The 56,829-nt window shown below is 65.8% G+C and carries 51 protein-coding genes and 2 pseudogenes (1 of these 53 only partly in view); 33 read left to right on the top strand and 20 right to left on the bottom strand.

The features are described from left to right. Positions 1-1,439, top strand: the 3' portion of a protein-coding gene (locus M3149_RS15120) for an AMP-binding protein (protein WP_251710376.1). It extends 169 nt beyond the left edge of the window; 1,439 of the gene's 1,608 nt are visible here — the last part of the coding sequence; its start codon lies beyond the left edge, outside the window; it ends in the stop codon at positions 1,437-1,439. A 2-nt stretch (positions 1,440-1,441) separates the two neighbouring features. Beyond that, on the top strand, positions 1,442-1,834 hold the full coding sequence (locus M3149_RS15115; RefSeq protein WP_435370751.1) for a RidA family protein: 393 nt from the start codon (positions 1,442-1,444) through the stop codon (positions 1,832-1,834). Between the two features lie 44 nt (positions 1,835-1,878). Here the strand turns inward: M3149_RS15115 and M3149_RS15110 are convergent, their stop codons facing one another. The 5 genes from M3149_RS15110 to M3149_RS15090 form a co-directional block, all read right to left on the bottom strand. After that, complete coding sequence (locus M3149_RS15110; protein ID WP_251710374.1) at positions 1,879-3,063, bottom strand: sensor histidine kinase; 1,185 nt, start codon at positions 3,061-3,063, stop codon at positions 1,879-1,881. A gap of 123 nt (positions 3,064-3,186) precedes the next feature. Beyond that, on the bottom strand, positions 3,187-4,320 hold the full coding sequence (locus tag M3149_RS15105) for an ABC transporter substrate-binding protein (RefSeq protein WP_251710373.1): 1,134 nt from the start codon (positions 4,318-4,320) through the stop codon (positions 3,187-3,189). Positions 4,321-4,458: 138 nt separating this feature from the next. Next, positions 4,459-6,603 carry a TonB-dependent receptor family protein gene (locus M3149_RS15100; protein WP_251710372.1) on the bottom strand — a complete coding sequence of 715 codons (2,145 nt, stop codon included), beginning with the start codon at positions 6,601-6,603 and terminating at the stop codon, positions 4,459-4,461. Beyond that, on the bottom strand, positions 6,600-6,917 hold the full coding sequence (locus M3149_RS15095) for a c-type cytochrome (RefSeq protein ID WP_251710371.1): 318 nt from the start codon (positions 6,915-6,917) through the stop codon (positions 6,600-6,602). The genes M3149_RS15100 and M3149_RS15095 overlap by 4 nt, the downstream gene beginning before the upstream one ends. Continuing rightward, entirely contained in the window at positions 6,917-8,194 is a 1,278-nt protein-coding gene (locus M3149_RS15090; RefSeq protein ID WP_251710370.1) for a PQQ-dependent sugar dehydrogenase, read from the bottom strand. Before M3149_RS15090 ends, M3149_RS15095 begins: the two co-directional genes overlap by 1 nt. Before the next feature lie 121 nt (positions 8,195-8,315). Here M3149_RS15090 and M3149_RS15085 point away from each other — a divergent pair, with 121 nt between their 5' ends. From M3149_RS15085 to M3149_RS15070, 4 genes are all read left to right on the top strand, one after another. After that, positions 8,316-9,251: an aldo/keto reductase gene (locus M3149_RS15085; RefSeq protein WP_251710369.1), complete on the top strand. Its 936-nt coding sequence runs from the start codon at positions 8,316-8,318 to the stop codon at positions 9,249-9,251. 13 nt (positions 9,252-9,264) lie between these two features. Then, the gene (locus tag M3149_RS15080) at positions 9,265-9,939 is read left to right on the top strand and encodes a hypothetical protein (protein WP_251710368.1); all 675 of its coding nucleotides are present in this window, start codon (positions 9,265-9,267) and stop codon (positions 9,937-9,939) included. After that, complete coding sequence (gene thiD / locus M3149_RS15075) at positions 9,936-10,739, top strand: bifunctional hydroxymethylpyrimidine kinase/phosphomethylpyrimidine kinase (protein ID WP_251710367.1); 804 nt, start codon at positions 9,936-9,938, stop codon at positions 10,737-10,739. Before M3149_RS15080 ends, thiD begins: the two co-directional genes overlap by 4 nt. A gap of 102 nt (positions 10,740-10,841) precedes the next feature. Continuing rightward, entirely contained in the window at positions 10,842-11,342 is a 501-nt protein-coding gene (locus M3149_RS15070; RefSeq protein WP_251710366.1) for a Dps family protein, read from the top strand. Here M3149_RS15070 and M3149_RS15065 read toward each other — a convergent pair. Then, positions 11,290-12,225 (bottom strand): DMT family transporter, encoded by a 936-nt coding sequence (locus tag M3149_RS15065; protein ID WP_251710365.1) that lies wholly within the window; start codon positions 12,223-12,225, stop codon positions 11,290-11,292. The genes M3149_RS15070 and M3149_RS15065 overlap by 53 nt on opposite strands. 74 nt (positions 12,226-12,299) lie before the next feature. Here M3149_RS15065 and M3149_RS15060 point away from each other — a divergent pair, with 74 nt between their 5' ends. The 10 genes from M3149_RS15060 to M3149_RS15015 all read left to right on the top strand — a co-directional run bounded on the left by M3149_RS15060 (position 12,300) and on the right by M3149_RS15015 (position 22,758). After that, complete coding sequence (locus tag M3149_RS15060) at positions 12,300-13,163, top strand: LysR family transcriptional regulator (protein WP_251710364.1); 864 nt, start codon at positions 12,300-12,302, stop codon at positions 13,161-13,163. 69 nt (positions 13,164-13,232) lie between these two features. Continuing rightward, positions 13,233-15,245 carry an alkaline phosphatase family protein gene (locus M3149_RS15055; protein ID WP_251710363.1) on the top strand — a complete coding sequence of 671 codons (2,013 nt, stop codon included), beginning with the start codon at positions 13,233-13,235 and terminating at the stop codon, positions 15,243-15,245. A 101-nt stretch (positions 15,246-15,346) separates the two neighbouring features. Beyond that, positions 15,347-15,700 carry a hypothetical protein gene (locus tag M3149_RS15050; RefSeq protein ID WP_251710362.1) on the top strand — a complete coding sequence of 118 codons (354 nt, stop codon included), beginning with the start codon at positions 15,347-15,349 and terminating at the stop codon, positions 15,698-15,700. A 57-nt stretch (positions 15,701-15,757) separates the two neighbouring features. Then, positions 15,758-16,240, top strand: coding sequence for an Lrp/AsnC family transcriptional regulator (locus tag M3149_RS15045; protein WP_251710361.1), 483 nt, complete (start codon positions 15,758-15,760; stop codon positions 16,238-16,240). A gap of 353 nt (positions 16,241-16,593) precedes the next feature. Next, positions 16,594-17,679, top strand: a complete 1,086-nt coding sequence (locus tag M3149_RS15040) for a TRAP transporter substrate-binding protein (RefSeq protein WP_251710360.1) — start codon at positions 16,594-16,596, stop codon at positions 17,677-17,679. A gap of 21 nt (positions 17,680-17,700) precedes the next feature. After that, a complete protein-coding gene (locus M3149_RS15035; RefSeq protein ID WP_251710359.1) occupies positions 17,701-18,225 on the top strand; it encodes a TRAP transporter small permease subunit in 525 nt (174 codons plus the stop codon). A gap of 1 nt (position 18,226) precedes the next feature. Then, on the top strand, positions 18,227-19,543 hold the full coding sequence (locus tag M3149_RS15030; RefSeq protein ID WP_251710447.1) for a TRAP transporter large permease: 1,317 nt from the start codon (positions 18,227-18,229) through the stop codon (positions 19,541-19,543). 4 nt (positions 19,544-19,547) lie between these two features. Beyond that, positions 19,548-20,384, top strand: coding sequence for a sulfite exporter TauE/SafE family protein (locus M3149_RS15025; protein ID WP_251710358.1), 837 nt, complete (start codon positions 19,548-19,550; stop codon positions 20,382-20,384). Between the two features lie 24 nt (positions 20,385-20,408). After that, on the top strand, positions 20,409-21,998 hold the full coding sequence (locus M3149_RS15020; RefSeq protein WP_251710357.1) for a gamma-glutamyltransferase family protein: 1,590 nt from the start codon (positions 20,409-20,411) through the stop codon (positions 21,996-21,998). Between the two features lie 19 nt (positions 21,999-22,017). Further along, entirely contained in the window at positions 22,018-22,758 is a 741-nt protein-coding gene (locus M3149_RS15015; protein WP_251710356.1) for a formylglycine-generating enzyme family protein, read from the top strand. On the opposite strand, the gene M3149_RS15010 is transcribed toward M3149_RS15015, so the two are convergent. Continuing rightward, complete coding sequence (locus tag M3149_RS15010) at positions 22,716-23,201, bottom strand: hypothetical protein (RefSeq protein WP_251710355.1); 486 nt, start codon at positions 23,199-23,201, stop codon at positions 22,716-22,718. The two genes, M3149_RS15015 and M3149_RS15010, sit on opposite strands and share 43 nt — an antisense overlap. 12 nt (positions 23,202-23,213) lie before the next feature. On the opposite strand from M3149_RS15010, the gene M3149_RS15005 reads away from it, so the two are divergent. From M3149_RS15005 to M3149_RS14985, 5 genes are all read left to right on the top strand, one after another. Next, the gene (locus M3149_RS15005; RefSeq protein WP_251710354.1) at positions 23,214-24,329 is read left to right on the top strand and encodes a PQQ-dependent sugar dehydrogenase; all 1,116 of its coding nucleotides are present in this window, start codon (positions 23,214-23,216) and stop codon (positions 24,327-24,329) included. Between the two features lie 87 nt (positions 24,330-24,416). After that, the gene (locus tag M3149_RS15000; RefSeq protein WP_251710353.1) at positions 24,417-25,355 is read left to right on the top strand and encodes an IS481 family transposase; all 939 of its coding nucleotides are present in this window, start codon (positions 24,417-24,419) and stop codon (positions 25,353-25,355) included. A 66-nt stretch (positions 25,356-25,421) separates the two neighbouring features. Continuing rightward, a complete protein-coding gene (locus M3149_RS14995) occupies positions 25,422-26,312 on the top strand; it encodes a LysR family transcriptional regulator (RefSeq protein WP_251710352.1) in 891 nt (296 codons plus the stop codon). Positions 26,313-26,417: 105 nt separating this feature from the next. Next, positions 26,418-27,407 (top strand): Bug family tripartite tricarboxylate transporter substrate binding protein, encoded by a 990-nt coding sequence (locus tag M3149_RS14990; protein WP_251710351.1) that lies wholly within the window; start codon positions 26,418-26,420, stop codon positions 27,405-27,407. After that, entirely contained in the window at positions 27,404-28,375 is a 972-nt protein-coding gene (locus M3149_RS14985; RefSeq protein ID WP_251710350.1) for a succinylglutamate desuccinylase/aspartoacylase domain-containing protein, read from the top strand. The genes M3149_RS14990 and M3149_RS14985 overlap by 4 nt, the downstream gene beginning before the upstream one ends. A gap of 36 nt (positions 28,376-28,411) precedes the next feature. Here the strand turns inward: M3149_RS14985 and M3149_RS14980 are convergent, their stop codons facing one another. Beyond that, on the bottom strand, positions 28,412-28,783 hold the full coding sequence (locus M3149_RS14980; RefSeq protein ID WP_251710349.1) for a hypothetical protein: 372 nt from the start codon (positions 28,781-28,783) through the stop codon (positions 28,412-28,414). A 198-nt stretch (positions 28,784-28,981) separates the two neighbouring features. Here M3149_RS14980 and M3149_RS14975 point away from each other — a divergent pair, with 198 nt between their 5' ends. Further along, positions 28,982-29,935, top strand: coding sequence for a helix-turn-helix transcriptional regulator (locus M3149_RS14975; RefSeq protein WP_251710348.1), 954 nt, complete (start codon positions 28,982-28,984; stop codon positions 29,933-29,935). Positions 29,936-29,962: 27 nt separating this feature from the next. Here M3149_RS14975 and M3149_RS14970 read toward each other — a convergent pair whose 3' ends face one another. Further along, on the bottom strand, positions 29,963-30,160 hold the full coding sequence (locus M3149_RS14970; protein ID WP_251710347.1) for a hypothetical protein: 198 nt from the start codon (positions 30,158-30,160) through the stop codon (positions 29,963-29,965). 738 nt (positions 30,161-30,898) lie between these two features. On the opposite strand from M3149_RS14970, the gene M3149_RS14965 reads away from it, so the two are divergent. Then, positions 30,899-32,034, top strand: a protein-coding gene (locus M3149_RS14965) for an IS3 family transposase (protein WP_251710346.1) whose coding sequence is annotated in 2 segments (ribosomal slippage) — positions 30,899-31,151 and positions 31,151-32,034 — 1,137 coding nt in all. Because the reading frame shifts where the segments join, the coding sequence is not laid out codon by codon here. Positions 32,035-32,199: 165 nt separating this feature from the next. On the opposite strand, the gene M3149_RS14960 is transcribed toward M3149_RS14965, so the two are convergent. The 7 genes from M3149_RS14960 to M3149_RS14930 all read right to left on the bottom strand — a co-directional run bounded on the left by M3149_RS14960 (position 32,200) and on the right by M3149_RS14930 (position 39,129). Beyond that, a complete protein-coding gene (locus tag M3149_RS14960; protein WP_251710345.1) occupies positions 32,200-33,147 on the bottom strand; it encodes a LysR family transcriptional regulator in 948 nt (315 codons plus the stop codon). A gap of 91 nt (positions 33,148-33,238) precedes the next feature. Continuing rightward, positions 33,239-33,997, bottom strand: a complete 759-nt coding sequence (locus M3149_RS14955) for an alpha/beta fold hydrolase (RefSeq protein ID WP_251710344.1) — start codon at positions 33,995-33,997, stop codon at positions 33,239-33,241. 32 nt (positions 33,998-34,029) lie between these two features. Beyond that, positions 34,030-35,331 (bottom strand): TRAP transporter large permease, encoded by a 1,302-nt coding sequence (locus tag M3149_RS14950; RefSeq protein ID WP_251710343.1) that lies wholly within the window; start codon positions 35,329-35,331, stop codon positions 34,030-34,032. 9 nt (positions 35,332-35,340) lie between these two features. Continuing rightward, positions 35,341-35,847, bottom strand: a complete 507-nt coding sequence (locus M3149_RS14945) for a TRAP transporter small permease (protein ID WP_251710342.1) — start codon at positions 35,845-35,847, stop codon at positions 35,341-35,343. 5 nt (positions 35,848-35,852) lie between these two features. Further along, positions 35,853-36,851, bottom strand: coding sequence for a TRAP transporter substrate-binding protein DctP (gene dctP, locus M3149_RS14940; RefSeq protein ID WP_251710341.1), 999 nt, complete (start codon positions 36,849-36,851; stop codon positions 35,853-35,855). Positions 36,852-36,924: 73 nt separating this feature from the next. Beyond that, positions 36,925-37,941, bottom strand: a complete 1,017-nt coding sequence (locus M3149_RS14935) for a D-cysteine desulfhydrase (RefSeq protein WP_251710340.1) — start codon at positions 37,939-37,941, stop codon at positions 36,925-36,927. 291 nt (positions 37,942-38,232) lie between these two features. Then, a complete protein-coding gene (locus tag M3149_RS14930) occupies positions 38,233-39,129 on the bottom strand; it encodes a LysR family transcriptional regulator (RefSeq protein WP_251710339.1) in 897 nt (298 codons plus the stop codon). Positions 39,130-39,181: 52 nt separating this feature from the next. Here M3149_RS14930 and M3149_RS14925 point away from each other — a divergent pair, with 52 nt between their 5' ends. The 5 genes from M3149_RS14925 (at position 39,182) to M3149_RS14905 (ending at position 44,984) form a co-directional block, all read left to right on the top strand. Then, the gene (locus tag M3149_RS14925; protein WP_285887157.1) at positions 39,182-42,091 is read left to right on the top strand and encodes a molybdopterin oxidoreductase family protein; all 2,910 of its coding nucleotides are present in this window, start codon (positions 39,182-39,184) and stop codon (positions 42,089-42,091) included. Continuing rightward, positions 42,088-42,783 carry a 4Fe-4S dicluster domain-containing protein gene (locus M3149_RS14920; RefSeq protein ID WP_251710338.1) on the top strand — a complete coding sequence of 232 codons (696 nt, stop codon included), beginning with the start codon at positions 42,088-42,090 and terminating at the stop codon, positions 42,781-42,783. Before M3149_RS14925 ends, M3149_RS14920 begins: the two co-directional genes overlap by 4 nt. Next, positions 42,780-43,718: a dimethyl sulfoxide reductase anchor subunit family protein gene (locus M3149_RS14915; RefSeq protein WP_251710337.1), complete on the top strand. Its 939-nt coding sequence runs from the start codon at positions 42,780-42,782 to the stop codon at positions 43,716-43,718. The genes M3149_RS14920 and M3149_RS14915 overlap by 4 nt, the downstream gene beginning before the upstream one ends. Next, positions 43,715-44,089 carry a SulP family inorganic anion transporter gene (locus tag M3149_RS14910; RefSeq protein ID WP_251710336.1) on the top strand — a complete coding sequence of 125 codons (375 nt, stop codon included), beginning with the start codon at positions 43,715-43,717 and terminating at the stop codon, positions 44,087-44,089. The genes M3149_RS14915 and M3149_RS14910 overlap by 4 nt, the downstream gene beginning before the upstream one ends. Positions 44,090-44,195: 106 nt before the next feature. After that, the gene (locus M3149_RS14905; RefSeq protein WP_251710335.1) at positions 44,196-44,984 is read left to right on the top strand and encodes a SulP family inorganic anion transporter; all 789 of its coding nucleotides are present in this window, start codon (positions 44,196-44,198) and stop codon (positions 44,982-44,984) included. A gap of 415 nt (positions 44,985-45,399) precedes the next feature. Here the strand turns inward: M3149_RS14905 and M3149_RS14900 are convergent. Continuing rightward, a pseudogene (locus M3149_RS14900) lies at positions 45,400-45,891 on the bottom strand (transposase); the annotation flags it as partial. A gap of 149 nt (positions 45,892-46,040) precedes the next feature. Here M3149_RS14900 and istA point away from each other — a divergent pair. After that, positions 46,041-47,288 carry an IS21 family transposase gene (istA, locus tag M3149_RS14895; protein ID WP_204735973.1) on the top strand — a complete coding sequence of 416 codons (1,248 nt, stop codon included), beginning with the start codon at positions 46,041-46,043 and terminating at the stop codon, positions 47,286-47,288. After that, positions 47,285-48,142, top strand: coding sequence for an IS21-like element helper ATPase IstB (gene istB, locus M3149_RS14890; protein WP_070401349.1), 858 nt, complete (start codon positions 47,285-47,287; stop codon positions 48,140-48,142). The genes istA and istB overlap by 4 nt, the downstream gene beginning before the upstream one ends. A 72-nt stretch (positions 48,143-48,214) precedes the next feature. Here the strand turns inward: istB and M3149_RS14885 are convergent. Continuing rightward, positions 48,215-48,861: pseudogene (locus M3149_RS14885) on the bottom strand (IS3 family transposase); the annotation flags it as partial. A gap of 306 nt (positions 48,862-49,167) precedes the next feature. On the opposite strand from M3149_RS14885, the gene M3149_RS14880 reads away from it, so the two are divergent. Continuing rightward, complete coding sequence (locus tag M3149_RS14880; RefSeq protein WP_251710334.1) at positions 49,168-49,920, top strand: TorF family putative porin; 753 nt, start codon at positions 49,168-49,170, stop codon at positions 49,918-49,920. 94 nt (positions 49,921-50,014) lie between these two features. Here M3149_RS14880 and M3149_RS14875 read toward each other — a convergent pair. Together M3149_RS14875 and M3149_RS14870 are read right to left on the bottom strand one after the other, a co-directional pair. Then, positions 50,015-51,150, bottom strand: a protein-coding gene (locus M3149_RS14875; protein ID WP_411914398.1) for an IS3 family transposase whose coding sequence is annotated in 2 segments (ribosomal slippage) — positions 50,015-50,895 and positions 50,895-51,150 — 1,137 coding nt in all. Because the reading frame shifts where the segments join, the coding sequence is not laid out codon by codon here. 194 nt (positions 51,151-51,344) lie between these two features. Beyond that, on the bottom strand, positions 51,345-52,400 hold the full coding sequence (locus M3149_RS14870; protein ID WP_251710333.1) for a porin: 1,056 nt from the start codon (positions 52,398-52,400) through the stop codon (positions 51,345-51,347). Positions 52,401-52,800: 400 nt separating this feature from the next. Here M3149_RS14870 and M3149_RS14865 point away from each other — a divergent pair, with 400 nt between their 5' ends. Both M3149_RS14865 and M3149_RS14860 read left to right on the top strand, forming a co-directional pair. Continuing rightward, the gene (locus tag M3149_RS14865; RefSeq protein WP_251710332.1) at positions 52,801-53,889 is read left to right on the top strand and encodes an IS5 family transposase; all 1,089 of its coding nucleotides are present in this window, start codon (positions 52,801-52,803) and stop codon (positions 53,887-53,889) included. A gap of 169 nt (positions 53,890-54,058) precedes the next feature. After that, entirely contained in the window at positions 54,059-56,533 is a 2,475-nt protein-coding gene (locus tag M3149_RS14860; RefSeq protein ID WP_251710331.1) for a heavy metal translocating P-type ATPase, read from the top strand. Positions 56,534-56,829 lie beyond the last annotated feature (296 nt).

Here is a 56,829-nt window from a genome sequence, read left to right as displayed (position 1 = left end):
TCCTGCGCAGCGATGCGCGCACGCTCAGCTACGCACAGGCGCGCGAGGCGGTGAACCGCATCGCCAACCTGCTGCGCTCGCGCGGCCTGGTGCCGGGCAACCGCGTGCTGCTGCGCGGTGGCAACTCCGTGGCCATGGCGTTGGCTTGGCTGGCGGTGGTGCAGGCCGGGCTGGTGGTGGTGGCCACCATGCCGCTGCTGCGCGCCAAGGAGCTCAAGGCCATCGTCGACAAGGCGCAGCCCACGCTGCTGCTGTGCGATGCCGCGCTTACCGCTGAGCTGGAAGCGGTGGGCAGCGGTCTGCCGATGATCCGCTTCAACACCGACGCGGCCGACAGCCTCGAAACCCTCGCCGCACCGCAGGTGGCGCAGGCCACGCCCTGCCCCACCGCGGGCAGCGACATCGCGCTGCTGGCGTTCACCTCGGGCACCACCGGCGTGCCCAAGGCCGCCGTGCACACGCACACCGACGTGCTCGCGGCCTGTGAATGCTGGCCGCGCCATGTGCTGCGCGCTGTACCCGATGACGTGGTGATGGGCTCGCCGCCGCTGGCCTTCACCTTCGGCCTGGGCGGCCTGCTGATCTTCCCGATGTGGGCGGGCTGCTCGGTCTACTTCCCGTCGATCCCGTACACGCCCGAGGCGATGGTGAAGCTCATCGCCGAGAAGGGCGCCACCATCTGCTACACCGCACCCACCTTCTACCGCCAGATGGCGCCGTTCGCGCAACAGAATGGCGTCGGCAAGCTGCGCATCTGCGTGAGCGCGGGCGAGGGCCTGCCCGATGCCACGAGACAGTTATGGAAGCAGGCCAGCGGCATCGAGATGCTCGATGGCATCGGCGCCACCGAGATGTTCCACATCTTCATCTCGGCAGCGCCCGAGGCCGTCAAGCGCGGCGCCATCGGCACCGTGGTGCCAGGCTACACCGCGCGCATCGTGGACGACGAGGGCCGCGACCTGCCCGCAGGCGAAGTCGGGCGCCTCGCGGTGATCGGGCCCACCGGCTGCCGCTACCTCGACGAGCCGCGCCAGACCCAGTACGTGCAGGGTGGCTGGAACTTCCCCGGGGACGCCTTCCGGCGCGATGCCGATGGCTACTACATCTATCAGGCGCGCACCGACGACATGATCATCACCGCCGGCTACAACGTGGCCGGGCCCGAGGTGGAGGCCTGTCTGCTCACCCACGCGGCGGTGGCCGAATGCGGCGTGGTCGGCCGTGCCGACGAGGACCGCGGTCAGGTGATCGTCGCCTACGTGGTGCTCAAGCCCGGGCACGCCGGCGACGCCGCGATGGTGAAGGCACTGCAGGATCACGCCAAGGCCGCCATGGCGCCCTACAAGTACCCGCGCGAAGTGATCTTCGTGGAACGCCTGCCCCGCACCGAAACCGGCAAGCTGCAGCGCTTTGCCCTGCGACAACAACTCAAGACATGACGATGCAACACCTCCACCCCGACGGATGGCTTCCTGCCAAAGGCTACGCCAACGGCATCGCCGCGCGCGGCACGCAGATCTTCGTTGGTGGCCAGATCGGCTGGAACGGCCAGCAGCAGTTCGCAAGCGACGACTTCATCGCGCAGACGCGCCAGGCACTGCAGAACGTGCACGACGTGCTGCGCTGTGCCGGGGCTGGCCCCGAGCACATGGTCCGCATGACCTGGTACATCCTCGACCGCGACGAGTACAACGCGCGCCTGCGCGAGCTCGGTGAGGCCTACCGCTCGGTGATGGGCAAGTACTTCCCCGCGATGACTTGCGTGGAGGTTCGCCGGCTGGTGGAAGCGCGCGCCAAGGTGGAGATCGAGGTCACGGCGGTCATCCCCGACTGAGCACGCCGCTCGGGCACCCGGGGCAACGCCAACGCGTCCCCCGTTCAATCGACGTCGATGCCGGGCTCGTCGAGCCGCCCGTCCGGCAAGGTGAAGCGCACGCGGCAGCCGCCATCGGGCGTGGCATCGCAAAACAGCTCGCCGCCATGGCGTTCGATGATGCAGTGGGTCATGGCCAGCCCCGCGCCCAGACCGTCGAAATCGCTCGAATGGTGCTGGCGCTGGAACAGCAAAAAGAGCCTGTCTGCGTGCTGGCGGTCGAAGCCCACGCCGTTGTCCTCGACATGGAGATGGAAACGCCCGTCGGCCGCGTGCGACCACCGAAGCACGATGCGCGGGCTGGCCACCGGGCGCGTGAATTTCACCGCGTTGTCCAGCAGGTGGCGAATGGCCTGGGCCAGCAGCATCGGATCGCCGCGCACGGTGGGCAGATCGCTCGCCACCTGCCACTCGATCGGCTGGCCTGTGCGAGGCGTACCCAGGTGTGCCAGCACACCCTGCACCAGCGGGCCGAGCGGCACGTCCGTCACGTTCAGGCGGGCCCGACACAGGTGCAGGTAGTCGTGCATCGCCTCAATCATGGCGTTGAGCCGGTGGGCGGCCTTCTGCACACCATCGCAATATTCGTTCAGCGCTGCGTCATTCAGGTGCAACGCCTCCATCCGCTCGCGCGCCAGCCGCAAGAACGCCAGCACATGGCGGATCGGGGAGCGCATGTCGTGCCCCAGCACCTGCGAGATGCCCTCGAGTTCGCGGCGCAACATGGCCAGTGAACGCCCGGCGTCTTCCAGCCGATGCGCCAGCGACTCGTCGCGGGTGGGTGGCACGAGCGCCGAGCGGTCGGACCAGCGCGAGAGGTCCAGCAGCATCGCGTCAAAGCCCAGGTGGTTGCCGTCGCTGTCGGCCAGTGGGGTGGCCATCAGCAGGGCAGAGAAGGTCTCGAGGTTGCGGCGGCGCAGCGTGAGCCGCATCTCGCGCGGCAGTCGGTTGGCCTTGAGGTCTGCCGCAAGGGCGAGCAGATCGCCCATGCGTTCATCGTGATCGGGTATGCCCAGAAAGCTCGCCAGCGGCAGCATGGCGCCCGAGGGATCAAACCACGCCGAAGCCGTTTCGTTGGCAGCGCACACGCGGTGGTCGGCCGTGACCACGAACAGCGCCGCCGCCGCACGGTGGCCGGGGATGGGAGGCCACACGGCCACGGGGGAGACAAGGGAGGTGGCTGTCGTCATCGGGAGCATCGTTACGCGGATCGGCGCGCGTACCGTTGCGCGGACCGTTGCGCACGATCATGCACCGAACGTGCGGCACGCGCCAGCAGGCGCCCGCGCGGGACTCCCCCCGGCGTGCACGCCTCAGGTACGTACCTTGCCGTCGCCGGTGAGCATGGACAACTCGGCGAATTTCGAAGCCACGTGGTTGTTGGGGCCGAGCGAGATGGAAAAACCACCGAAGCTGGTGTCGCCAATCGCCTCCAGGCCGTTGACGAGGCTGTCCGGGTTGAGCCGCCCGCCCGCACGGCGCGCGCCCTCGGTCAGCATGCGCGCGGCCAGGTAGCCCTCGAAGCTGGAGAAATTGGGCTGCACCTTGTTGCCGCCGCGCTCGATGGCGTCGAGGAAGTCGCGCGTGATGGGGCGCGCGGTGGAGAACGGGTTGGGCACCACCTGCGAGATCACCACGCCGGCGCCGTCCTTGCCAAGTTCGTCGGCCAGTGCCTGCGTGCCGACGAAGGACACGTTGTAGAACGTGCCGCCGTAGCCCGCCTTGCGCGCCTCGCGGATGAAGGCCGCGCACGAGGCGTAGGCGCTGATCTGCACCACCGCCTGCGGGCGCGCCGCCACGATGGTCGCGACGGCCTTGGTCACGTCGACCGAGTTGCGCTCCACCGTGGCGGTGGCCTTGGGCTTGAGATTGCGCGCAGCCATGGCCAGCGTCACGCCGTCCAGACCGGCCTTGCCGTAAGCGTCGTTCTGGTGGAAGACGGCGATGTCGTTGAGACCCAGGCTGGTGAGCTGGCGCACGATCAAGGCGGTTTCGTCGTTGTAGGACGCACGCAGGTGGAACGCGAGCCGATTGAACGGAGCCCGCAAACCCATCGCACCGGTGAAGGGCGCGATGAAGGGTGTGCCCGCCTGCGTGGCCAGTGGCAGCGCAGCCAGGCTGGTGGGAGTGCCGATGTAGCCGAACAAGGCGGTGCAACCACGCGAGAGCAGTTGTCTCGTGTTCTCGGCACAGCGATCGGGCTCGTAGCCGTCGTCGACCTTGACGATCTCGATGCGCTGACCGCTCACGCCGCCTTGCTGGTTGAGCAGATCAAAGTAGAGCTGCGCGCCGGCGTTGAACTGGATGCCGAGTTGGGCCGCAGGGCCACTGAAAGCGGCCGACTGCCCGAGCACGATGCGGCTGCCCTGCGCATGCAGCGCAGGGACGGCCAGTGAGGCGATGCCGGCGAGGGCGAAGGAACGGCGGGACAGGGTCGGCAAGGGCATCGGTGGCTTCGGGCGGGTTCGTGGCCCCCGGGGTACCCCCAGGGTTCTCAAGACCCGCCGGATGCTACCGATCGTTCAGGCCTCAACCGACACGCTCACCCAGCCCGGCGCGCCGTTGATCGGCTGCATGCAAACTGCCTAGAACCTTCGCACGAATTCCACGCCCGCGGAGAAGGTGCGCCCGAGGCCGGGCTCGAAGAAGCGTTTGTTGCCGTCGTTGACGATGACCGAGCCCGCATGACGGCGGTCGCTCAGGTTGTCGATGCGCAGGAACTGGCGAAAGGTCCAGGGGCCTTGCACCTGTTCGAAGCGCGCACCCACGGCAAAAAGGGTATGACCCTCGGCAGAGTCGGTGTTGGCGTCGTTGACGAACACGCGGCCGGTGTGGCGCGCTTCGAGCGTGAACACGCCGCCCACGGGTGTGGCCCATGCAGGCGTCCACGCGAGCTGGGCAAACACCTGTTGCTGCGGCACACCCGGGATGCGGTTGCCCGCGGGCACAGGCGTGTTCGGCGTGGCGCACGGCGAGTCGGTGCAGGACACGAACGCGTCGCGGTAAGTGGCGCGCAGAAACGTGTAGGCCGTGCTGAACGTCCAGTCCCCCAGACCGTACTCGGAGGACAACTCGAGGCCCTGCCGGCGCGTGCGACCCGCGTTGTCGAACACGGCGCGCCCACCGCTGTTGGTCAGGGTGATGATCTCGTCGTTGGTGCGGATGTCGAACACGCTGGCGTTCCACAGGCCGGCCGCATTGCGACCGCGCAATCCGATTTCGGCGCTGATGCTGCGCGCGGCATTGAGGTCGGTGTTGAGCCCCGCGGTGCCGGTGCTGTTGCGGTACGCGGCCTCGTTGAGCGTGGGGATCTCCAGGCCGCGGCCGATGGCCGCGAACGCCTGCGTCTGCGGGTTGAGCTGCCGGCGCACCCCCACCACGGGCAGGTTGCCGCTGAAGCGCGTGGCACCACTTTGGTCGCCGTTGATGAGATAACGGTCTTCGGAGCGGTAACGCGCGCTGACGTGGCGCACGCCGCCCTCCAGCGTCCAGTCGTCGCGCGTCCACGCCGCACGCAGGTAGGGATCGAGCGTGGTGGCGCGGTTGGTCTCGTCGCGGCGCAGGTTGCCGAGCACGCCCCGCGTGCCGCCGACGAAGTTCTCGAAGCCCAGGCGCAGGTCGGTCTGGCGATCGCCGGCCAGTCCGGCGCTGGTATCCAGCCGCCCGCCTGCCCATTCGGTCTGCAGCCGCCAGCGCGCATTGAAGCCGGCGTAGTCGCGGTCCAGGTCGATCACGCCGCCCGAGCTGCCAGCGGCGAACGTCTGCGCGTTGATGGGAACGGACTGGAACTGCACCACGCGCCGCTGGCCGACGTAGCCCATGAGTTCGAGCTTGTGTCCGCCGGCCAGCGCCTGGTCCCAGGCGATGCCGGCCTGCGTCTGCGACACCGATTTGCGGGTGTTGAAGTCGAGTGCGGACTGGCTGGTCTGCGTCGGGTCGGCATCGAAGTCCTGGCGCGTGAGCCCCTGCGGGTCGAGCGCAAAGGACGTCTGACGGTTGAACACCAGCACCGTGCGCCCGCCGTCATGCGCGCGCGCCAGCTTGGCGTTGGTGGTGCTGCGGTTGGCCGCCGACTGCGGGCGTTGACCGTCGGTCTCGAAGCGGCCGGTGTCGAGCACGTAGGACCACCCCGCTGCGCCGCCGATGCGCCCACTCAACTGCGTGGACAAACGCCACAAGCCGTTCTCGGCAAAGCCGGCACCCACGCGCCACTCGCCGGGCTCGCCGCCATCTTCGGTGTAGAGCAGGATGGCGCCGCCGCTGGAAGCGCCATACAAGGACGCGAACGGCCCGCGCACAACCTCGATGCGCTCGGCACTGCCGATGGGGAAGTTGGCCGCCTGGCCCGAGCCGTCGGGCGCGCTGGCCGGGATGCCGTCGACGAACAGCCTCACACCTCGCACGCCAAAGGTGGCGCGCGAGCCGTAACCGCGGATCGAGACCTGCAGGTCCTGCGCGTAGTTCTCGCGGTTGCGGATCACCAGACCGGGCACGCGGCCCAGGCTTTCGGAGAGATTGATCTGCAACTGCCCGTCGCGCAGCTCGCGGCCATCGACCACGTCCACCGAGGCGCTGCCACGCCAGCGGGCGTCGGCCGCACCGCTGCCGGTGATGACGATGGGCGCCAGGGCGCCACCGTCGGGTGCGTCCTGTGCCCACACGGGGGCCGCGGCGAGGCCGAGGGCAACCGTCCATAGCGCGTGCGCGCCGTTCAGAGCGACACGTGTCATGGCAATTGCACGCTGAGCTGCATGGCGGCATACCACGCGGCAAGGTTGTCGATTTCGGTGTCGGTCAGGGGCTTGGCAATCACGGACATGACTTCGTGCGCACGCTTTCCGCTGCGGTAGTTTCTGAGTTGTTCCACGAGATAAATCTCGGGCTGGCCCGCAAGGTGGGGCACATTGGGTTGCATGGACAAGCCATTTGGGCCGTGGCAGACCGCGCAGGCCGCGCCAGCCTTGGCGCGGCCTGCTGCGATGTCCCCCGCCGAAGCGGTGCCGGCCAGCAAGGCCAGCACCAGGATCGAGGTGGGCGCGCGCATCAGTTGGGCGAGTAGGTCACGCGGTAGATCGCGCCGACGTAGTCGTCCGAGATCAGCAGTGAACCGTCCTTCATCGGCGCCACGTCCACAGGACGGCCCTTGTAGACGCCATTGGCGTCGAGCCAGCCTTCGGCAAAGACTTCGCTCGCACCCGCGGTGCCGTCGGCCTTGACGGGGATGAAATTGATCAATGCCCCGCTGGGCTTGGTGCGGTTCCACGAGCCGTGCGCGGCCACGAAGATGCCGCCCTGGTACTTGGCCGGGAACTGCTTGCCGTTGTAGAACGCCATGCCGAGCTGTGCCTGGTGCGCCGGGAACTCCACCTGCGGGAACACGGCGTTGGCGGGCTCCTTCATGTCCTTGAGGTCCGGCGCGGCCCCCGTGCCTGCCACCTTGAACTTGCCGTTCCAGTAGGGGTAACCGAAGTGCTCTCCGAGCTTGGTGGACCGGTTGAGTTCGCCCGGCGGGACATCGTCACCCAGGCCGTCGGTCTGGTTGTCAGTCCACCAAACGGTCTTGTCCTTGGGGTTGATGTCCATGCCCACGGAGTTGCGGATGCCGCGCGAATAAACCTCGCGCTTGGAGCCGTCGAAGGCGTTCATGCGCACGATGCCGCCGATGCCGAGCTTGTCGTACAGGTCGACCTTGCCCGCGGGCTGCACGTTGTATGGCTGGCCCAGCGCGATATAGAGCGTGCCATCGTCGGCCACACGACACACGCGCGCCCCGTGGTTGAAGGACTCCTCCTCGACCGGGATCAGACCGCCTTGCGGAACAACCTCGATCACGGCCACATCCGGGCCTTCATAGAAGAACTCGGCAGCGGGGAAATTGAGCACGCGGTTGTGCTCCACCACGATCAGGAAGCCGTCTTTGGTCCAGCAAACGCCGTTGGGCACCTTGAAATTCAGCGACGGGGCGAAGGGCTTGACCTCGTCGGCCGTACCGTCGCCGTTGCGATCGGTCACGGCCCACACGCGCGTCTTGCGCGTGCCGACAAACAGCATGTTGGTGTTGGGCGCCACCGCCATGTGACGCGCATCCGGCACCACGGCGTAGAGCTCGATCTTGAAGCCCGGCGGGAGCTTCACGTTCTTCAGGTTGGCCTTGATCGCCTCGGCGTTGCGGCCCTCCTGCGCTACCGGCGGAATGTTCAAGTCGGTGCCCGAGACCTTGAACTGCTTGAGTGACTGCAGGTTGTCCTTGCCGGCCTGGGCAGCGACGGACGTGACAAATCCGCACAGCAGCATGGCTGCGATGAGCTGGGTGGTTTTCATGTGTCTCCTCGTTGGGTGGAACCCGATCGTGGTCGGGCAACTCCATTGTGTGTGGGATATTTTTCGGCGCCACTCGATCAAGGTAATAACCCACTGACGCTTGTGACTGTTGTGTGACGAAATGGAACACCCTCCACCCCTCGGGCGCGGCCTGCGCCGCCGCCCTCTGCTCGGCCTTGGACTGGCACTGAGCCTGCCGCCCCTCGCACCCGCCGCCAGCGCGCTGGAGGTCATGACGCAGCGCAGCATCGGGCGCGGCGGTGAATCCCTGCCGGCCATCGGCCTGGGCAGCTGGATCACGTTCAATGTCGGCAACGACCCGCGTGCGCGCGCGCAGTGCACCGAGGTGGTCCGGGCCTTCTTCGCCGGTGGCGGCCGCCTGATCGACAGCTCGCCCATGTACGGCTCATCGCAGCCGGTGATCGGCGAAGCGCTGGCCCAACTCGGACACCCGGGCGCCTTGTTCTCGGCCGAAAAAGTCTGGACCGGCAGCGGCGCGCGCGGGCCGGCACAGATCGAGGCCTCGCGCGCGCACTGGGGTGTGCCGACGTTCGATTTGCTGCAGGTGCACAACCTGCTGGCCTGGGAGGAGCACCTGCCGACGCTGCAGCGCATGAAGGCCGAAGGCCGGCTGCGTTACGTGGGCATCAGCACCTCGGAGGGGCGCCGCCACACGGAGCTCGAACGCATCCTGCGCACGCAGGCGATCGACGCGGTGCAACTCACCTACAACCCGCTCGACCGCGAGGCCGAGCCGCTGATGGCGCTGGCGCAGGAGCGGGGCGTGGCGGTGATCGTCAACCGCACCTTCCGCGAAGGCCAGCTCACGCGTGCGCTGGCGCGCCACCCACTGCCCGCCTGGGCGAGCGCAGACGCCGGCGCGACCAGCTGGGCGCAGCTGATCCTGAAGTTCGTGCTCGCACACCCCGCTGTGACCTGCGCCATCCCGGCCACGCGACAGGTTGCGCACGTGCGCGAGAACCTGGCTGCCGCGCGCGGCCCGCTGCCTGCACCGGCGTTGCGCGATCGCATTGCGCGCACCATCGCTGCGCTGTGAGGAGCGCGATGCCATGAGCGAATGGTGGACCTACCGACCCGCGGACTTCCTGATGTTTGCGCCCGACACCTACTGGCGCCTGTTCGAGCTGCACAACGCGGCGTGGTGGCCGCTGGGCTTGCTGGCCAACGCCCTCGTGATCGTGCTGGCGGTGGCGTTGTGGCGCGGCGAGACGCTGGCACCGCGCCTGGCCGCGGGCCTGATGGCGGTGCTGAGCGCGACGGTCGCCTGGGGCTTCGTGTGGCAACACTATGTGCCGATCAACTGGGGCGCGCAGCTGCTTGCAGGGCTGTTCGCCATGGCGGCACTGGGCTGGCCGCTGCTGGCAGGCGACGTTACGTTGCGGCCGGCGCGCGCGGGTCTGCTGCTCCTGCTGATGGCCGCGCTGTCCTGGCCGCTGATGGCCTGGGCCGGGGAGCGCGCCTTGACGCATGCCGAACTCATCGGGCTGGCCCCGGACCCGACGGCCGTGGCGGGCCTGGGCCTGTTGCTGCACTGGCGCTGCGCCACGGCGCGCGGCCACCTGGTCTGGTGGACCCTGCTGGTGCTCGGCGTGCTTGCCTGCCTGGTCAGCGCCACCACACTGGCCACGATGCAGGACCCGCAGGCCATGGCGCCCATGGCGGCTGCGGCCATTGCCATGGGCGCCGCGCTGGCCCGCCGGCCACTGAGACAATCGCGTCCATGACCCACCCACCCCGCGTGCTCAGCATTGCCGGCAGCGATTCCGGCGGTGGCGCCGGCATCCAGGCCGACCTCAAGACCTTCAGCGCCTTCGGCTGCTTCGGCATGACGGCCATCACCGCCATCACGGCACAGAACACGCAGGGCGTGCGCGCCATTCAGGCGCTGCCGCCCGCGCTGCTCGCGCAGCAGATCGACGCCGTGGTGGAAGACATCGGTGTCGACGCGGTGAAGATCGGCATGCTGCACGGCCCCGACATCGTGCGCGTGGTGGCCGAGGCGATCGATCGCCACCGACTGAACCGCGTCGTGCTCGACCCGGTGATGGTGGCCACCAGCGGCGACCGGCTCATCGCCGAAGAGACCGTCGCCGTGCTGGTGAGTGATCTGTTCCCCCGCGCCACGGTGATCACGCCCAACCTCGACGAGGCCGGCTGGCTGCTGGGACGCGTGATCGCCCGTGCCGACGCACTGCCCGCCGCAGCCGCCGACTTGCGTTCGATGGGCGCCAACGGCGTTTTGCTCAAGGGCGGTCACCTCTCAGGCCCGGTGTTGACCGATCTGCTGCTTGACGACACGGGCAGCACCGCGTGGGAAGGGGCGCGCATCGACACGCCCAACACCCACGGCACGGGCTGCACGCTCTCCAGCGCCATCGCCTGCGGATTGGCACGCGGGCTCGCGCTGCGCGACGCGGTGGCACAGGCGCGCGACTACGTGCGTGGGGCGTTGCAGGCGTCGGCCGCCTGGCGCCTGGGCAACGGCCACGGACCACTGGATCACGGCTGGCAAACCCGTGCCTGACGTCTGGTCAAGCGATGACATCTCCTGAACAGATACCGGTCAACACCGCGCACGGCGCGGCGCTGTAAGCTCACTGACGTCACCGAACCTTCAGGAGCATGCATGAGCAAGAAGACCCCCAAACCCGTCATGGCCGTCAACATCGGCATCAGCGAAAAAGACCGTGCTGCCATCGCCAAGGGCTTGAGCCATCTGCTGGCCGACACCTACACGCTGTACCTGACCACGCACAACTTCCACTGGAACGTCACCGGCCCGATGTTCAACAGCCTGCACACCATGTTCATGGAGCAGTACACCGAGCTGTGGAACGCCGTCGACCCGATCGCCGAGCGCATCCGCTCGCTCGGCCACGTGGCCCCTGGCAGCTATGCCGAATTCGCCAAGCTCAGTTCCCTGCCCGACGCACCCACCACGCCGCCCAAGGCGATGGAGATGGTGGCCATCCTGGCCAAGGGCCACGAAGGCGCAGCGCGCACCGCTCGCGCCATGTTCGAGCTCGTCGACAAGGCCAGCGACGAACCCACCGCCGACGTGCTGGTGCAGCGCCTCACCGTGCACGAGCAGACGGCCTGGATGCTGCGCTCGCTGCTGGAGGAGTGAGCGATCCGCCAGGCTGTGTGCCGGACGATCTGCCGCCCCACCAAAGGGCCAAGGCCATCAGTGAGACACCCAGCAACTGCGCCGGTGACAACCAGCGTTCGTATACCAGGGCATCGCACAGCAGCGTGACCGCCGGGTAAACGAACTGCAGCAGCGCGCTGCGCGATGTGGTCAGGCGCGACATGCCACCGTAGATGAGCACATAAGCCAGCCCGGTGTGCACGATGCCCAGTGCGGCGAGCCAGCCCCAGGCCGGCCCCCAAGCGGGCCAGCCGCCCAGCAGCAGCCAGGGCCACAGCACCAGCGAGCCCACCGCGCACTGCCACCACGCCAGGGCCAGCGGCGGCACCGGCGTGCGCGCGCGCAGCAGCAAGCCGACCAACGTCTGGCCCGCCACGGCCACGCCGCACAACGCCACACCCACCACCGACACCGCCGCGCCGCCACCGAACAGGCCGGTGGCCAGCGCCAGGCCCAGCAAGGCCAGCACCACCGCAGCAATGCGGGCACGCGGCAGCGGCTCGCCCAGCCACCAGGCGCCGGCCAGCATCAAACACAGTGGCTGCACATGGAAGACCACCGTCGCCAGACCCACCGACAGGCGTTGAATGGCAGCAAAGAACACGACCCAGCTCAGCACCACCAGGCCCGCAGCCAGCACCACCCGGCCCAGGGCGCCTGGCGGCAGTTGCCACAGCGGTGCACGCGCCGTGACCCGGGCCCACAGCGTGAGTGCGAGCAGACCGAAGGCGCAGCGGAACCAGGCAGCACTGGCGGCGTCGCTGCCCGATTCGAGCAGGAACACCCCCAGCGTGCCCAGCAGAGCGCCGCCGGCGGCCATGCGCCAGGCGGCGCGTCGTTCGTCGCTTGCTGCGTTGTTCATGGCGTCACTGTGAAAGCGATCAATGGTTTCGAGAAGCGGATAATTCGGATTCCATTCATCCGGAAATCGAATCCATGCGCGCCGACGACCTGCAGATCGACTGGCTCAAGTGCTTCGTGGCGGTGGTCGACGCGGGCTCGCTCTCGGCTGCCGCGCCCGAGGTGAGCCGCTCGCAATCCGCCGTGAGCATGCAGTTGCAGAAGCTCGAACGCGCGGTGGGGCGTGCCCTGCTGCTGCGTGGGCCGCGCCAGCTGGAGCTCACCCCGGATGGCCAGGCCCTGCTCGGCTACGCGCGCCGCCTGCTCGACCTGCATGCCGAAGCGCAGGCAGCCATGAAGCCGGACACCCTGCAGGGCCGCGTGCACCTGGGCGTGCCCGACGACTACGCCGCGCGCTACCTCACGCCGGTGCTCAAGCGTTTCGCGGCGCGCCACGCAGCGGTGGAAATCGAACTCGACTGCGAGCAGTCGACGCGGCTCATTCCACGCGTGGCACGCGGCGAACTCGACCTCGCGCTGATCTCGCGCGACCACGCGCAGCGCGGCACGCTGCTGTTCCACGAACCGCTGGTCTGGGTGGGTTCGCCGCAGTTCGATGTGTGGCGTCGCGACCCCCTGCCGATCGCGGTCTACGAAGACAGCAGCCTCGCACGCAAGCACGCCCTGACCACGCTGTCGCTGCAGGGCCGGCGGCACCGCGTGGCCTACCACAGCTCCAGCCTGGCCGGGCAGATCGCGGCGGTGGAGAGCGGCCTCGCGGTGGCGGTGCTCACGCAATGCAGTGCACCGGCGCACCTGCAGGTGCTCGGGCCGGAGCACGGACTCGGGCCGCTGGCACCCATGGCGGTGGCGGCTTACCGCAGCCGCGCATCGCGCGGCGCGCCCGCGGTGGACGCGCTGCACCGCGTGTTGGTGCAGACGCTGCGGCAGGCCGCCTGAGCGCACGCCGCGGCTTTTTTGCCGCAGCGCAGCACGCGCTTCATGTCCGCGCCACAATGGTCCGGCACCATGACTGTCTCCCGACCCGATCAACTCCCCGATCCGACGCCCGATCTGACGCCCGACCCGTTGCACGACCCCGAACACAACGAACTGCCCCTGGTGCTGGCCGGCCCTCTGTTGCGACGAGTGCAGGCGCAGCGTGTGGCGTGGTGGCTGGCCACCACACAGGCCTGTGACCTGCGCATCACGCTGTGCCATGAAGACGGTCACCGCACAACCCACGAACCCACGGTGCGCACACTGCGCGCAGGCGAACGCCTGTTCCTGCTGCTGATCGATCTGTCGCTGGACGAGGCACTGGGCGAGAACACCTGGACCGGCTACCGCTTCGAGTTCGCCAACCCCGATGGCACCTGGGTTGCGCTGGACGACGCCGCGCTGTGCCACGCCGGCCATGACACGCCCGGCTTCGTGCACGCGCCGCGGGTGCACGCGCTGCTGCACGGCTCCTGCCGCAAGCCGCACCACGCGGGCGGCGGCGACGGGCTGGCGCGCGCCGATGCCCACCTCGCGCAACGCCTGGCCGAGAACGACCTCGCCCACTGGCCGTCGGCCCTGGTGCTCAGTGGCGACCAGGTCTATTGCGACGACGTCGCGGGCCCGCTGCTGCGCGCCATCCACGGCCTGATGCAACGCCTGGGCCTGCGCGACGAAGCCATCCCCGGCGCCGAGGGCAGCGGCGTGCGCGACAGCGCCGACCTGCTCACGCACCCGAACACCTACTACCGGCGCGAGCAGTTGCTGCCGCGCACACCGCGCAGCGAGCGGCTGATCGACCTCCTGTTCGACGGCGCCAGGAAACCCATCTTCACCACCGACAACGCGCACAACCACCTCATCACCCTGGGCGAGGTGCTGGCCATGTACCTGCTCGTGTGGTCCCCGTTGCCATGGCAGGGGCTCGATCTGTCGCCACCGCCCGGACTCGACGAGAGCGGCCGCGAACGCTACGCCCGCGAGGCGCGCGCCATTGCGGACTTCCGCGAGGGCCTGGCCGCCGCGCGCCGCGCACTGGCGCACCTGCCCGTGGCGATGGTGTTCGACGACCACGACATCACCGATGACTGGAACCTCAGCCGCGAGTGGGAGGACGTAGCCTACGGCCACCCGTTCTCGCGCCGCGTGATCGGCAACGCGCTGCTGGCCTACCTGCTCAACCAGGCCTGGGGCAACCGGCCGGAAGCGTTCGAGCCGCAGGGCCTGCTCGATCAGGTGCAGGCCGCGCTCGATGCACCCGGTGGCCAGGCGCACGAAGCATTGATCGAGCGCCTGCTGCAGTGGCGCGACTGGCACTACGTGTGGCCGACCTCACCGCCGCTGATGGTGCTGGACAGCCGCACGCACCGCTGGCGCTCCGAGGTGTCGCCGCGGCGCCCCTCGGGCCTGATGGACTGGGAGGCGCTCACCGATCTGCAGCAGGCACTGCGCGGCCACCCCGCGGTGCTGCTGGTGGCCTCGGCGCCGATCTTCGGCGTCAAGCTCATCGAGACGGTGCAGCGTGTGTTCAGCTTCTTCGGCAAACCGTTGATGGTGGACGCGGAGAACTGGATGTCGCACCCCGGCGCCGCGAGCGCGGTGCTCAACATCTTCCGCCACCCGAAGACGCCGCAGACCTTCGTGGTGCTGTCTGGCGACGTGCACTACTCCTTCGTCTACGACGTCGAGCTGCGCCCACGCGGTCGCCGGCGTGCACCGGTGCAGGGGCCGCACATCTGGCAGGTCTGCAGCAGCGGCTTGCGCAACGCCTTTCCCGACGGCTTGCTCAAGTGGCTCGACCACCTCAACCGCTGGCTCTACTCGCCGCGCTCGCCGCTCAACCGCTTCACCAGGCGGCGCCACATGAAGGTCACACCGCGCAAGCCCGAAGGCACGCCCCACGGGCGGCGGCTGCTCAACGGCGCCGGCGTCGGCTTGCTCGAACTCGACGACAACGGCCGCCCGCAGCGCATCTGCCAGCTGCTGGCCGACGGGCGCGAGGTGGCCTTCGTGCCGCGCGAGGCCGAGGCGCGCGAGGACTGAACCGCGCCGCACCGCAAAACGTCCGCTGGTCCGCTGGCCGCGCCGCGTGATCCCGATCACGCGCCTCGCCCAGCGCCCTGCGCTAAGGTGCCAAGCTGACCATGGACAACGCTTTCGACCACCTCGTCGCCGTCTGCGAGCGCATGCGCCAGCTCACGGCCGCGCTGGAAACCCTGCGCAACCTGCTGATGGCCGACGTCACCGCCACCGGCGACGCCCGAACCGCCATGGGCGACACCCATGAAACGGCGCGTGGGCTGTTCATCCACGCCATGGGCCTGCGCCAGCGCGCCGGGGGCGACCTCGAATCCACCGTGCGGCTCATCACCGCCGACACCGACCCGGGCCATTCGGCCCAGCGCCAGGAATGGCTGCAGCTGTGCCGCGAGCTGGCCACCACGCTGCAGGGCATCGACGGCGTGCTGGCCGAACTCGAGACGCACCTGCGCCGCTGAGCGCAGAGCCCGGGGTAGCGTGCGCGCCCTGGCGTGCAGGTTGCTTGCAGCACCGGCATGACCTCCCCCACCCTTCCCGCCCCCGACCTCGGCCTGAGCCGCCTCGACAGCACGTTGCTCAACATCCTCGTCAAGGACGGCCGCGCGTCCTTCGCCGACCTTGCGCGGCAACTTGGCATCTCGCGCGCGCATGCCCGCGCCCGGGTGCAGGCGCTGCAGGCCAGTGGCGTGATCGAGTTGTTCGCCGCGGTCATCAACCCCGAAAAGCTCGGCCAGGTGAACTCGACCTTCCTCGACATCGTGGTCACGCCGGCGGCGATCGAACGCATTGCCCAGGAGCTGGCGGACTGCCCCGAGGTGGTGAGCCTCTACATCATGAGCGACCTGCGCAGCCTGCACGTGCACGCGCTCACCGAGAGCCCGGCGAGCTTCGAGTCCTTCGTGCGCCGCCACGTGTTCAACCGCCCCGAGATCGTCTCGGTGGACTGCAAGACCCTGCTCACGCGGGTGAAGAACCGCCGCGGCGGCGCGCGGCTCTGATCGCCCCGAACAACGCGTTTGGTGCACCCGCACCGCGCTTGTGCGGTGCTGCCGAATGTTCCGCCCAGGCGTGCCAGCGGGTCACGCTGAACAACCTCGCGGGCCGGCAACGACGTTGTTGCTGAACAAACGGTCATGGATCGGCTGGCGGCTGAACATTCGACACCTCCGCCTCGCTCCACGGCATGCACCAAAACGGGAAGCATGCCAACAAATTAGCCGTTAAGTACGCGCAAACAAGGTCGCCAGGCGGACTTCGCACATGGCACAGGGATTGCGGACAGCTGTTTTCGTCGCATGACAAACGGCAACCGCCACCCATCCTTTCAACACCTTTCTGCAGGAGCGTCGCCATGTCCCTGATCCGCCGCCAGTTCCTCTCGCGCGCCGCCATCGCTACCACGGCGCTGGGTGCCCCCATGCTCGCCAACGCGCAAAGCGCGCGCTTCAACTGGAAGATGACCAGCGCCTACGGCAAGGGCTCGCCGTTTTACATGGACGGCCCCGGCAGCGCGAGCGATCTCGCCAAACGCATCCGCGAGATGTCGGACGGTCGCCTGAACATCCAGGTGTTCGGCGCTGGTGAACTGATCCCGGCCTTCGAGGGCTTTGACGCCGTGCGCGCCGGCACCGTGGAAATGAACCACGCCAACGCCTACTTCTGGACCGGCAAGACCGCCGCGGCCCAGTACTTCACCGCTGTGCCCTTTGGCATGAACTTCCAGGGCATGAACGGCTGGCTGTACGACGGTGGCGGCATCGACCTCTGGAACGAGGTCTACGCGCCCTTCGGCATGGTGGCCATGCCCTGCGGCAACACCGGCGTGCAGATGACCGGCTGGTTCAAGAAAGAGATCAAGAACGTGGCCGACCTGCGCGGCCTGAAGATGCGCATTCCGGGCCTGGCCGGCAAGGTGTACGCCAACCTCGGGGTGGACGTGAAGGTGCTGCCGGGTGGCGAGATCTTCCCGGCGCTGGAGCGCGGCGTGATTGACGCGGCCGAGTTCGTCGGCCCGTTCCAGGACCGCCGACTGGGCCTGCACAAGGCCGCCAAGTTCTACTACACCACCGGCTGGCACGAGTCGTCCACCGTGTCGGAGCTGCTGATCAACAAGGCCGCCTGGGACAAGCTGCCCAAGGACCTGCAGGCCATCGTGAGCAACGCCTCCGCAGCCTGCAACGTCATCAGCGAGGGGTGGTGCCAGAAGGCGAACTCCGACGCCATGGAAGACTTGATCAAGAACCAGGGCGTGACCGCACGCCCCCTGCCCGACGACGTCATCAAGGCGCTCAAGACCGAGACCGACAAGGTGCTGACCGAGGCCATCAAGGACCCGCTGACGAAGAAGGTGCACGACTCGTACTTCGCGTTCAAGGCCAAGTACGACCGCTGGAGCGAAATCAGCGAAGAGGCTTACCACCTCAAGGTTCGCGGCTGATCGGGCAAGGGGCGAGGCATCATGCTCAAGGCATTGCGGCCGCTGGCCGCGTTCATCGAGGGGTTCATCGACCGCATCGGCACGCTGACCGCGTGGATCGCGCTGGCGATGATCGGCCTGGTCGCCACCAACGTCATCCTGCGCTACACGATGAGTGTGGGCTCGGTGTGGGCGCAGGAGCTGGAATGGCACCTGCTGGCGGCCCTGATCCTGCTGGGCATGAGCCACGCCCTGCAGCGTGGTGAGAACGTGCGCGTGGACCTGTTCTACGCGCGCTTTCCGGCGCCGCTCAAGCGCGCGGTCGACGTGCTCGCTGCGCTGCTGCTGATCACCGTGAGCGTGCTGTTCATCGCACTCTCGCTCGGCTACGTCGAGCAATCGCGCGCCATCGCCGAGGGCTCGCCCGACCCGGGCGGCATTCCCTTGCGCTGGATCGTGAAGTCGCTGATCCCGCTGGGCTACGGCCTGCTGGTGCTGCAGCAGCTTGCGCACCTGGTGCGCCTGCTCTCGCCGGCTGACGGCGCGCAGGAGGCACGTCGTGTTTGAGATGCACACCTACGCCCTGCTGATGCTGGGCGGCTTCTTCCTGATGCTGATGATCGGCATCCCGGTGGCGGTGAGCCTGGCCGTCACCGGCTTCGTGTTCGGCTGGCTCGGCTTCGGCGAGACGCTGTTCAACCTGCTGCCGGCGCGCTTCTATGGTGTGGTGGGGGGCTACCAGTGGATGGCGATCCCGTTGTTCGTGTTCATGGGCGTGATGCTCGAGAAATCGCGCCTGGCCGATGACTTGCTTGATGTCATGGGCCACCTGGCGGGCGGACTCAAGGGCGGCATGGCCATCGGCATCGTACTGTTTGGCGTGCTCATGGGCGCGACCACCGGCATCGTGGGCGCCACCATCATCACGCTGGGCCTGCTCACGCTGCCCACGCTGATCCGCCGCGGCTACGACAAGAGCGTGGCCTGCGGCGTCATCTGCGCGTCGGGCACGCTGGGCCAGATCATCCCGCCCAGCCTGATCCTGATCCTGCTGTCGGACATCATGCAGCTCTCGGTGGGCACCTTGTTTGCGGCCGCCGTCGGCCCGGGCATGTTGCTGGCGGCGGTCTACATCATCTATCTGCTGGTGATGGGCATGCTGCGCCCGGCCAGCATGCCGGCGCTGCCCGTGGCGGAGCGCGACGCGGTGTCGCGCCGCCAGCTCTGGGTGCGCTTCCTCAAGGTTCTGGTGCCGCCGGTGATGCTGGTGGTAGCGGTGCTGGGTTCCATCGTGGGCGGCATCGCCGCCCCCACCGAGGCCGCCAGCATGGGCGCGGTGGGCGCGGTTCTGATCACCGCACTGTCGCGCCGGTTGAGCTGGAAGACGCTCAAGGAGACCGCGCTGGACACCAGCAAGATCACCGCCATCATGATGTTCATCCTGATGACGGCCCAGGTGTTTGCGCTCTCGTTCCGCGGGCTGCAGGGCGAGGAACTGATCGCCGGCCTGTTCGAGCAGCTGCCGGGCGGCGTGAACACCGCCGTCTGGTTCCTGATGGCCATCATCTTCGTGCTCGGCTTCTTCATCGAGTGGATCGAGATCAGCTACATCGCGGTGCCGCTGTTCCTGCCGATCCTGCTCAACATGGGCGTCGACCCGGTGTGGCTGGCCATGCTCATCACCCTCAACCTGCAATCGAGCTTCCTCACGCCGCCGTTCGGCTGGGCGTTGTTCTACCTGAAAGGCGTGGCGCCACCCGAGGTCAACATCAAGGACATCTACAAGGGCGTGATTCCCTTCATCGGGCTGCAACTGCTGGCGCTGGTGCTGCTGTTCCAGTTCCCGCAGATCGCGCTGTGGTTGCCCAAGGCCATCGGCTGGTAGCGCGATGGAGTTCTTCGCACAACACAGCGGCACCTGGCTGCTGGGGCTGGCTGCCGCCCTGCTGGCCACCGGCCTGGTGGCCGGGGTGCTCGCCGGGCTGCTCGGCGTGGGCGGTGGCATCGTCATCGTGCCCATGCTCTACCACCTGTTCACGCTGCTGGGCATCGACGAATCGGTGCGCATGCACGTCGCGGTGGGCACCTCGCTTGCGACCATCGTGCCGACCTCCATCGTTTCCAGCCGCGCGCACCGTCGCAAGGGCAGCCTCGATCCGGCGCTGATCCGCCGCCTGCTGCCCTCGGTGGTCGTGGGTGTGGCGCTCGGCGCGCTGGCCAGTGGTTTCCTCAAGGGCTGGGTGCTGACCGCCGTGTTCGCCAGCGTGGCGCTGGGGGTGGCGCTGAACATGGCCTTCAAGCGCGACGGCTTTGCCTTGCGCGACGGCCTGCCCGGCCCGCTGGGCACCGCGCTGCTGGGCAGCGGCATTGGCGGCGTCTCCACGCTCATGGGCATCGGCGGCGGCACGTTGTCGGTGCCGATCCTCAACGCGCTGCGCGTGCCCATGCACACGGCCGTGGGCACCGGCGCCCTGCTGGGCACCGTCATCAGCGTGCCCGGCGCGCTGGCCTTCATGATCGGGGGGCTGGACGTGCCGCTGCGCCCGCCCTTGAGCCTGGGCTATGTGAACCTGCTGGGCTTTGCGCTGATCGTGCCGGCGACACTCCTGACCACCGCCTGGGGAGCGACACTGGCACACCGCATTGACGCACGCCGCCTGCGCTGGCTGTTCGCCGCCTTCCTGGCGCTGACCTCGGCGCGCATGTTCGTCGGGCTGTTGAACTAGAACCACATCGATGGAGACCTGCAGATGATTCACACCTTGAGAGCGCTGGGCGGCATGGCCGTCGCGCCGCACCACCTGGCCGCACAGGCCGCGCGCGATGTGTTGCGCGACGGCGGCAACGCCGTCGAGGCCATGGTGGCCGCCGCCTCGACGATCGCGGTGGTGTACCCGCACATGAACGCCATCGGCGGCGACGGTTTCTGGCTGATCCACGAGCCCGGCCAGACGCCCGTGGCCATCGAGGCCTGCGGCCCGGCCGCCGCGCTGGCCACGCGCGAGTTCTACAGCGGCTTCGAAGCGATCCCCTCGCGCGGCCCGCTGGCGGCGGTCACGGTGGCCGGCACCGTGGGCGGCTGGCAGCGCGCGCTGGAGGTCTCGGCACGCTGGGGCGGGCGCCTGGATCTGTCGCGGCTGCTGGGTGATGCCATCCGCCACGCACGCGATGGCGTGGCCGTCACCGCGAGCCAGGCCGCACTCACCCGCAGCAAGCTGCGCGACGGCCTGGGCGATGCGCCGGGCTTTGCGGGCACCTACCTGGTCGACGGTGAGCCCCCCGCCGTGGGGCACTTGCTGCGCCAGCCCGCGCTGGCCGACACGCTGCAGCACCTGGCCACGCGCGGGCTTGACGACTTCTATCGGGGTGAGCTGGGCGCGCGCATCGGCTCGGCCCTGCTGCGGGCGGGCAGCCCGGTGGGGCCGGACGACCTGGCCGCCTACCAGGCGCGCTTCGTCGACGCGCTCGCGGTGCGGCTGCACGACAGCACGGTGTACAACCTGCCGCCGCCCACGCAGGGCCTGTCCACGCTCATGATCCTGGACCTGTTCGATCGGCTCGGCGTGAGCGAAGGCGAGGGCTTTGCGCACCTGCACGGTCTGGTGGAGGCCACCAAGCGCGCCTTTCGCGTGCGCGAGCGCGTCGTCACCGACCCCGCGCACCTGCCGGAGGACCCGCGCCGCTACCTCCAGCCCAGCGTGCTGGCCGACCTTGCTGACAACATCGACCCCAAGCGCGCACTGCCCTGGCCGGAGCCCACGGCGCCCGGCGACACCATCTGGATGGGCGTGATCGACCGCGAGGGCCGCGCGGTGAGCTTCATCCAGAGCGTGTACTGGGAGTTCGGCTCGGGCCTGGTGCTCGACGGCACCGGCATCTGCTGGCAGAACCGCGGCACCAGCTTCTCATTGCACCCACGCGCGCTCAACACGCTGGAGCCGGGCCGCAAACCGTTCCACACACTCAACCCGTCGTTGGCGCTGTTCGACGATGGCCGCGTGATGCCCTTTGGCACCATGGGCGGCGAAGGGCAGCCGCAGACGCAAGCCGCCATCTTCACGCGTTACGCGCGCTTCGGGCAGACCTTGCAGCAGGCGGTGAGCGCGCCGCGCTGGTTGCTTGGGCGCACCTGGGGCGCGACCAGCACCACGCTCAAGCTGGAAAGCCGCTTCGACCCCCATGTGGTGAGCCAGCTGGCCGATGCGGGCCATGCGGTGGAGATGCTGCCCGAGGCCTTCAGCGACACCATGGGCCACGCCGGCGCCCTGGTGCGCCACGCGAACGGCGTGATCGAGGGCGCCGCCGACCCGCGCAGCGACGGCGCCGTGGCCAGCCTGTGACGACCGCAGAATGTCCGCCATGCCAATGATCACATCGCCCTGGATCGCTGTGGCCCTGTGGGTGGCCGCCTCGGCCGCGCAGGCCGCTGTCATGCAGCCGATCGGCCGCTTCGAGATTGACCGCACCGAGGTCACCGTGGCGCAATTCCGCGCCTTCGTCGACGCCACCGGCCTGGTGACGGCCGCCGAGCGCGCCGGCGGTGGCAGCACCTACGAAGGGGGCTGGCAACGTCGCGAGGGCTGGACCTGGCGTGCGCCTTTCGGCAGCCTGGCCCGCGACGAAGAACCGGCTGTGCACGTGACCCATGCCGAGGCCGCGGCCTACTGCCGCTGGGCGGGCAAGCGCCTGCCCACCGACGCCGAGTGGGGCGAGGCCGCGTACACCGAGCGGCGCACCGCGCCCCCACCCGGTTTCGTCACCGGCAAGACCTACCGCTTCCCCACCGGCGATCAGCCCCTGGGCGCCAACTGCCTGGGCGACTGCGGGTCCACGGCGACCGTGGGCAACGCCATCAGCTCGCGCGGCCGCGGCCACGCACCCGTGGGCGCGTCGGCCATGGGCGTCAACGGCCTCCACGACATGGGCGCCAACGTGTGGGAATGGGTCGACAGCGGCCCCGGCAGCGAGCAGCGCACGCGCGGCGGCTCTTGGTGGTACGGCGCCGAGCAGATGCGCGACAGCCACGTGCAGACCAAGCCGGCCGACACGGCGGTGGTCTACATCGGCTTTCGCTGCGCGCGCGACGTGAGACGGCCGTAGGCGAAGCCGGCGAGCACTGCCCCGGCGGCCATGCTCAGCAGGCCGGGCAGGTGCCGGGTGGCATCGATGAACGACGGCATCGGGGCCACCGCGTCGACCGCGAGCACCGCCGCCACCATGCCCGCACCGGCCGCCGCGGCCAGCCACGCGTTGCGGGCCGCGGGCCAGCGCCGGCCCAGCCAGTTCCCCACCGCCAGCGCGGGCAGCCAGCCAGCGGCCAGAATGCCTGCGTACACCGGCGCGAAGCCGATCAGATCCTGCCAGGTCGTGCGCGCGCGCTCGGCCCACGGAATGTCCACACCGAGCCCGGCCAGGGCCTGCAGATTCCATTGCGTCTGCGCCACCGAGCCCCAGGCGCTGGCGAGCAGCCAGGCCGCCAGCAGCGCAACGAGGTGTGATGTCCAGCGACGGTGTGCAGAATCGCTCGCGATACCGTGTTTCATGTTGATCAACCGATGGCCTGTCAGAAATTCCTTGCTGCCCTGATCGCCATTGTGCTCGCCAGCCTGACCTCGGCACACGCCGCGGGCTATCGCGTCGAGACCGTGGCCAGCGGGCTCGAGCACCCCTGGTCGCTGGCGTTCCTGCCCGATGGCCGCCTGCTGGTGACCGAGCGCCCGGGGCGCCTGCGCGTCATCGAGCCCGGCCCCGGCGGACGGCTCGAGCTGCGTGCCGAACCCGTGGCCGGTGTGCCCGCCGTGCTGGCGCGCGGGCAGGCCGGGTTGTTCGACGTGGTGGCGGACCCGTCCTTCAGCACGAGCGGCGAGGTGCTCCTGTCCTTCGCGCACGGCACCCCGGAGGCGAACCACCTGCGCGTGGTGCGCGCGCGCTTCGATGGTCGGCAATTGCAAGGCGTGCAACCCGTGTTCACCTCGCAACCCGCCAAGCGCGACACGCAGCATTTCGGCGGCCGCATGGCCTGGCTGCCGGACGGCACCGTCCTCATCGGCATGGGTGACGGCAACCTCGACCGCACGGACGCGCAGCGCCTGAACACGCATCTGGGCAAGCTGCTGCGCATCCACCCCGATGGCCGCGTGCCCGCCGACAACCCCTTCGTCGGACGCGCCGATGCACGGCCCGAGATCTTCAGCTCTGGACACCGCAACCCGCAGGGGCTGGTGGTGGTCAACGGCGTGCCCTACGCCCACGAACACGGCGCGCGCGGGGGCGACGAGCTCAACCGCATCCGGCCCGGTGCCAACTACGGCTGGCCGATCACCACCGGCGGCATCGACTACACCTACGCACGCATCACGCCCTACCGCAGCCTGCCCGGCATCGAGCCGCCGCTGCTGGAATGGACCCCGTCGATCGCGCCGGCCGGGCTGGCGTGGTACGACGCCGCACTGTTCCCGGCGTGGCGTGGCAGCCTGTTCGTGGCGGCCCTGAAGGAGCGCAGCGTGCGCCGCGTGCCCATGGCGGTCGACACACCGGGGCCGCAGGACGTGCTGTTCACGGAACTGGGCGAACGCATCCGCGACGTGCGCGTCGGCCCGCAAGGCGCGCTCTACCTGCTCACCGACAGCGCCGATGGCCGCGTGCTGCGCGTGCTGCCGGCATCGCCCTAGCTGTGATGTTGCAATAGGTTGTTCACCCGACGGCATCTGGGAGACTGGAGTTACCACGCTTCAGCACTCACAGAGGAAACCCGTCGGATGAACAGCCACAAGAATGCCAGATTGACGTTTGAAGGACGCAAATTGCTCATCGAGCGCATCGCCGTCATGGGGCTGATGCCAGCGGCCGAGGCCGCAGGCATCAGCGTTCGGACTGCCCGCAAGTGGCGCCGTCGTTTCGAAGCTGGCGGACTCGATGCCCTCATGGACAGCAGCTCCCGGCCTGCCAAGACGCGCAGCACCATCGATGAGGCGCTGGGCCAGCGCATCGAGCAGCTGCGACGCAGCCGCATGCCCATGCACCGCATCGCCGCTGTGGTCGGGCGCAGCGTGGCCACCATCAGCCGCTGGCTGGCCAGGCTGGGCCTCTCCAGCCTGAAAGCGTTGCAGCCAGCTGTGCCCGTGGTTCGCTACGAACACGACACGCCCGGGGCCATGCTGCACATGGACACCAAGAAGCTCGGGCGCATCGAGCGCCCCAGCCACCGCGTCACCGGCAACCGCCGCGACTCGGTCGATGGCGCAGGCTGGGAGTTCGCCCACGTGGCCATTGATGACCACAGCCGGGTGGGCTTCGTGCAGATGCATGCCGATGAGCGCAAGGCCTCGGCGGTGGACTTCCTGCAAGCCGCCGTCGCTCACTACGCGGCGCTGGGCGTGCGCATCGAGCGCTTGCTGACCGACAACGGCTCGGCCTACCGCTCGCGCCTGTTCGCCAAGACCTGCCAGGCCCTGGGTATCAAGCACTGCTTCACTCAGCCCTACCGACCGCAGACCAACGGCAAGGCCGAGCGATTCATCCAGACCTGCCTGCGCGAATGGGCCTACGGCAGAACGTGGCAGCACAGCTCAGAGCGCACCGCCTGGCTTCCATCCTTCTTGAGCTACTACAACACCCGCAGGCCTCATTCGGCCCTCGGTCATCGCCCTCCGGCTTCCCGCCTCGGTGGGAATAACCTATTGCAACTCAACACCTAGCCCTGCGGCCGGGCACAGGGCACATTCGCAGGTCGACACACGCAGGGTCATCAGGGGCGAACACGCATGGATCTGAAACTGCTGGAAGACCTGGCCGCACTGGCTCGCTGCGGCAGCTTCGTCAAGGCCGCCGAGGAGCGGCATGTCACCCACCCGGCGTTCGGTCGCCGCATCCGCGCGCTGGAGGATTGGGCGGGTCTGCCCCTGGTCACACGGGGCCGACCACCCGTTCGCCTGACCGCGCAGGGCCGCGAACTGCTGGAGCAATCCTCGCCGCTGCTGGAGGGCTTGCTGCACCTGCGCCAGGGGTGGCGCGATCTGCACGGCACGGACCAGGAGGGTGCGGGTCTTCTGCGCATCGGCACTGGCCGCACCCTGGCCCGCACGCTGGTGGCGGACTGGCTGGGCCGCCTGCGCAGCACGATCCGCGGCGCGCGCGTGCAGATCCACACCCGCGCGATGGCAGAGATCTCCGCCGCCTTCGAGCGCGGCGAGGTGGACTTCCTCATCTGCTACGAACACCCCGCGCTGTCGAACCCGCTGACGGGTCAGCGCTTTCGCCACGTCACGCTGGCCAACGACCGGCTCATGCCGGTCGCCCGCGTGGACGCGGCCGGGCGCGTGCGCCACAGCCTCTTCGACCCGGAGTGGATCGGCTATGCGCCCTCGCTCACGCTCGGGCGGCTGCTGAACGACCACCTTGGCGCGACCCGGCCCGGGCAGCAGCCGCCGCCGGCCATCCTGTGCGATTCGGCCGATGCCGTGCTGGAGCTGGCCATCAAAGGGCTCGGCATGGCATGGCTTCCCCATTCGCTGGCGTCGGCGGCGGTCAAGGCCGGTCTGCTCAAGGTACTCGGTGGTCGTGGGGATCAGATCCACTTCGAGGTGCGCCTTTACCGGCACCGCGCACGCCAGTCGGGGCTGATCGAAGCGGCCTGGGACATGAGCAACCGGTGATGTCAGTCATTGGCACCGCTCGGTGCCGGATCGGCACCGACGGCATGCATGTGCCGCCTAGAGTCCGGCTCCATCGGCTCGCTTGAAGCCGTCCAGGAGAACCCCATGCAATCCGTCAACGTCCGTCGTCGTGTCGTCCTGCTGGCCGCGGGTGCTGCAGCCGCCAGCACCTGCTCGCCGCTGCTGGCGCAGGGCAGCACGTTCCCGAGCCGGCCCATCACGCTGGTGGTCGGCTACCCCCCCGGCGGCAGCACCGACCTGACCGCGCGCGTGCTGGGCGAACAACTCGCCCGCGTGCTGGGCCAGCCGGTGGTGATCGAGAACGTGGGTGGCGCCGGGGGTGCTCTGGGCGCACAGCGCGTGGCGCAGGTACAGGCCGACGGCCACACCTTGCTGCTGGGCAGCAACAACGAAATGGCCATCGCCGGCCTCGTGAACCCCGCCCTGCGCTACGACCCGCTCAAGCAGTTCACGCCCATCGGGCTGGTGGCCTCGCAGCCCATGGTGCTGGTGGCGGGTTCGCACACCGGCACACGCGATGTGCCGTCGTTCATTGCCAAGGTCAAACAAGCACCGGGCAAGTACAGCTACGGCTCCTCGGGCGTGGGCACGGCATTGAACCTGGCGGGCGAGATGGTCAAGCAGTCCGCGGGCCTTTTCATCGTGCACATCCCCTACCGGGGCGTGGGGCCGCTTGCCACCGACCTGATGGGCGGGCAACTCGAGTACGGCGTGTTCGTGCTGTCCAGTGCACTGCCACACATCGCTGCCGGCAAGGTGTTCGCGCTTGGGGTCACCGAGCGACAGCGCTCCGCCGTCACACCCGACATTCCCGCTCTCTCGGAGGCGCCCCAATTGCGCAACGTGGACATCGGCACCTGGTTCGGGCTCTGGGGCCCGGCCGGAATGCCCGCGGCGGTTGGTCAGCGGCTGCAGGCCGCGCTGCTCGAATCGCTGAAGGCGCCGGAGCTGGTGCGCAAGCTCGTGGCGTCCGGCTCCACCATCGCGGACGGCAGCACCGCACTGGCCAGCTTCCAGGCGACGGAGATCGAGAAGTACCGCCGCATCGTGCAACAGGCCAACATCCGACTGTGAAGCCCGCGGTTTTCGAGATCGAGCCCCCGGACCTCGGGCCCTGGCGCACGGGCAACACGGGCACCGCCGGCGTGTGGCGCTTCACCGCCACCGCGCCAGGCCGCCACGTGCTGTTGACGGCACTGATTCACGGCAACGAGCTCTGCGGCGCCTGGGCACTGCGCGATCTGCTCGCCACCGGTGTACGCCCGCGACGTGGAACGCTCAGTCTGGCCTTCGCCAACCTGGACGCCTTCGACCGGTTTGATCCGGGCGATCCCCACGCCTCACGCTATGTGCACACCGACATGAACCGCCTGTGGGGCGAATTGCCGTGGCGCCGTGATGTCCCGGCGCAGGGTGTCGAGCACCGGCGTGTGCTCGAACTGCTGCCGCACGTGGAAGCCAGCGACTGGCTGCTCGACCTGCATTCCATGCACGAACCCGGCCCGCCGCTGGCGTTGGTCGGGCCACTGCCGCATCAGGCCGAGCAGGCGCGCGCGCTGGGTCTGTCTGCGCTCTGCGTGGCCGATCAGGGGCACCGCGCCGGGGTGCGGATGCGCGACCATGGCCGCTACGGCAACCCGATGGCAACCGATGCCTTCGCCTTGCTGCTCGAATGCGGCTACCACGGCGCGCAAAGCGCGGTCGACGTGGCCCGCGATGCACTGGCGCGCTTTCTCGTCCACGCGGGCACGCTCGATCGGTCCGATCTGCCAACGTCGTGGTGGCAGGAGGAGATCACCGATGCCACTCCGCTGCTCGACGTCACGCACGCGGTGACGGTCGCGCCCGGGGCAGCGCCCCGATTCGCCGCACCCTGGCGCTGCGGCGAGGTGGTCGAGCAGGCAGGCACGCTGATCGGTTGGTCGGGCGATGAACCGGTGCTCACACCCTACGATCGTTGCTGGCTGGTCATGCCGTCGCTGGCACACGCGGTGCCCGGCGCGACGCTGGTTCGCTTCGCGCGCGAGCGGGCTGCGCCCTGATCCACGTGGACGGCCAGCGGATCGCGGCAGAGCACGCTAGAAGGCGGGCACGAAGCCACGCGCGCGGCATGCCTCGCGCGGCTTGTGGATCGCCAGAGCCCGTTCGGAAAAGACGCGAAACGGTACGGTGATCCCGGCGGCCTGAAACGTCATCATCCCGCTGGTGCAGTCAACGAGGACGTCGACCACATGGCCGCGGGCCACCATGCCCGCTGCGGTGGTGTCGAGCACCGACCATTCCATGGGCGTTCCCCGGTAGTCGGTGTAGGGCGGCGTCTCACCGCCCGATGTCCGGTCGAACGAGCGCACGTCGGCCAGAAGGCCCGCCACGATGGCCGTCGACAGCGCCAATCCAATGAAGGCGAAGGTGCGCTCGGCGGCGCCTGCGAAGTGTTGGAAACGTGTCATCGGGAACCTCTGGTCGATGGTTGATGCGGGCACCACCCTGGTGCGGGGCCATCCCACGTGGATCGGGAGGAATTGTTCGACCGTGGGCGCGGCAGCGCTTGCGAAAAATTGCGGTTCTTGAAACGACGGCCGAAATCAGCATTGCTTGTGACGGCTGCGAGGCCTAGCATTGCGCACACCTTTCGATCGGAGACCGCGATGATCGAGTCCCGAATGGAATTCACTGTCGGCAGCAAGGCCAGCCCGATCCTGGCCAACATGCGCCACGGCTGGCAGATGCAGCCCGCCTTTGCGTGGGAAGGCACGGAGCAAGACGGGTTCGGCGCGGCGCTGTGGCACCAGCCCCGCGGCGGCTCGCACGAAGTGACGGCCGAGCCCGATCCGCACTGGCACGTGATCTCGATCGCACAGAACGATTTCGAGGTCGAAGCACGCAAGGGCGCCGCGACGGTCGTTCGTGGCCCTGTTCGTGCGGGCGCTGTGCAGATCATGCAGGCCGGCGTCAAACCCTGGGCGCACCACATGGGCAGCTTCAGTCTGCTGCACCTCTACGTGTCGCGCCGTTTCGTGGCAAGGGTGATGGACGACGCGTGTCACGGCGGATCGAGCGAGATCGAGTTGCTCGACCCGCACTGCGCCACCGACCCCGGCATGGCCTTGTTGGGAAATCACATCCTGCGCGAGATGCGCTCACCCCAGGCGCTGCATCGTGTACGGCTGGAGACGTTGATGCTCAAGGTGGCGGTCGCACTCGTGTGCCGCCATTCGAGTGCAGCCAAACGGTTCGCGACGGCCTCGCGGTCGGGTGCTGGCCGCCTGTCACCCCACAAACTGTCCGTCTGCACCGACTACATGCAGGCCCACCTGACGGAGGACATCACCCTGGAGCGGTTGGCGAGTCAGGCCGGGCTGTCGCCATACCATTTCTGCCGGGCGTTCAAGGAAAGTGTCGGAACCACGCCTTACCAGTGGCTCATCGCCAAGCGGATCGAGACCGCGCAACGCCTGCTCGCCAACGAGTCCGTCTCCATCGGCGATGTGGCCTTCGATACCGGCTTCAACAGCGCGAGCCACTTCGCGACCGCGTTCCGCAAAGCGGTGGGCGTGAGTCCCAGTGCTTTTCGTCAGCAGCTGTCGCGGCACCACCCTTGACCGCACGCTCGCGGCATTGCCGCGGATTCAGCACAGCTGGAACAAGGGCGCCAGCCTGTGATGCAGGGCGCCCGCGAGCGGGGCCGCGCACACGCTCAGCAACAGCCAGACCCGAAAGAAGACCGATGGTTCGGCCAGGCCCAGGCCACAGGCGGCGAGCCCGACGATCCCTGCGGCCGCAACGGGCAGAAACACCAGTGTGAGGACCAGTTCGATGAACGCCACGACCTTGGCGGTGAGGCCGCTTGTGGGCCCCCTCGCCCAAAGCCCTGCATCGGCGTCCGGACAGCGGAAAGGCCCATGGCCGTCGCCGCCGGATTCGGTGCTTGTTGCGCTGTCTGACATGGCTGACCCCTGGAACAGATGCCTGGGCGCCGATGCTGCAGCCCAGGCGCTGTTCGCGCGCCAGGCAAGTTGCGCTGCCTTTCGCTTAATTGCGCAAGAGCGTGTCAGGGCTGGGGTCCGACACAGACCAAATAAGGCCCTTGTTCCCGAGGGCCTCATTGACAAGCAAATGCTTGATCTTGTTGGTTTCGGAGGCAAGATCTGAGCGGGCGACCTGGGTCATGAGCCGCCGAATCTTGCTGTGTACATACACCGGGCTGTGCTGGTTGTCGACGTTTATGCGGCTTGCGCCGTGTGCGTTTGCGGTCGCTTTCCCCGGTAAATCAAGGTACTCCCCGGCATCGGCTGCTGATCAATCACGACGCCTCGGGACAGATGCGCCGCCACGATGGAGAACCAATGTCATCCCGCTACAACAAGCGGGCCCGATCCAGTTCAGTCTTGTTTTCATCCCGATGCGACCCTTGGGCAACCCAGGTCGGACTTTCGGGGCTCAAAAATGGCGAGACTCTCCGCCGACCGTCCGGGCAAGTGCCGATGACATCGGCGTGCGCTGCCTCCCGATATCTGTAGCGCGTAGGTCTAGAGTCCGATCAACCCGAGAAGGAGATCGGACCGATGAAGAAGCGATACACCGAGGAACAGATCATTGGCTTCCTGCGCGAAGCCGATGCCGGGCTGCCAGTCAAGGAGCTGTGCAGGAAACACGGTTTCAGCGAACCGAGTTACTACGCCTGGAAGGCCAAGTTCGGTGGCATGAACGTCTCGGACGCACAGCGGCTGAAGTCGCTGGAAGCCGAGAACACCAAGCTCAAGAAGCTGCTGGCCAACTCAATGCTTGAGATCGACGCGATGCGCGAGGTACTCAAGGGAAAGTAAAGGCCGTGGCGGCCCGTCGGGAGGTCGTTCGGCAGTTGCAGGAGCTGGGCCTGAGCGAACGCCAGGCGCTGCGGCTGGTGGGCATGAGCGCCAGCACCCTGCGCTACCAACCCCGCGACGACGGCAATGGCGAGCTGCGCGAGCGCCTGACGCAGCTCGCCGGCCAGCACCGCCGCCACGGCTACCGCATGCTGCACAACCGTCTGCGATTCGACGGCTGGGCCATCAACGTCAAGCGCACCTACCGGATCTACCGCGAGGAAGGTCTGATGGTGCGCAAGCGCCGGCGCAAGAAGCTGCCCGTGCCCGAGAGGCAGCCCTTGGTACGCCCCACGCAACCCAACGAGGTGTGGAGCATGGACTTCGTGTTTGACGAGCTGGCCAACGGCCGACGGGTAAAGACGCTGACGGTGGTCGATGACTGCAGCAAGGAGGTCGTGCAGATCGCCGTGGACACCTCAATCCCGGCGCTGTACGTTGCGCGCGTGCTCGATCAGGTGGCAGCCCAGCGAGGCCTGCCCAAGGTGATCCGGACCGACAACGGTCCGGAGTTCGCGGGACGCACGATGCAGGCCTGGGCGGCCAGAAACGGGGTGGAGCTGCGCTTCATCCAGCCGGGCAAGCCGGTACAGAACGCCTACATCGAGAGCTTCAACAGCCGCTTCCGCGACGAGTGTCTGTCGCAGCACTGGTTTGCCAGCCTGAGCCACATGCGCAGCGTCATCGACAACTGGCGCGAGGACTACAACCACCACCGGCCACACAGTACCTTGGGGTACGTGCCGCCGGCCGTATTCGCCGCGATGTGCCGCCAGCGCGCTGGCGGCACATCGCAAACCACCGCATCCACTACGATGCAATTCCCCGGGCTCTAGAACACAGCGCTACGAAATCTGGGGGCAGCGCAGGCGGCCATGACCGTGCGAATCCGTACCCCATCAGCTCTCGATCCCCCAGCGACGAAAACGAAGCCGAGGCCACAAGTTCCGGCAAGAGTTCGCCGTGCCAGTTCTCGACATCTCTGCTTGCCATACGAACGCTCAATCCAGTGTTTGTGAGATCTCTGCATGCGTGGGCAGGTTTGCTTTGCTATGGGAGGTTCGCCGGGCAAGGAGTTGCGCCAGCAGGCCTTGCAGCGCCCGCCCGCTGTGGTTCGAAAAATAGGCCACGATCTTTAGCGGTACCTCACTGCCCACCGATTGAACCTCCCGCAGCTTCCCCTCCTGAAGGTCTTGCGCGATCAGGTTTCGTGGTAGCCACGCGGCGCCCTGATGAATCAGCGCCATTTCCCGCAGACCCAGACTGAATTCGCTCACACACTGAATGGTGATCAACCGGGCATGCATCAATTCGGGCAGTGCATGGGTACGGATGGCTTGCCCGAAGAAGCTCTCCGGGGGAAAACACAGTAACGGCAGGGGCCGCTTGGGGTTCGTGAAGTCTTCCGATTGGCACAGCCTGGCGCTGGCCACCAGCACCAGCGCGTCCTCGCCCAGTTGGCAGCATGTGGCGAGCTGCGGCGGAACGTCGCTTTGGGTCTGGCGTGTTTCGTAGGTCAGCAGGATGTCGGCATGGCCACGCGCCAGCAGCGCCACGCTTTCGTCACGATTCTCGGAACGGATCCTGAAGCGCTGGTCGGGCATCAAGGAACGAAGCTCTTCCAGAAAGGTGGGCAGGTACCAGGCGGCCAGACTGTGTTGGGCGGCCATCACAAGACCGGGTGTCTGATTGGCGTCGGAGCGCAACGTGGCCTGAAACTCGTAGATCTGCGTGGCGAGGCTACGGAAGGCCGCCTCGTGCTTTGCGGCCAACGGCGTGAAGCGCAACGGCTTGCGTGAGCGGTCGATCAGCGAAACCCCCGCCCAGTCTTCCAGCTGCTGGATACGCCTCGAAAACGCGGGTTGGGACACATGCCGCTTCTCGGCCGCTGCCGAGAAAGAGCCTGTCTCGATCAAGGCAAGGTAGTCGTCCAGCCACTTCAGTTCCATGGAAGCCCCCGCACACGGCACACAGATGACGCGAGTTTAGGCAGCTTCACTCGCGATCGCCGGGGCATTGCCCGCGCCTGCGCTGCTCCGTCTACATGGGCTGGTTGGCAGGTCCGAGCAGGAAGTCCGCCACCAACCGATGGAACAACTCGGGGTACTCCAGGTGTAGTGCATGCGAACAATGCGGAAGCACCGCGAGCGATGCGTTGGGAATCTGCCGCCACAGCTGTTCCACTTGCGGCCACTGGTAGCTGCGGTCCTGATCGCCCCAAACGATCAGGGTTGGCTGGGTGATGTGGGGCAAGTTCGGTCGCCCGTCCCAACGCTCCATGGCCCAAAGACCGGCTTCGGCTGCCTGAGCGCTGGCCTGCGCCGCCAGATCGCCCAGCGCCCGGGCGTGAGGCGATTGCTCGCGGTGCAACAGCCAGGTCGCGCTGATGCGGCGTGCGGTGGCGTCCACGCCATCTTCGGCCAAACGTTCGCGCGACCGCTCCATGGTCTCGAAGCGGCCCGGCAGCAAACCCAGCGGGCCAGTGCCGTACAACACCAGGCGATCCACACGCGTTGGCGCCAGGCGAACCATCTCCTGCACGATCATGCCGCCCATGGAGTGGCCGAGCAGGTGGAAGCGCTGCACGCCCAGTTGGTCCAGGGCTTGCAGCACCGCACTGGCGTACCCCTCGATCCGGTCGGGCGAGGTGAGGTGGCGGCTTTTGCCAAAGCCCGGCAGGTCGGGCGCGATCACGTCCAGATGCGCGCCCAGAGCCTGCAGCTCGGCGGTCCACTGGCTGGATCCACCCAGATACCCATGCACCATCACCAGCGGATCGCCTTTGCCGGCTCGCGCCATGTGCAGCGCTTCTGAAGCCATCGCGCTCGCTGTCATTTCATGACCGAAGGCAGCCACAGGGCAATGCCGGGAATGACGATCACCATGGCGATCAGCAAGACCATGCAGGCCAGGAACGGCAGGCAGCCCTTGATCACGTCACCGATGGGGATGGCACCTCGGCTGATACCCTGAATGACATACAGGTTCAAGCCCACCGGCGGTGTGAGCACTGCGATTTCCATGGTGATGGTGTAGACGATGCCAAACCAGATCAGGTCGTAGCCCGCTGCCTGCATGAGAGGATAAATGGTGGGCAAGGTGATGAAGGTCATCGACACCGGTTCCAGGAACATGCCCAGAATGACGTAGAACACGATCACCATGGCCAGCACCATGACGGGGCTGAGGTTGTAGGACAGGAACAGTTCGCTGACTTCCTGCGGCACCCGGTAGTACGTCAGCACGAAGCCGAAAAGGATGCCCGCCGACAACAGCAAACCCAGGTAACCCATGGTGCGCATGGTGGCGAACAAGGCTTCGTTGAAGCCTCGCACGGTCAAGCCCCCGACGGCAAACGCGAGAATCGTGGTCAGCAGCGCCGACACCGCCGCGGCTTCCGTGGGGGTGGCAATGCCGGCGTAGATCGAAACGGTGATGACCAGTCCGATGAGAAAAATCGGGCCGAAAGCAATCAGGAATTCGCGCACCGAGGGGCGTGGTGAGTTGTCCGCGCCGGGGATGTGGCTGGGATGCATGCGCCCCCAGATGAACACGGTGACGGCGAACAACAGCGTCAGCAGCAGACCGGGGATGACGCCTGCGATGAACAGCTCGCCGATCGACGTGTCGGTGACGATGCCGTAAAACAGCAGGATCAGGCTGGGAGGGATCAGCACGCTGAGGGTGCCACCGGCGGCCAGCACACCGCTGGAAAGCCGCTTGTTGTAGCCAAGCTTGGTCATCTCGGGCAGAGCCACGCCGCCGATGGTCAGCGAACCCACCATCGACGAGCCACAAACCGCGCCAAAACCGGCGCAAGCCGCGATGCTGCCGTAGGCGGCTGAGCCCTTCACCCGCACACCCCGGTGCATGAGCTGGTACAGGTTGGCCCCGATGTTGGACCGCCCGATCAATTCACCCAGAAAAACAAACAGCGGGACGGCGAGCAAGACGTAGTCGATCCAGACACCCCACAGCTTGAGCTCCGTGCTGACCAGGGCGGTGGACCACCCCTGGATGTGCAGCAGAAAAGGCATGGAGGCCAAGGCCAACGCAAAAGGAATGGGCAAGCCAATCCCGATGAAGACGACCAGCAGCGCCAACAGCCCCAGTCCGACGTGGTACCACTCCATGAAAAACCCCTATCGTTGTTGGGGAGCGGGCCGCAGCGGGCTGGACAGCACCGACAAAAGGCGCACGCAGGCATACACAGTGAACACCACCAGTGCGAGAGCGCCAGGTGCCCAGAACAGATAGCGCGGCCACAGAAGAATCTCGGACGCGGTACCGGACTCGTAGGCGCGGACAGTGGCTTCCACGCCGGCAATGGAGAAGAAGATCCCCACGACGATCATGAGCACCAGGTTGACTGCCGTCATGAGCTGTCGACCGCGTGGCCCCAGCGCGTCGATCAAGAACGACACCTTGGGGTAGGCGTCTTCCCGCAAGGCAAACGCCAGTCCCAACAAGGCGGCAGGAAACAACAGCAAGGCGGTGGCTTCGGTCACTGTGCCGTCAGGTTTGCCCACGACGTAACGCATGAAAACGCCGTAGGAAATCCAGACGGTCTGCACCACGATGATGATTGCCCCTGCAGCAGCCAGCCACACGGCCAGGCGCTCCAGGCCACGTTCAATCGTTGCCAGCATGGGCTTCAGAGCGAGTTCTGCTTGAACAGGGCACGCACCTTGCCAGCCAGCTCAGGTCCGCAACCGGCATCCACCTCGCTGGTCCACTTGCCGACCACGCTGTCCAGCAGGGCCTTGCGCTTCTCGGCGGTGATCTTGGTCACCGTACCGCCTTGCTTGACGGCGTCAGCGATGCTGGCGTCCACCCAGGCCTCGTAGCGCGGCTTGAGCCATACCTCGGATTCGGTGGCGGCGGCCTGCAGCGCTTTCTGGTCGGTCGGGGACAGCGCGTCGAACTTGCGCTTGTTCATCATGTACTGGATGTTGCCGTAGAACAGGTTGGACTGAACCATGTGCGGCATCACGCCCCAAAGCTTCCATGCGCTGTACGTGGCCACACCCATGTTGATGCCGTCCACCACGCCACGTTCGGCGGACTGGAAGACCTCCTTGGGCGCGATGAAGACCGGCTTGCCACCCCAGGTTTCGATCATCATCGACACCATCGGGCCGATGGAGCGCACCAGCTTGCCATTGAGCTTGGCCAGGTCCGTATTGGGATTCTTGAACCACCACTCCTGGTCGTAGGAATAGTTGGAGTTGATGAGCGGCACCAAGCCAGCCTTGTTGGCCTCCGGGGCAATCAGGACAGCGTAAGCAGCGTCCAGCTCGATCTGCTTCTTCATGTCCACCGCCATCGGGTAGAGCGAAGTGACCCGGTAGCACGGCAGGCGCTTGTCGGCCGACACCCAGCTGATGTCGGCAACACCGCCCTGCATGGCGTCCACGCCCTCGCTCCAGCCGTGCAGCGTGGAAGAACCAAAGATCTCCACCTTCACCCGGCCGCTGGTCTTGGTGTTCACCAGCTCGGCGAACTTCTTGAAGCCTTCGTAGCGGACGTCAACTTCGTTCACATAGGTGGACAAGCGCAATGTGGTTTGTGCATGTGCGGTGGTGGCCATGACGGCGGCGGCACCCGCCACAAGGGAATAGCGCAGCACCGTGCTGGCCGTGGTCTTTTGCATTTCGATCTCTCCTGTTGATGAACCGTGAACAAACCCCGAACCCGATCGTCTGCGCCCCGCGGGGAGCGGCCGATCAGCCAACCTGCGCTGCCTTGAGCCCCAGCGCCTCACCGTAGCCGAACAGTGCAACCGACCCGCCGGTGTGCAGGAAGACCACGTTGTGTTTCGGCTGGAAGTGTCCCTTGCGGATCAGATCGATAAGACCCGCCATGCCTTTGCCGGAATACACAGGGTCGAGCAGCAGACCTTCCGTCTGCGCCAGCAGCGCGACCGCCTCGAGCATGCCCGGCGTGGGCAGGCCGTAGCCCGGACCAACGTAGTCGCAGTTGGCCACCACCGACTCACGCGGAACGCCACCGCGCATACCCATGTGCTCGACCGTGCGGCAGGCCAGGTCGTGCACCATGCTTTCCTGCTTGTCCCGCGGTGCGCGCACGCCAATGCCCAGCAGCTTGATATCGCTGTTGATGGCATGCAGCCCCGCCACCAGACCGGCCTGCGTGCCCGAGCTGCCGGTGGCGTGCACCAGGTAGTCGATCTTCATGCCCTGCGCAGCGGCTTGTGCCACCAGTTCGAAGGCTGCGTTCACGTAGCCCAACGCACCCACCGGGTTTGACCCACCACCTGGGATGACATACGGCCGCAACCCGTCGGCACGAAGCTTCTCGGCCACCAGTTCCATTTCGCGTTGCATGTCGGCTCCGCCCGGGCGCCGTTCCACCGTGGCGCCGTGCAGGCGATCCAACAAGACGTTGCCGTTGTCGGTGTAGTCCGGGTCGGTGCTGCCAGTGCGGTCTTCCAGCAGGATGTGGCACTTCATCCCCAGGCGGGCAGCCGCCGCAGCAGTCTGGCGCGCATGGTTGGACTGCGTAGCCCCCTGGGTGATGACCACGTTGGCACGGGCCGCAACGGCTTCGGCCATCAGGTACTCCAGCTTGCGGGTTTTGTTGCCCCCGGTGGAAAGGCCAGTGCAGTCGTCGCGCTTGACCCACAGGCGCGGCCCGCCGAGCAGCGCCGAGAGGTTGCCCATGGGCTCCAGGGGGGTGGGGAAATGCCCCAGACGGATGCGCGGGAAGAGAGAGAGGTTCATCGTTAACTTTCAAAATTTGGTGCTTTTGAAAGATGATGTTCCCGCGACAAGGGTGTGTCTAATCGATTTTTCGGTTCTTATTTTTCGTTTTTTGCATAACGCAAGAAGCGCCATCCAAAATCAAAGCAAGTTCGGGACCTGGTTTCGGGCGACCTTCGGCACCAAGATGATGCCCGCCCGCCGGTCTGGACCCATGCCTTGAGAAGCATCGCGGAACGCCCCCCCGCGACGGCGCAAGGCGCTTCGAATTCCGGCGCGGTGGACTGTGCTTGCCCGTTGCAGCGTGCCTGTTCAAGAGCGCATGCAATGGCGCAAGAAGCCCTCGGCGGTCTCGCCCAGCTTCTTTGCCCGGTGCAGCACGATGGACAGGGTGCGCTGCATCGCCGGGAGCGTGGTGCGCAGTTCGACCAGCCACCCTTCGGCAATCGCTTCCTGCACCGCAAGCCGCGACAGGCAGCCCAGACCCAGCCCCGCAGCCACCACACGCTTGACCGCCTCGTTGCTGCCCAACTCAAGCTCGACCTCCATTTGCGTCAAATGGGGAATCAGCCAGCGGTCGGAGGCCTCACGCGTTCCTGAACCGGGTTCGCGCAGTACCCACGTGGCCTGGGCCAGCTGTCGCACACTGACCCGACGCCCCGCCAACGGGTGGTCAGGAGCGGCTACCACCACGATCTCGTCGTTGCGCCACTTGCGCACCGTGAGTTCGGGATGGCTGTGGGTTCCCTCGATGAAGCCCATGTCGGCGCGAAACGACACCAAGCGTTCGAACACGTCGTGCGTGTTGGCGATATCCACCAGCACCCGGCAGTGGGGGTGATCGCTTTTCCACTGCGCAATGAGTTCCGGCAGAAGGTATTCGCCCACGGTGTAGCTGGAAGCCAGCCTTAGCGGTGCGGCGTGCTCGGCTGTGAACAGCATCTCGGTGTCCGCCGCCTGTTCCAGCACCGTGACCGCACGTGGCAGCAAGGCGCGCCCGTTCTCGTTGATCACCAGCTTCTTGCCCACACGGTCGAACAACTGCACCCCCAGCACCGACTCCAGCTCGCCCAGCGCGTTGCTCGCGGCTGATTGGGACCGGGAGATTTCGTCAGCGGCGGCCCGCGTGGTGCCACCTCGTGCAACGGCCGCGAACACCTCCAGCTGGCGCAGCGTAAGCCTCAGTCGTTGATCGATTTTTTGGTTCACGGCAAGCGAAATTATCCGATACGCGAATTTGCAGGCTGCCTAGCATAAGTCCATGTTCAAGTTCCTCTCAAGCGATCCGGTGCACAACCCAACGGCCAGCAGCACGGCCGATACCGAGGTAAAAACGACCACCTGCTACATGTGCGCGTGTCGCTGCGGCATCCGGGTGCACCTGCGCGACGGGCAGGTCCGGTACATCGATGGCAATCCCGACCACCCCCTGAACAAGGGGGTGATCTGCGCCAAGGGCAGCTCGGGCATCATGAAACAGGTGTCGCCGGCCCGACTCACCCAGCCACTGCTGCGCAAGCCGGGCAGCGAGCGCGGCGAAGGCGTGTTCGAGCCGATTTCGTGGGAGCGCGCTTTCGACATTCTGGAGACGCGGCTGTCGCACCTGCGCGCCACCGACCCCAAGAAATTCGCGCTGTTCACAGGTCGCGATCAGATGCAGGCGCTCACCGGCCTGTTTGCGCGCCAGTTCGGCACCCCCAACTACGCTGCGCACGGCGGCTTCTGTTCAGTGAACATGGCCACCGGCATGATCTATTCGGTAGGAGGCAGCTTCTGGGAGTTCGGAGGCCCGGACCTGGACCACGCCAAGCTGTTCGTGATGATCGGCACTGCCGAAGACCACCACAGCAACCCGATGAAGATGGCGCTGGGAAAGTTCAAGCGCGCGGGCGGTCGCTTCATTTCCATCAACCCCGTTCGCACCGGCTATTCAGCCATAGCAGACGAGTGGATTCCGATTCGACCGGGTACCGATGGCGCGCTGTTCATGGCGCTGCTGCACGAGCTGATCGCGCACGATCTGGTTGACCGGCCTTTCTTGCAACGCTTCACCAACGCCCCGCAACTGGTGGTGCTGGACGAAGGCGAGCGAGAAGGCTTGTTTGCCTTCGATTCTGCCGCCGGTGTGCCGGGCGATGGGCGCAACCCGCACAACAAGCTGGCATGGGACCTGACCAGCGGGCGCGCGGTTCAGGCTTACCCCGAAGGCGTGGAAGAGGGCCGATCGCTGGCCCTGGAAGGCCACTACACACTGCCGGACGGCACCCGGGTAGCGCCGGCGTTCCAGTTGCTGCGCGAACGGGTGAGCCAGCACACACCCGAGTGGGCCGAGGCCATCACCGGCATTGCAGCCGAGCGCATTCGCCAGCTGGCGCGCGAAATGGGCGAGACCGCGCTGCATCAGGCCTTTGAGCTGCCGATTCCCTGGACCGACGCCTGGGGCAAGCAGCACCCAACCACCCAGGCCAGGCCCGTGGCGTTCCACGCCATGCGCGGGCTCGCAGCGCATTCCAACGGCTTCCAGACGGTGCGTTCGCTGGCGGTGCTGATGAGCGTGCTCGGCACCATCGACGCCCCTGGCGGCTTCCGCCACAAGGCGCCCTATCCGCGGCACATCGTTCCCAACTACCGGGCCTTCAACGACCCGGACATGATCAAGCCGAACACGCCGCTCAACGCCGCGCCGCTCGGGTTTCCGGCAAACCCCGAAGAACTGGCGGTGCACGCCGACGGAACACCCCTGCGCATCGATCACGCCTTTTCCTGGGAGCATCCACTGTCGGCCCACGGACTGATGCACAACGTGATCACCAATGCCGTCCGGGGGGATCCCTACAAGATCGACACGCTCTTGATCTTCATGGCGAACATGGCCTGGAACTCCACCATGAACACCATGGAGGTGCGCAAGAAGCTCAACGCGCGCGGCGAAGACGGCGAGTACCTGATTCCGTTCCTGGTGGTGTGCGATGCCTTCCAGAGTGAGACCGTGGCCTTTGCCGACCTCGTGCTGCCCGACACCACCTATCTGGAGCGGCACGACGTGATGAGCATGCTCGACCGACCGATTTCCGAGTTCGACGGCCCGGTGGACTCGGTACGCGTTCCCGTGGTGGAGCCCACCGGCGAGTGCAAGCCATTTCAGGAAGTGCTCATCGAGCTGGCTTCGCGCCTGAAATTTCCGGTATTCACCAACGAAGACGGCTCGCGCAAGTTCAAGGATTACCCCGACTTCGTGGTCAATTTCCAGGCCCAGCCCGGTGTGGGTTTCCTCATGGGGTGGCGGGGCAAGGACGGCACCCAGCATCTGCGCGGCGAGCCCAACCCCAACCAGTGGGAGATGTACGCGAAGAACAACTGCGTGTTCCAGCACCACATGCCCAAGGACCAGCAGTACATGCGCAACTGGAACCGGCCTTATCTGGACTTCGCCAAGGAGAAGGGCTGGCGTCAGAAGAACGATCCGGTGCAGCTGGCCATCTATTCCGACACGTTGCAAACCTTCCGGCTGGCCGCGCAGGGAAAAAGCAAAGGCCGGCAGCCGCCAGACCACCTGCGCGAGCGCATCGCCACCTATTTCGACCCTTTGCCGTTCTGGTACGAACCGTTGGAAAACGCGTGTGTGGACACGCAGCAGTTTCCGCTGGCCGCCATCACCCAGCGGCCCATGGCGATGTACCACTCCTGGGATTCGCAGAACGCCTGGCTGCGCCAGATCCACAGCCACAACTACCTGCACGTGAACCCCGTGACGGCCAAAGCGGCAGGCGTGGAAGACGGCGGCTGGGCCTGGGTCACCAGCGCCTGGGGCGAACTGCGCTGCATGGTGCGCCACAGCGACGCGGTGGAACCCGGAACGGTGTGGACCTGGAACGCGATCGGCAAGGCGTCTGGCGCGTGGCAACTGGCGCCGGGAGCCGATGAGTCGCGCAAGGGCTTTCTGCTGAATCACCTCATCACCGAGGAGTTGCCGTTCGCAGGCGGCCAGATCAGCAATTCGGACCCGGTCACCGGTCAGGCCGGCTGGTACGACGTTCGCGTCAACCTCCGGCCCGCCCAGCCCGAAGAACCGGCCGCGAGCTTTCCACAGGTGCGGACGGTGCCAAGCGTTCCGGGTCTGCTGCGCAGTGGCCGCCGGGTCATGACCCACATCCTGTCGAAAAAGCCATGAGCCATCACCCGAACGAACCCCAGACGCTGGCGATTCAGCTCGCCTTGGTCATCGACCTCAACGTGTGCGTGGGCTGCCATGCCTGCGTGACCTCCTGCAAGGAATGGAACACCTCGGGGGCTGCGGGTCCGATGACCGACCAGGGCGCCTACGGTGAGCAGCCCACCGGCACATTCTTCAACCGGGTGCAAACCTTCGAGGCCGACAGCTATCCCAACACGCAGACGGTGCACTTCCCGAAGAGCTGCCTGCATTGCGAAGAGCCCCCCTGCGTGCCGGTGTGCCCCACCGGTGCCAGCTATAAGCGCAAAAGCGACGGCATTGTTCTGGTGGACTACGACAAGTGCATTGGCTGCAAGTACTGCAGCTGGGCCTGCCCTTACGGCGCCCGCGAGTTCGACGAAGAGCGCAAGGTGATGACCAAGTGCACCCTGTGCGTGGACCGCATCTACGACGAACTGCTCCCGCCGCAGGACCGAAAGCCCGCCTGCGTGAAGGCCTGCCCCACCGGCGCGCGGCTGTTCGGCGATGTGAAGGACCCGGATTCGGAGGTGTCACAGGCGATCCGGGAGCGCGGTGGCTACGCCCTCATGCCGGAATGGAAGACCCAGCCCGCCAACCAGTACCTGCCCCGGCGGGTGACGAAGCAGCCCCCGCCCGATGCCACTCGCGCGGAAAAGGATCGGCCGTGAAGCCGGCGCTGTCCATCGTCCTTTTCACCACGATCGCTGGCGCTGCCCAGGGGCTCATGGTGGTGCTGGCAGTGGCCACCCTGGCCAACCGGCCGCCAGTTGAAGCGCTGTTGCCAATGCTGTGGACGGCCACGGGCATGTTGGTGCTGGCGCTCGTCGCTTCATTTTTCCATCTCGGCCATCCGATGCGCGCCTGGCGTGCCGTGCTGATGTGGCGCACCTCATGGATGTCCAGGGAGGTCATCGTGCTGCCCGCGTTCATGGCTCTGGCGGGCGCCTGGGCTGTGTGGGCTACTCTGGCAGAGCCTGTCGCCGCCGCAGCTGCTGCACCGTGGCTGGCGGCTCTGACCATTCCGGGAGCGCTGGTACTGTGGTACTGCACCGCAATGATCTATGCCTGCATCCGGTTCGTGCAGGAGTGGGCACATCCGCTCACGGTCGTGAACTACACGCTGCTGGGCCTGGCTTCGGGCGTGGTGGCGGCGGGTGCGGTGGGCGCACTGGCAGGCGACACCGCATTTGCAGCCAGCGTGACAGGGTGGGCAATGGCCACCACAACCCTGGCCTGGTTCACCCGGGCACTTTCGTTACGCCGCAATTCCCACCTCAAGCCAATGTCCACACCACAGTCCGCTACGGGCATCCAGGCGGCGCGCGTGGTGCAGAAATCCATGGGCATGACCGGTGGCTCGTTCAACACGCGCGAGTTCTTTCATGGCGCCACGGCGCAGGCCATCCGCAGAACGCCCCTGGTGTTCCAGTCGCTGGCTTTCGGTGTTCCGTTGTTGCTGCTGGGTTGGGCATGGGGCACCGGCACCCCGGCCATCTGGCCTTTGGCGTTTTCCTCCCAGGCTGCGGGCCTGCTGCTGGAGCGCTGGTACTTCTTCGCGCAGGCGCGCCACCCACAGAACATCTACTACCAGGCCGTGTCGTGAAGGCAGTGCTGCCGTTCACCCGCTGGCTGCCGATGTGGCAGCAAAAGGAGGTGTTGCGGGCAGATCTGATCGCGGGGCTGATCGGCGCCATCGGGGTACTGCCTCAAGGCGTGGCGTTCGCCACGCTGGCAGGGATGCCGCCCGCCTATGGCCTGTACGCCGCCATGGTGCCCTGTGTCATGGCCGCCCTGTTTGGCAGCAGCCGGCTGATGGTGACCGGCCCTGCCAACGCGATATCACTCACCACCATGGCGCTGGTGGCACCGTTGGCTATCGTGGGCACTCCACAGTACGTGGGTCTGGTGCTGACACTGACGTTCATGGTTGGCACCCTTCAATTCGCGCTGGGTATGGTCCCGGTCGGAAGGTAGGTGGACCTGGTTCCGCACGCGGTGATTGCAGGCTTCGCTGCGGGTGCAGCGATCCTCATCGTCAACAGCGAGGTGGGGACTGCTGGGTATGTACCTTCCGCGGGGTTTGTCGGTCGGCGAAACCCTGCGCGTCGTGCTCACCGCCGACCAAGGCGCTCAGGCCCTCCCCGTCATTGCCGTGGCAGGAACGCTGCTGATCCACACGCTGGCCCAGCGTTACATCCGCTGGGCGCCACCGATGCTCCTGGCTGCACTCGGCGGCACCGCCCTGACGTGGCTGGTGGCCAGCCACACCGGCACGCAGCCCGAAAGCCTTGAGGAACTGCCCAGCGCCTTGCCGCCGCTCTCACTTCCTCATCTGCACCACGTGCCCGACCTGACCGGTCCGGCAATGGTCATGTCGTGGCTGGCTGTAACCGAGGCCATGGCCATTGGAAAAATGATGACCCAGCGCGCACGCGAGCATTTCAATGGCAATCAGGAGCTGATCGGTCAGGGGCTGGCCAACCTTGCCGGGTCGTTCTTTTCGTCTTACCGGGCGAGCGGCTCGTTCAATCGCGCTGGGCTCAATGTGGCGGCCGGTGCAAGGACCGCGCTGGCGGCGGTTATGGCAGCCGGGCTCTTGGTGGTGATCCTGTTCTTTGTGGCGCCCTGGACCCGGTGGCTTCCTTTGCACGTGACTGCCGCCCTGCTGCTGATCGTTGCCTGGGGGTTGATAAACGTGCGCGCGCTTGGGCTACTGTGGCAAAAGGAACCGGTAGACCGGCTGGCTTTGATCGTGACGTTTCTTGGTACGGTGAGCATATCGCTGGAACAGGCCATTCTGTTTGGCTTGACCACCGCCTATCTTTCGCGGAAAACCCTGCAATGGCTCCGTTCTGATCGGAAGCAATAGACACACAGCCTGCACTTTCCCGGAGCCGGGGGAGAGAAGCTCGACATCTTCCCCGCAGGTCGCAACACCCTCTCGGCAATGCTGTGACGACAAAGACCTCGCCACAAACAAAAAGGCCCTCGTTTCCGAGGGCCTCATTGACAAGCAAGTGCTTGATTTTGTTGGTTGCGGAGGCAAGATTTGAACTTGCGACCTGGGTTATGAGACGGCCTTTCTTGCTGTGTAGGTACAGCGGGCTCTGTAGGCTTGCGCCTTCGGTGAGAAGTGGCCCCGCTTGTCTGAACAGATTTACCCCGAGAGATAAAGAGACTGCGTGCGGGTTGAAGAGGTGCAGAGTTGTCCACGGCGGCGGTGGTCGCTGTGCGACGAACCGACCGACGCGGTGGGCAACTCGGGGCGCACCGGGATTTTCATTCTAGGCAGCCACGGCCAGCTCGGGCAGCAGCGCCCAGTAGGCCTGCTCGGGCGTGCGGTCCTCGATGCGCGAATGCACACGCTCGCGGTTGTACCAGTCGATGTAGGTGTCCAGGTCTGAGCGTGCAGCGCTCACCGCCTCGTAGGCTTGCAGGTACACCCGCTCGTACTTGATGGTGCGCCACAGCCGCTCGACGAACACGTTGTCGCGCCACGCCCCCTTGCCGTCCATGGACAGGCGACATCCTCGCGAGAGCACCGCGTGGGTGAACTCCTCGGCCGTGAACTGACTGCCCTGATCGGTGTTGACGATCTCGGGCACGCCGAAGCGGGCGAACGCCTGCTCGATCACCTCGCTGGCATGGCAGGCCTCCAGCGTGATGGCCACCTTGTGAGCGAGCACCCGGCGGCTGGCCACATCCACCACGGCCGTGAGGTAGACGAACCCGCGCTTCATCGGGATGTAGGTCGTGTCCAGCGCCCAGACCTGATTGGCGTGTCACCGCCGGATGAATACTCCCCGTATTGGCCGGTTGAATTTTCCCCAGTTTGAAGCTTGAACAGGCAGCGGGCCGAGGCCCGCTGCCTGTTCGTCCACTTGACCGACCATTGGCTCCCGACCGTCGTGGAGCTGGAGGCCAGGTGCTCAATCTGAAGGGACTGATGATGATTTTGGAGCTACACCGGCAGGGACTGCCGATCTCCGTGATTGCCCAGAGAACCGGGCATGACCGCAAGACTGTTCGCAAATACATCCAGCGCGGACTTGCCGCTCCCAAGTACAAGCCCAGAGCCGCTCGCACTGGCGCTCTCGACGATTTCCGTAGCTACTTGCAGGAACGACTACAGGCCTGGCCCGAGTTGACCGGCTCCCGGCTGCTGCGTGAGATCCGGGCGTTGGGCTACCAGGGCGGCAAGACGATCTTGAACGACTACCTGCGCCAGATCAGGCCGGCGCCCGCGCCGGCCTTCGAGGTCCGTTTTGAGACTCCACCCGGCCAACAGGCCCAGGTGGACTTTGCCGAGTTCAAGGTGCGCTTTGCCAGCGAGCCCATGGAACGCAAGATCTGGCTCTTTGCCATGGTGCTGGGCCACAGCCGATACCTGTGGGCTCAGTTCGTGATGCACCAGGATCTGCCAACCGTGCTGCGCTGCCACATGCAGGCCTTCGAACACTTCGCTGGCGCACCCCGCGAGATCTTGTACGACCGGATGAAGACCGCCGTCCTGGGCGAGCCTGAGCAGGACAAGGCCATCATCTACAACGCCAAGCTGCTGGCCTGTGGTGCGCACTACGGCTTCGCTCCTCGGGCCTGCCAGCCCTATCGGGCCAAGACCAAGGGCAAGGTGGAGCGCCCGTTTCGCTACATCCGTGCCGACTTCTTCATGGCGCGCTCATTCGTGGACCTGCAGGACATGAACCGCCAGTTGCGCCTCTGGCTCGATACCGTGGCCAATGCGCGGTTGCATGCCAGTACCCAGCGCGTGGTGCAGGAGCATTTCCAGGAAGAGCGCCCAAGCCTGCAGGCCTTGCCTGCCGGTCGTTTCGATGCGGTGTTGCGCCAGGAGCGGCGCGTCAGCAGCGAGGGCTGCGTGAGCGTTGGCGGCAATTACTACAGCGTGCCCGACGGCACCCGCAGGCGCACCCTGGATGTGGAGACCACCGCCGATCAGGTGCGCATCCACGAGGACGGACAGCTCATTGCCGTACATGCCTTGCTGCAGGGGCGCAAGCAGCGCTCGGTCCTGCCCGGCCACCGGCATGTACCCAGGCGATCGACATCCCATGGCCCGCGTGATGCGATCCGTATCCTGCCCGGCCACGCCGTGAGCACCCGACCGCTGAGCTTCTACGAGCAGATCGGCCGCCAGCTCGGAGGCCGCCCATGACCGCCTCGACCACCGATCGCATCCGCCGCCACCTGGTGGGATTGAAGATGCCACGTGCCCTGGAGACCTTGCACACCACGCTCTCTCGCATCGAGCAGGGGGAAGTCTCTGCCCTGGAGGCCATCGAAGCCCTGCTAGGCGAGGAGTTCTCCACCCGCGAGAGCCGGCGCATCAAGATGGCGCTGCAGACCGCGCGCCTGACCACCGTCAAGAGCCTCTCGGGCTACGACTTCAGCTTCCAGCCCGGCCTGGACCGTCACCGCGTCATGGCACTGGCCGAGCTCGATTTCATCGAGCGCAAGCAGTGCGTGCACTTCCTGGGCCCACCGGGTACCGGCAAGTCTCACCTGGCCATCGCCCTGGGCTTCGAAGCGGTCAAGGCCGGCAAGAGCGTCTTCTTCGCCACCCTGGCCGAACTGGTGGACTCCATGCGCAAGGCCGAGCGCGAGGGCAAGCTGCGCGAGCGCGTGAAGTTCCTCAGCCGCTACAGCCTGCTCATCGTCGATGAGATCGGCTACCTCCCATTGGGCTCAGGGGGCGGCAATCTGTTCTTCCAACTCGTCAACGCCTGCTACGAGCGCAGCGCCATGGTCATGACCAGCAACCGCGGCTTCGGCGAATGGGCCGAGATCTTCGGCGATGCCGTCGTCGCCACCGCCTTGCTCGATCGGCTACTGCACCACGCCGTGGTCATCCCCATCGAGGGCAACTCGTACCGCCTGCGCGAGCACGCCGCCCTTGTCCCCGAGACCATGCGAACCCGCTCCTCATTGCTCGACCCCCAGGCACAGCAACCCATCAAACGCCGACCCGGCAGACCACCCAAGGAGCCACGAGACCCCATCACGGGCTGATCACCCGCACACACCAGGTGGGGAAATTTACTCCGGCCAATCTGAGGAAAATTCAACCGGCGTTGACATGGCGCGGCGGATGGCCACCTTGCGCAACAGGTAGGGGTAGACCTTGTGGTGTGGGTGGCGCTTGCTGGTGCCAGGCTGCGGGCACAGGGCCTGGATGCCCATGCGCTGCATGAGCGTGCCCATGTGGCGCCGCCCGACGTGAATGCCCTGGCGCTGCAGTTGACGGCGCAGCATACGAGCGCCCATGAAGGGGTGCTCCAGGTGCAGCTCGTCGATGCGGCGCATGAGCGCCAGGTCACTCTCGCTGGTGGGGCGGGGCTGGTAATAGACAGCGCCGCGGCTGATCTCCAGCAGTCGGGCCTGGCGCACCACGCTCAAGGGGTGTTCACGGTCAATCATCGCTTTGCGCTCAGCAATCCCGCCTTGGTGAGCGCGCTTTCTAAAAAATCATTCTCCAGCGCCAGCTGCCCGATCTTGGCGTGCAGCGGGGCCAGATCGACCGGCTGGGGGGCCGAGCCGGCGCCGAAGACGTCGGCCGCGCGATCAAGCAGCTGGCGCTTCCATTCGTTGATCTGCGTGGGGTGCAGCTCGAACTCCTTGCAGAGTTCGGCCATGGTCTTGTCCTCGCGCAGCGCAGCCAGCGCCACCTTGGCCTTGAACGCTGCGCTGTGGGAGCGGCGCGTGCGCCGCCCAGATGCCTTCTTGTTCATCACAAGCTCCTTATGGCCAGCCCGCCTTGGGCCGGCTCAATGCACGGAGCCTGCTTTATCTCACCTGTTCAGATTTGCGGGGCCACTTCTGTTGCACGAGGAAAGTTGCTCTTGAGTCACGAAATGACGCCACAAAAGCCAAGATTGCTAGCGTTTTCTGAAAACGTTTGCAGTTTTAGTAGTGAAATACGATGGCAGCGCGAGCTGTCTACGTCGAGTCCCGTGCCCTAGTTGCTTGCAATCGAGGGTGGGGGCACAAGCTCCGACTCGGCTTTTATCTGTTCCTCACCACTTTAAAGCCTACTCATGAAAGCAATCACCTCCCCCAAAACACTGGTCGTCCTTGCCCTGGGCGCCTTCCCCCTGTTCGCCAGCGCTCAATTGAGTGCGAATGTCAGCCTCGTCACCAACTACAAAACCCGAGGCCAGGACCAGGATGTGCGCGAAGGCAAGCTGCGGCCCGCACTACAAGGCGGCTTCGACTACGTCCATGCCAGTGGCTTCTACGCTGGCAACTGGAACTCGACGGTCAGCTTCCAGACGAGTGCCACGGGCCCTACTGCCAACTTGGAAAGCGATCTATACGCCGGCTATAAATTTGAAACAGGCGCTCTTGGCTGGGACGTCGGGATGCTGCGCTATCACTACACGGGTGCCAGCGCTGTCAACACCACTGAGGTGTACCTAGGCGTGGGCTGGGGTCCACTGAGCGCCAAGTATTACCACACCGTTTCTGACGACTATTTCAATGCTGCTGGCTCCGCGCTCGGATCGGGCTTGAAGGGCAGGGGGACTGGCTACCTCAACGTGGCCTACGCGCAGGAGATCATGCCCAAGTGGACCTTGAAGGCGTCGCTGGGCTACACCTCATACAGCAGCGATATCGCTCTGCCCAACTACGTTGACTACAGTGTTGGCGCTGCGTACGACCTGGGTGATGGGTTCTCTGTTTCGGGCGCCATGGTCGGTGCATCCAAGAAGAACTCATTTCTCGGCAAGGTGGATGGCGGTTCTGTGAACGCAAACACTCTAGTCGTGATGTTCACAAAGGCGATGTGATCATTCAAGATTGACAGAAGCCTTGCAAAACGCGACCTGATTTGACCTGCCCCCTGTAGACGTACCAATCAGAAGTGGAAGTCCGGGGCGAAGGTTAATCGATGGTGTTGGGGGTTGATGGGAGTTGAGCTGCATCGCCAGCGCGCTGGCGATGCAGCTCGGCGAAGCGAGCCGGTGGCATGCGCCCCAGGCTGCTGTGTGGCCTGACCTCGTTGTAGTCCGTGCGCCATGCGGCTGCGGCCACCCTGGCCTGGTGCAAGGTCTGGAACCAGCACTCGTTCAGATGCTCGTCGCGGAACTTGCCATTGAAGCTCTCGATGTAGCCGTTCTGCATGGGTCGCCCAGGCTGGATGAGGATGTGGCGGATGCCGTGTGCCTGCGCCCAGGCCATGAACGCCCGGCTGGTGAACTCCGGCCCGTTGTCGGTGCGAACCACCTGGGGATACCCGCGAAACAGCGCAGCGCGGTCCAGCACGCGCGTGACGTACTCACCCGAGATGCCGAAGTCCACCACGATGTCCACGCTCTCGTGGCTGAAGTCATCGGCCACCGTGAGGTACTTCAGTCGCCGCCCGCCCGAGAGGCTGTCGCTCACAAAGTCCATGCTCCACACTTCGTTGACCGTGCGCGCCAGTTGCAGCGGCATGCGCTCGTTGACGGGTCGCTTGCTCTTCTTGCGCCGGCGCACGGCCAGGTTGGCTTGCCGGTACAGGCGGTACACGCGCTTGTGATTGACGCCAGGAAACTGCGGGCGCAGCAGGTCATGGATGCGCCGATAGCCAAAGCGCCGACGCACGTGTGCGATCTCCACGATCTTCTCGTGCAGATCCAGCGTGGCCTGGTCGGGCTGTGGTGGATGGCGGTAGCTGTCGCGGGAGAGCCCCACAAGCCGGCACGCACGGCGTTCGGACAAATGGTGCTCGCTCACCATCCGCGTCACCGCCTCGCGCCGGGCCTGTGGGGCTAGCGCTTTACCCCCAGAACGCTCTTGAGCGCGTGCATGTCCAGGTGCGCTTCTGCCAGCAGCCGCTTGAGCTTGGCGTTCTCGGACTCGAGCTCGCGCAGGCGCTGGGCTTCAGAGACCTGCATGCCGCCGAACTTGGCGCGCCACTTGTAGAAGGTGGCATCGCTGAAGCCACCGTTGCGGCACAGCTCCTTGATCGGCATGCCGGCCTCGGCCTGCCGCAGGAACCCGATGATCTGTTCCTCGCTGAATCTGCTCTTCTTCATGTCCGTCATTCTCCTGGTGGTTGACGGACTTCACGAACTTCAGACTGGTACGGCTGGTGGGGGGCAGGTCAGATTACCGTGACAGCTTCCATGAAAAAAGGCTCAAGGACCAGAAGGTCCTCGAGCCAAATTCACCAGGAGCACTTTATACGCCGCAGCACATGACATCACGTCCGGCGCTGCGGCTCTTTTTTTCAGAACGAGTGACGCATGCCGATGGAGTAGCCGGTTGCACTGTCGCCGGCAGCAATAAGTGGAGAGGCCAGGGAAGACGACGAAACGGCAAAGCCGCGAGCGGCGTTGCTGTCGTTGTTCACTCGAGCGAACAGGCCGTAGATCTCGGTGCGCTTGGACAGCTTGTGGATGTAGCCAAAACCCAGCTTGGAGGAGTCGGCATCGACTTGATTCCTGGCATCGAAGCGCGTGTAACCGATACGGAGCTCGCCTGACAGCCCAACCGGAGCCGAGGCGCCCAGGGTGTAGGCATTGACGCCGCGGCTAGCACCACGCTCGGTTGCAATCAGCAGCATCGGCTTCACGAACCCGAAATCGTACGAAGCGCCCAGGTTGACGGCCTTGTAGGTCACTTCCTGTACCGCAGTACCGGCCTTCAATTGGGCATAACCCAGTGCAATGTTGAGTGGGTTCATCTGATACCCGACGCGGGCCGAGATGATGTTGCCTCGGTTGTTGTTCGGCTCGCTGCTGGCGCGCTCACCAAAGGCGTATTGCATCTGACCATGGAAGCCTCCCATCTTGGGCGTCAGATACGAAACGATATTGCTCGCGCGTTTGGAGTGGCTACCCTCCTGCGTGCCCGCAGCGGCAGTTGCGTTGCCGAGCATGTTGTTGGCACCGTTGCCGGCCACACCGATGTCACCAAACGGGTCAAAGGACTCCACGTTCAGATACGACGCAAGCTTGTCCCGGCCGAACCGGACCTCGCCAAAGCCACCGATCAACCCAACCGTGGAACGTCGATCAAAGCGAAAGGCAGTACCGCCGTTGTCCACTGCGACGCTGCCTTCCAGCCAGAAGCTGGCCTTGAGACCGCCGCCCAAGTCCTCCACTCCTCGAAAGCCGAGACGGCTGCTGGATTGTTCACCGCTGGAAAGACCCGTGACGCTCGCACTGTCGCTGGACAGTCGCGTCACGGACGCGTCGACAACACCGAAGAGCGTGGTGCTGCTTTGCGCAAACGCCCCTGCAGAGGTTGCGAGAATCGAAAGGGCGATGAGAGAGTGTTTCATGTCGTCTATTGCTGTGCAGTTGAGTTGGACCGTGTTCCCTTGCGACATACATCGCAAGGACTCGGTGGAACGACAACCCAAGTCGGGCTGACACGGCTCATTAGACCTATCCAATGTGACAAAACGAGGACGAAAACGCACTTGGCGACCTCCGCACCATGGATAAAAATTATCCAACGCGAACGTGACGTGAACATGACTTTTGTGAAATGTTTTCGGTGCACGTGTTAGCCGTTCCAGAATCCAGCATTCACAGGCTTCTTCGCAAACGCATTGCGAGCAAAGCGCTGCTCTGTCCTCTGCAACTCAGTGGCTTAACAGGCCGTTGAAAAATCCCCCGTCGCTGCCTTTGTCGGCCGCTACGATCTGAAGCCATGCAAGAATCACTCAGGCGAGGACGATGAGAGGCAACCCAGACTTCCAGGGGGCGATGTTCAGCTACATCAGCCTTGAAGAGAGAGTGCCGCAGGCACACCCGCTGCGCAAGTTGCGCGCGTTGGTCGACGCGCTGCTGGCAACGATGAACCACGAGTTTGAGGCGGTGTACGCCCGCCGTGGCCGCCCCTCGGTGCCGCCGGAGATGCTCTTGAAGGCCCTGCTGCTGCAGATCCTGTTCTCCATCCGCAGCGAGCGCCAGCTGGTCGAGTCGGTCAACTACAACCTGCTGTACCGCTGGTTCGTGGGCCTGAACATCGAGGACAAGGTCTGGGACCATTCCACCTTCAGCGCCAACCGCGAACGCCTGTTCAATGAAGACCTCGCCCGCGCCTTCTTCGAGCGCGTCAAGCTCAGCGCCCAGTGGGGCAAACTTGCCAGCGACGAGCACTTCAGCGTCGACGGCACACTCATTGAGGCTTGGGCCTCGCACAAGAGCTTCAAGCGCCGTGACGACGACAGCGGTGCGCCACCCGGGCGCAACCCGGAAGTGGACTTCAAAGGACAGCAGCGCTGCAACGACACCCACGCCAGCACCACGGACGCCGACGCGCGGCTGTTCAAGAAAGCCCAAGGCGACAAGTCCCGTCTGTGCCACATGGGGCACATCCTCATGGAGAACCGCAACGGGCTGATCGTGGACGTGCAGATCACCCACGCCAGTGGCACGGCAGAGCGCGAGGCGGCGCTGGCCATGCTGGGGCGCCGGGGAAACAGGAACAAACGCGCCACTGTCGGCGCCGACAAGGGCTACGACAGCAAGGACTTCATCAAAGGCTGTCGCAAGCTCAAAGTAACGCCGCACGTGGCGGCCAAGGACAAGCACTCTGCCATTGATGGGCGAACCAAACGGCACGAGGGTTACAAGAGCAGCCTGAAGGTGCGCAAGCGAATCGAGGAGGCCTTTGGCTGGATCAAGACGGTGGGCGGTCTGGCCAAGACCAAACTGATCGGTCAAGCCAGGCTGGCGGGCCAGGCGCTGCTGTGCTTTGCCACCTACAACCTGGTGCGCATGGGCTCCATCGGTGGCTGGTGGGACGCGCATCATGCGTGAAACACGGGGTCAGTGCGCCCGAAACGGGCAACATGGCCTGCAAACAGCCCGAAATGGCAGTCGCAATCGTCGTGACGAGGCTTCTGGGCAACCCGTTTCTTCGAAATCCACGACCTTGATGCGTTCGATGAGCACTTTTTCAACGGCCTGTTAAAGCGACCATCTCGTCATGTCCGAAAAGCTTCGCGTCGACCTTTCTGTTCTGCTGCCGAGCATTCCTGGTGAAGCAGATGCATGCGTTCAGCGACTTCAACAGCTGCTGAGTAACCGGGTCGGCGTCGACGAAGTGCATATCCGACCCGGCGCTGCTGACAAACCGCCGCAGTTGTGCATCCACTATGACCCGGACCAGCTTTCGTTGACGCGTATTCGGGAACTTGCAAAAGCCGCTGGCGCGGAGATCTCTAGCCGCTATGGCCACCTGCAGTGGCAACTGGATGGGATGAACCATCAAAGAAAGGCCGCGTCCGTCACCGACCGTCTGCAGAAGATGGCAGGCGTTCTTGAAGCAAGCGCGAACGCTTCAGGGCTCCTGCACATCGAATTTGATCGCGAGAAGACCTTAGAAGATGTGATACGTGCCGAACTCTCGAGCCTTGGAGCGACTCCGCGCGCAGCGGAGAAAGACCATAGCGCTCATAACCACGATCACGATGACCACAAACACGCATCCGGTGGGCACAAAGGGCACCAGCATGGCGGTGTGTTTGGTGCAAACAGCGAAATGATCTTTGCGCTAATCTGCGGCGCACTTCTTGGCGTGGGAGCAGCCACGGAAAAGCTCGTCACCGGTGCACCAGCCTGGCTTCCTCTGGCTTTCTATGTCATTGCGTACTTCTTCGGCGGCTTCTACACACTGCGTGAGGCCATCGAAAATCTGCGACGCAAGCGTTTCGAGATCGATACCCTGATGCTGGTAGCAGCTGCCGGCGCAGCCGCTCTAGGCTCCTGGGCCGAGGGCGCGCTTCTTCTGTTTCTGTTCAGTCTGGGCCATGCACTCGAGAGTTACGCCATGGGTCGGGCAAAGCGCGCCATTGAGGCATTGGCGGAACTGGCGCCAGACACCGCCACCGTCCGTCGCGATGGGCAGACATCCGAAATTGCAGTAGAAGAACTCGTGGTCGGTGACGTCGTCCTGGTGCGGCCCAACGAGCGCCTTCCCGCCGATGGATTTCTTCTGGTAGGTACAACAAGTATCAATCAGGCGCCCGTCACTGGCGAGAGCATGCCAGTCGATAAGCGCCCGGTCGATGATGCTGCCCTCGCTCGCTCAAGGCCTGATGCCATCGAAGCGGCCTCCCGCGCGTTCTCGGGCACCATTAACGGCGCACATGCCATCGAAATTGAGGTGACACGACGCTCCACTGATTCGACCCTGGCTCGAGTGGTCAAGATGGTCAGCGAAGCGGAGACGCGCAAATCTCCGACGCAGCGGTTCACGGACCAGTTCGAACGCATTTTCGTGCCCGCTGTTCTGTTGCTGGCGTTCCTACTGCTGTTTGCCTGGGTAGTCGTGGACGAGCCGTTCCGCGATAGTTTTTATCGCGCCATGGCGGTTCTTGTGGCTGCCAGCCCATGTGCGTTGGCCATCGCGACGCCTAGCGCAGTGCTGTCAGGCATCGCTCGCGCGGCGCGAGGTGGTGTTCTGATAAAAGGCGGAGCTCCTCTTGAAGAACTCGGCTCACTCAATGCAATGGCATTCGACAAGACCGGCACCCTGACGGAAGGCCGACCTCGAATCACTGATGTGGTGACAGCCGAAGGCGTCACCGAGACGGAGCTGCTCGCTGTAGCAGTTGCTGTCGAGTCCTTGAGCGACCATCCGCTGGCTGCTGCCATCGCACGGGATGGTCGTGAGCGCTTGGGGCAACAACCCATTCCAACCGCCAGCGACCTTGAGAACTTGATTGGGCGCGGGGTCACTGCCCGCGTGGACGGGCAGACCGTCTGGATTGGCAAGGCAGAACTATTTGGAAGTAATGGCATCGCCCCATTGGGTGCTTCGGCCGCATCGGCCATTGAACGTCTGCGCGAAACAGGTCGCACATCCATGGTTGTGCGCCAAGGTGACCGAGATCTCGGGGCCATCGGTTTGCTCGACACCCCGCGCGAAGGCGCACGTGATGCGCTGAAGCAGCTTCGAGAGCTCGGTATCACCCGCATGATCATGATCTCCGGTGACCACAAGAAAGTGGCCGAAGCGGTCGCCAGCGAGGTGGGACTCGACGAGGCCTGGGGCGATTTGATGCCCGAGGACAAAGTGGAGGCGATTCGCAAGCTTCGCGAAGAAACCAAGGTGGCCATGGTTGGTGATGGCGTCAATGACGCACCCGCCATGGCCAACGCGACCGTGGGCATTGCCATGGGGGCAGCGGGCTCAGATGTGGCACTGGAAACCGCTGATGTGGCGCTCATGGCCGACGATTTGAGGAATCTCCCTTTCGCGGTGGGCTTGAGCCGCCACACGCGTTCGGTAATCCGCCAGAACGTCTTTGTGAGTCTCGGCATCGTTGCGGTCCTAGTCCCGGCGACCATCATGGGTCTTGGCATCGGAGCGGCCGTTGCCGTTCATGAGGGTTCGACCCTTCTGGTCGTTTTCAACGCGCTACGCCTACTGACATACAAAGGCCGCGACAAGGAGTAGAACGGGCCACACACCATAGGTGCGCAGCCCGTCAATGAGTGCCTCGCGTGATGCGAGGCCCTGAGAAACATCACTTCAAATTAAAGCGCACCGAACCGGCAGGCTTTCCCGCCAAAGTTACCCTGGCGACGGCCTTGCTCCCTGAACCGCCCCGGCTTTCGTGGAGGCTGGTTGGTTTAAGTCAGGCCTCCGCCATGGAGTCCTGATTGGCGAGATGCCGCCAGTAGTTTGCCTCAGCCTCTGCCGGCGGGATGTAGCCGATGGGCTCCAGCAGTCTTTGATGGTTGAACCAGGAC

It is taken from the genome of Hydrogenophaga intermedia (assembly GCF_023715105.1).
Lineage (GTDB): Bacteria > Pseudomonadota > Gammaproteobacteria > Burkholderiales > Burkholderiaceae_C > Hydrogenophaga > Hydrogenophaga intermedia_A.
This window is presented reverse-complemented; position numbering and strand designations above follow the sequence as displayed.

Excerpts from the sequence above, each read along its gene's own strand:
- M3149_RS15115 (WP_435370751.1), top strand. The coding sequence starts at position 1,442 with ATGCAACACCTCCACCCCGACGGATGGCTTCCTGCCAAAGGCTACGCC.
- M3149_RS15110 (WP_251710374.1), bottom strand. The coding sequence starts at position 3,063 with ATGACGACAGCCACCTCCCTTGTCTCCCCCGTGGCCGTGTGGCCTCCC.
- M3149_RS15105 (WP_251710373.1), bottom strand. The coding sequence starts at position 4,320 with ATGCCCTTGCCGACCCTGTCCCGCCGTTCCTTCGCCCTCGCCGGCATC.
- M3149_RS15100 (WP_251710372.1), bottom strand. The coding sequence starts at position 6,603 with ATGACACGTGTCGCTCTGAACGGCGCGCACGCGCTATGGACGGTTGCC.
- M3149_RS15095 (WP_251710371.1), bottom strand. The coding sequence starts at position 6,917 with ATGCGCGCGCCCACCTCGATCCTGGTGCTGGCCTTGCTGGCCGGCACC.
- M3149_RS15090 (WP_251710370.1), bottom strand. The coding sequence starts at position 8,194 with ATGAAAACCACCCAGCTCATCGCAGCCATGCTGCTGTGCGGATTTGTC.
- M3149_RS15085 (WP_251710369.1), top strand. The coding sequence starts at position 8,316 with ATGGAACACCCTCCACCCCTCGGGCGCGGCCTGCGCCGCCGCCCTCTG.
- M3149_RS15080 (WP_251710368.1), top strand. The coding sequence starts at position 9,265 with ATGAGCGAATGGTGGACCTACCGACCCGCGGACTTCCTGATGTTTGCG.
- thiD (WP_251710367.1), top strand. The coding sequence starts at position 9,936 with ATGACCCACCCACCCCGCGTGCTCAGCATTGCCGGCAGCGATTCCGGC.
- M3149_RS15070 (WP_251710366.1), top strand. The coding sequence starts at position 10,842 with ATGAGCAAGAAGACCCCCAAACCCGTCATGGCCGTCAACATCGGCATC.
- M3149_RS15065 (WP_251710365.1), bottom strand. The coding sequence starts at position 12,225 with ATGAACAACGCAGCAAGCGACGAACGACGCGCCGCCTGGCGCATGGCC.
- M3149_RS15060 (WP_251710364.1), top strand. The coding sequence starts at position 12,300 with ATGCGCGCCGACGACCTGCAGATCGACTGGCTCAAGTGCTTCGTGGCG.
- M3149_RS15055 (WP_251710363.1), top strand. The coding sequence starts at position 13,233 with ATGACTGTCTCCCGACCCGATCAACTCCCCGATCCGACGCCCGATCTG.
- M3149_RS15050 (WP_251710362.1), top strand. The coding sequence starts at position 15,347 with ATGGACAACGCTTTCGACCACCTCGTCGCCGTCTGCGAGCGCATGCGC.
- M3149_RS15045 (WP_251710361.1), top strand. The coding sequence starts at position 15,758 with ATGACCTCCCCCACCCTTCCCGCCCCCGACCTCGGCCTGAGCCGCCTC.
- M3149_RS15040 (WP_251710360.1), top strand. The coding sequence starts at position 16,594 with ATGTCCCTGATCCGCCGCCAGTTCCTCTCGCGCGCCGCCATCGCTACC.
- M3149_RS15035 (WP_251710359.1), top strand. The coding sequence starts at position 17,701 with ATGCTCAAGGCATTGCGGCCGCTGGCCGCGTTCATCGAGGGGTTCATC.
- M3149_RS15030 (WP_251710447.1), top strand. The coding sequence starts at position 18,227 with ATGCACACCTACGCCCTGCTGATGCTGGGCGGCTTCTTCCTGATGCTG.
- M3149_RS15025 (WP_251710358.1), top strand. The coding sequence starts at position 19,548 with ATGGAGTTCTTCGCACAACACAGCGGCACCTGGCTGCTGGGGCTGGCT.
- M3149_RS15020 (WP_251710357.1), top strand. The coding sequence starts at position 20,409 with ATGATTCACACCTTGAGAGCGCTGGGCGGCATGGCCGTCGCGCCGCAC.
- M3149_RS15015 (WP_251710356.1), top strand. The coding sequence starts at position 22,018 with ATGCCAATGATCACATCGCCCTGGATCGCTGTGGCCCTGTGGGTGGCC.
- M3149_RS15010 (WP_251710355.1), bottom strand. The coding sequence starts at position 23,201 with ATGAAACACGGTATCGCGAGCGATTCTGCACACCGTCGCTGGACATCA.
- M3149_RS15005 (WP_251710354.1), top strand. The coding sequence starts at position 23,214 with ATGGCCTGTCAGAAATTCCTTGCTGCCCTGATCGCCATTGTGCTCGCC.
- M3149_RS15000 (WP_251710353.1), top strand. The coding sequence starts at position 24,417 with ATGAACAGCCACAAGAATGCCAGATTGACGTTTGAAGGACGCAAATTG.
- M3149_RS14995 (WP_251710352.1), top strand. The coding sequence starts at position 25,422 with ATGGATCTGAAACTGCTGGAAGACCTGGCCGCACTGGCTCGCTGCGGC.
- M3149_RS14990 (WP_251710351.1), top strand. The coding sequence starts at position 26,418 with ATGCAATCCGTCAACGTCCGTCGTCGTGTCGTCCTGCTGGCCGCGGGT.
- M3149_RS14980 (WP_251710349.1), bottom strand. The coding sequence starts at position 28,783 with ATGACACGTTTCCAACACTTCGCAGGCGCCGCCGAGCGCACCTTCGCC.
- M3149_RS14975 (WP_251710348.1), top strand. The coding sequence starts at position 28,982 with ATGATCGAGTCCCGAATGGAATTCACTGTCGGCAGCAAGGCCAGCCCG.
- M3149_RS14960 (WP_251710345.1), bottom strand. The coding sequence starts at position 33,147 with ATGGAACTGAAGTGGCTGGACGACTACCTTGCCTTGATCGAGACAGGC.
- M3149_RS14955 (WP_251710344.1), bottom strand. The coding sequence starts at position 33,997 with ATGGCGCGAGCCGGCAAAGGCGATCCGCTGGTGATGGTGCATGGGTAT.
- M3149_RS14950 (WP_251710343.1), bottom strand. The coding sequence starts at position 35,331 with ATGGAGTGGTACCACGTCGGACTGGGGCTGTTGGCGCTGCTGGTCGTC.
- M3149_RS14945 (WP_251710342.1), bottom strand. The coding sequence starts at position 35,847 with ATGCTGGCAACGATTGAACGTGGCCTGGAGCGCCTGGCCGTGTGGCTG.
- dctP (WP_251710341.1), bottom strand. The coding sequence starts at position 36,851 with ATGCAAAAGACCACGGCCAGCACGGTGCTGCGCTATTCCCTTGTGGCG.
- M3149_RS14935 (WP_251710340.1), bottom strand. The coding sequence starts at position 37,941 with ATGAACCTCTCTCTCTTCCCGCGCATCCGTCTGGGGCATTTCCCCACC.
- M3149_RS14925 (WP_285887157.1), top strand. The coding sequence starts at position 39,182 with ATGTTCAAGTTCCTCTCAAGCGATCCGGTGCACAACCCAACGGCCAGC.
- M3149_RS14920 (WP_251710338.1), top strand. The coding sequence starts at position 42,088 with ATGAGCCATCACCCGAACGAACCCCAGACGCTGGCGATTCAGCTCGCC.
- istB (WP_070401349.1), top strand. The coding sequence starts at position 47,285 with ATGACCGCCTCGACCACCGATCGCATCCGCCGCCACCTGGTGGGATTG.
- M3149_RS14880 (WP_251710334.1), top strand. The coding sequence starts at position 49,168 with ATGAAAGCAATCACCTCCCCCAAAACACTGGTCGTCCTTGCCCTGGGC.
- M3149_RS14870 (WP_251710333.1), bottom strand. The coding sequence starts at position 52,400 with ATGAAACACTCTCTCATCGCCCTTTCGATTCTCGCAACCTCTGCAGGG.
- M3149_RS14865 (WP_251710332.1), top strand. The coding sequence starts at position 52,801 with ATGAGAGGCAACCCAGACTTCCAGGGGGCGATGTTCAGCTACATCAGC.
- M3149_RS14860 (WP_251710331.1), top strand. The coding sequence starts at position 54,059 with ATGTCCGAAAAGCTTCGCGTCGACCTTTCTGTTCTGCTGCCGAGCATT.